Origin of the sequence: Curtobacterium sp. NPDC087082 (genome assembly GCF_044745045.1) — a bacterium.
Classification (GTDB): Bacteria; Actinomycetota; Actinomycetes; order Actinomycetales; family Microbacteriaceae; genus Curtobacterium.
In genome coordinates this window covers 266,071-322,034 of the sequence record NZ_JBIUZN010000003.1, presented here as the reverse complement: position 1 = coordinate 322,034, position 55,964 = coordinate 266,071, and the positions used below count along the sequence as shown (strand labels likewise).

Annotated in this window: 53 protein-coding genes (2 of these 53 only partly in view); 38 read left to right on the top strand and 15 right to left on the bottom strand. The window is 72.0% G+C overall.

Annotation, left to right across the window (positions count from 1 at the left end):
• The 13 genes from ACIPEP_RS10540 to ACIPEP_RS10480 all read left to right on the top strand — a co-directional run.
• Positions 1–273 carry the 3' portion of a hypothetical protein gene (locus tag ACIPEP_RS10540; protein ID WP_402717227.1) on the top strand. 69 nt of this gene lie to the left of the window's left edge, so the window shows 273 of its 342 coding nt (coding positions 70–342); its start codon lies beyond the left edge, outside the window; it ends in the stop codon at positions 271–273.
• 21 nt (positions 274–294) lie between these two features.
• Entirely contained in the window at positions 295–708 is a 414-nt protein-coding gene (locus ACIPEP_RS10535; RefSeq protein WP_070416859.1) for a hypothetical protein, read from the top strand.
• Positions 709–883: 175 nt separating this feature from the next.
• On the top strand, positions 884–1,711 hold the full coding sequence (locus ACIPEP_RS10530; protein ID WP_402717226.1) for an ABC transporter ATP-binding protein: 828 nt from the start codon (positions 884–886) through the stop codon (positions 1,709–1,711).
• Positions 1,712–1,724: 13 nt separating this feature from the next.
• On the top strand, positions 1,725–2,570 hold the full coding sequence (locus ACIPEP_RS10525; RefSeq protein ID WP_083295048.1) for an ABC transporter permease: 846 nt from the start codon (positions 1,725–1,727) through the stop codon (positions 2,568–2,570).
• Between the two features lie 240 nt (positions 2,571–2,810).
• Positions 2,811–3,938, top strand: coding sequence for an ABC transporter substrate-binding protein (locus ACIPEP_RS10520; RefSeq protein ID WP_402717225.1), 1,128 nt, complete (start codon positions 2,811–2,813; stop codon positions 3,936–3,938).
• 80 nt (positions 3,939–4,018) lie between these two features.
• On the top strand, positions 4,019–5,083 hold the full coding sequence (locus ACIPEP_RS10515; RefSeq protein ID WP_402717224.1) for an LLM class flavin-dependent oxidoreductase: 1,065 nt from the start codon (positions 4,019–4,021) through the stop codon (positions 5,081–5,083).
• Positions 5,080–5,769: a cysteine hydrolase family protein gene (locus ACIPEP_RS10510; protein WP_402717223.1), complete on the top strand. Its 690-nt coding sequence runs from the start codon at positions 5,080–5,082 to the stop codon at positions 5,767–5,769. Before ACIPEP_RS10515 ends, ACIPEP_RS10510 begins: the two co-directional genes overlap by 4 nt.
• A 5-nt stretch (positions 5,770–5,774) precedes the next feature.
• Positions 5,775–7,100 (top strand): NtaA/DmoA family FMN-dependent monooxygenase, encoded by a 1,326-nt coding sequence (locus ACIPEP_RS10505; protein WP_402717321.1) that lies wholly within the window; start codon positions 5,775–5,777, stop codon positions 7,098–7,100.
• Position 7,101: 1 nt separating this feature from the next.
• Positions 7,102–8,823 (top strand): MFS transporter, encoded by a 1,722-nt coding sequence (locus tag ACIPEP_RS10500; RefSeq protein ID WP_402717222.1) that lies wholly within the window; start codon positions 7,102–7,104, stop codon positions 8,821–8,823.
• A 95-nt stretch (positions 8,824–8,918) separates the two neighbouring features.
• Positions 8,919–9,425 carry a flavin reductase family protein gene (locus tag ACIPEP_RS10495; protein ID WP_402717221.1) on the top strand — a complete coding sequence of 169 codons (507 nt, stop codon included), beginning with the start codon at positions 8,919–8,921 and terminating at the stop codon, positions 9,423–9,425.
• Between the two features lie 160 nt (positions 9,426–9,585).
• The gene (locus ACIPEP_RS10490; protein WP_402717220.1) at positions 9,586–9,723 is read left to right on the top strand and encodes a hypothetical protein; all 138 of its coding nucleotides are present in this window, start codon (positions 9,586–9,588) and stop codon (positions 9,721–9,723) included.
• A 51-nt stretch (positions 9,724–9,774) separates the two neighbouring features.
• The gene (locus tag ACIPEP_RS10485; RefSeq protein ID WP_402717219.1) at positions 9,775–10,158 is read left to right on the top strand and encodes a hypothetical protein; all 384 of its coding nucleotides are present in this window, start codon (positions 9,775–9,777) and stop codon (positions 10,156–10,158) included.
• A gap of 6 nt (positions 10,159–10,164) precedes the next feature.
• Entirely contained in the window at positions 10,165–10,401 is a 237-nt protein-coding gene (locus ACIPEP_RS10480; RefSeq protein ID WP_402717218.1) for a hypothetical protein, read from the top strand.
• A gap of 16 nt (positions 10,402–10,417) precedes the next feature.
• Here the strand turns inward: ACIPEP_RS10480 and ACIPEP_RS10475 are convergent, their stop codons facing one another.
• On the bottom strand, positions 10,418–10,990 hold the full coding sequence (locus tag ACIPEP_RS10475) for a TetR family transcriptional regulator (RefSeq protein WP_402717217.1): 573 nt from the start codon (positions 10,988–10,990) through the stop codon (positions 10,418–10,420).
• An 88-nt stretch (positions 10,991–11,078) separates the two neighbouring features.
• On the opposite strand from ACIPEP_RS10475, the gene ACIPEP_RS10470 reads away from it, so the two are divergent.
• Entirely contained in the window at positions 11,079–11,930 is an 852-nt protein-coding gene (locus tag ACIPEP_RS10470) for an SDR family NAD(P)-dependent oxidoreductase (RefSeq protein ID WP_071303100.1), read from the top strand.
• Positions 11,931–12,250: 320 nt separating this feature from the next.
• Here the strand turns inward: ACIPEP_RS10470 and ACIPEP_RS10465 are convergent, their stop codons facing one another.
• Together ACIPEP_RS10465 and ACIPEP_RS10460 are read right to left on the bottom strand one after the other, a co-directional pair.
• The gene (locus tag ACIPEP_RS10465; protein ID WP_402717216.1) at positions 12,251–12,841 is read right to left on the bottom strand and encodes a TetR/AcrR family transcriptional regulator; all 591 of its coding nucleotides are present in this window, start codon (positions 12,839–12,841) and stop codon (positions 12,251–12,253) included.
• 71 nt (positions 12,842–12,912) lie between these two features.
• The gene (locus ACIPEP_RS10460) at positions 12,913–15,012 is read right to left on the bottom strand and encodes an MDR family MFS transporter (RefSeq protein WP_402717215.1); all 2,100 of its coding nucleotides are present in this window, start codon (positions 15,010–15,012) and stop codon (positions 12,913–12,915) included.
• Positions 15,013–15,122: 110 nt separating this feature from the next.
• Here ACIPEP_RS10460 and ACIPEP_RS10455 point away from each other — a divergent pair, with 110 nt between their 5' ends.
• The 3 genes from ACIPEP_RS10455 (at position 15,123) to ACIPEP_RS10445 (ending at position 19,065) form a co-directional block, all read left to right on the top strand.
• The gene (locus tag ACIPEP_RS10455) at positions 15,123–15,599 is read left to right on the top strand and encodes a MarR family winged helix-turn-helix transcriptional regulator (RefSeq protein WP_071303102.1); all 477 of its coding nucleotides are present in this window, start codon (positions 15,123–15,125) and stop codon (positions 15,597–15,599) included.
• A 114-nt stretch (positions 15,600–15,713) separates the two neighbouring features.
• Positions 15,714–17,558 carry a DEAD/DEAH box helicase gene (locus tag ACIPEP_RS10450; protein ID WP_402717214.1) on the top strand — a complete coding sequence of 615 codons (1,845 nt, stop codon included), beginning with the start codon at positions 15,714–15,716 and terminating at the stop codon, positions 17,556–17,558.
• 190 nt (positions 17,559–17,748) lie between these two features.
• Complete coding sequence (locus ACIPEP_RS10445; RefSeq protein WP_402717213.1) at positions 17,749–19,065, top strand: fibronectin type III domain-containing protein; 1,317 nt, start codon at positions 17,749–17,751, stop codon at positions 19,063–19,065.
• A gap of 80 nt (positions 19,066–19,145) precedes the next feature.
• On the opposite strand, the gene ACIPEP_RS10440 is transcribed toward ACIPEP_RS10445, so the two are convergent.
• Positions 19,146–20,072 (bottom strand): NAD-dependent epimerase/dehydratase family protein, encoded by a 927-nt coding sequence (locus ACIPEP_RS10440; RefSeq protein WP_402717212.1) that lies wholly within the window; start codon positions 20,070–20,072, stop codon positions 19,146–19,148.
• A gap of 125 nt (positions 20,073–20,197) precedes the next feature.
• Between ACIPEP_RS10440 and ACIPEP_RS10435 the strand changes: the two genes are divergently transcribed.
• The 5 genes from ACIPEP_RS10435 to ACIPEP_RS10415 all read left to right on the top strand — a co-directional run bounded on the left by ACIPEP_RS10435 (position 20,198) and on the right by ACIPEP_RS10415 (position 26,772).
• The gene (locus ACIPEP_RS10435) at positions 20,198–20,917 is read left to right on the top strand and encodes a TetR/AcrR family transcriptional regulator (RefSeq protein ID WP_402717211.1); all 720 of its coding nucleotides are present in this window, start codon (positions 20,198–20,200) and stop codon (positions 20,915–20,917) included.
• A 297-nt stretch (positions 20,918–21,214) separates the two neighbouring features.
• Positions 21,215–23,236: a glycosyltransferase gene (locus tag ACIPEP_RS10430; protein ID WP_071295305.1), complete on the top strand. Its 2,022-nt coding sequence runs from the start codon at positions 21,215–21,217 to the stop codon at positions 23,234–23,236.
• On the top strand, positions 23,233–23,646 hold the full coding sequence (locus ACIPEP_RS10425; RefSeq protein ID WP_402717210.1) for an ATP-binding protein: 414 nt from the start codon (positions 23,233–23,235) through the stop codon (positions 23,644–23,646). Before ACIPEP_RS10430 ends, ACIPEP_RS10425 begins: the two co-directional genes overlap by 4 nt.
• Positions 23,643–26,153, top strand: coding sequence for an OpgC domain-containing protein (gene opgC / locus ACIPEP_RS10420; RefSeq protein WP_402717209.1), 2,511 nt, complete (start codon positions 23,643–23,645; stop codon positions 26,151–26,153). Before ACIPEP_RS10425 ends, opgC begins: the two co-directional genes overlap by 4 nt.
• 97 nt (positions 26,154–26,250) lie before the next feature.
• Positions 26,251–26,772 carry a hypothetical protein gene (locus tag ACIPEP_RS10415; RefSeq protein WP_402717208.1) on the top strand — a complete coding sequence of 174 codons (522 nt, stop codon included), beginning with the start codon at positions 26,251–26,253 and terminating at the stop codon, positions 26,770–26,772.
• A 26-nt stretch (positions 26,773–26,798) separates the two neighbouring features.
• Here ACIPEP_RS10415 and ACIPEP_RS10410 read toward each other — a convergent pair whose 3' ends face one another.
• Positions 26,799–27,368 carry an NTP transferase domain-containing protein gene (locus ACIPEP_RS10410; RefSeq protein WP_402717207.1) on the bottom strand — a complete coding sequence of 190 codons (570 nt, stop codon included), beginning with the start codon at positions 27,366–27,368 and terminating at the stop codon, positions 26,799–26,801.
• Positions 27,365–28,309, bottom strand: coding sequence for a factor-independent urate hydroxylase (gene pucL, locus ACIPEP_RS10405; protein ID WP_402717206.1), 945 nt, complete (start codon positions 28,307–28,309; stop codon positions 27,365–27,367). Before pucL ends, ACIPEP_RS10410 begins: the two co-directional genes overlap by 4 nt.
• 284 nt (positions 28,310–28,593) lie before the next feature.
• On the opposite strand from pucL, the gene ACIPEP_RS10400 reads away from it, so the two are divergent.
• From ACIPEP_RS10400 to ACIPEP_RS10390, 3 genes are read left to right on the top strand one after another with little or no spacing between them, the layout of a single operon-like run.
• A complete protein-coding gene (locus ACIPEP_RS10400; RefSeq protein WP_402717205.1) occupies positions 28,594–29,412 on the top strand; it encodes an FAD binding domain-containing protein in 819 nt (272 codons plus the stop codon).
• Positions 29,409–32,186, top strand: a complete 2,778-nt coding sequence (locus ACIPEP_RS10395; RefSeq protein ID WP_402717204.1) for a molybdopterin-dependent oxidoreductase — start codon at positions 29,409–29,411, stop codon at positions 32,184–32,186. The genes ACIPEP_RS10400 and ACIPEP_RS10395 overlap by 4 nt, the downstream gene beginning before the upstream one ends.
• On the top strand, positions 32,186–33,178 hold the full coding sequence (locus ACIPEP_RS10390; RefSeq protein ID WP_402717203.1) for an XdhC family protein: 993 nt from the start codon (positions 32,186–32,188) through the stop codon (positions 33,176–33,178). The genes ACIPEP_RS10395 and ACIPEP_RS10390 overlap by 1 nt, the downstream gene beginning before the upstream one ends.
• Positions 33,179–33,198: 20 nt before the next feature.
• On the opposite strand, the gene ACIPEP_RS10385 is transcribed toward ACIPEP_RS10390, so the two are convergent.
• Entirely contained in the window at positions 33,199–34,497 is a 1,299-nt protein-coding gene (locus ACIPEP_RS10385) for an amidohydrolase family protein (RefSeq protein WP_402717202.1), read from the bottom strand.
• Between the two features lie 154 nt (positions 34,498–34,651).
• Here ACIPEP_RS10385 and ACIPEP_RS10380 point away from each other — a divergent pair, with 154 nt between their 5' ends.
• Positions 34,652–36,049, top strand: a complete 1,398-nt coding sequence (locus ACIPEP_RS10380) for an amidohydrolase family protein (protein WP_402717201.1) — start codon at positions 34,652–34,654, stop codon at positions 36,047–36,049.
• Between the two features lie 9 nt (positions 36,050–36,058).
• Here ACIPEP_RS10380 and ACIPEP_RS10375 read toward each other — a convergent pair whose 3' ends face one another.
• Complete coding sequence (locus ACIPEP_RS10375; protein ID WP_402717200.1) at positions 36,059–37,012, bottom strand: PDR/VanB family oxidoreductase; 954 nt, start codon at positions 37,010–37,012, stop codon at positions 36,059–36,061.
• Positions 37,009–37,626 (bottom strand): helix-turn-helix domain-containing protein, encoded by a 618-nt coding sequence (locus ACIPEP_RS10370; protein ID WP_402717199.1) that lies wholly within the window; start codon positions 37,624–37,626, stop codon positions 37,009–37,011. Before ACIPEP_RS10370 ends, ACIPEP_RS10375 begins: the two co-directional genes overlap by 4 nt.
• Positions 37,627–37,813: 187 nt before the next feature.
• Between ACIPEP_RS10370 and ACIPEP_RS10365 the strand changes: the two genes are divergently transcribed.
• The 8 genes from ACIPEP_RS10365 (at position 37,814) to ACIPEP_RS10330 (ending at position 45,501) form a co-directional block, all read left to right on the top strand.
• Positions 37,814–39,097: an amidohydrolase family protein gene (locus ACIPEP_RS10365; protein WP_402717198.1), complete on the top strand. Its 1,284-nt coding sequence runs from the start codon at positions 37,814–37,816 to the stop codon at positions 39,095–39,097.
• Positions 39,098–39,134: 37 nt separating this feature from the next.
• The gene (locus ACIPEP_RS10360) at positions 39,135–39,902 is read left to right on the top strand and encodes an ABC transporter ATP-binding protein (protein WP_254789361.1); all 768 of its coding nucleotides are present in this window, start codon (positions 39,135–39,137) and stop codon (positions 39,900–39,902) included.
• Positions 39,902–40,771, top strand: coding sequence for an ABC transporter permease (locus tag ACIPEP_RS10355; protein WP_071295296.1), 870 nt, complete (start codon positions 39,902–39,904; stop codon positions 40,769–40,771). The genes ACIPEP_RS10360 and ACIPEP_RS10355 overlap by 1 nt, the downstream gene beginning before the upstream one ends.
• A 69-nt stretch (positions 40,772–40,840) precedes the next feature.
• Positions 40,841–42,028, top strand: coding sequence for an ABC transporter substrate-binding protein (locus tag ACIPEP_RS10350; protein ID WP_402717197.1), 1,188 nt, complete (start codon positions 40,841–40,843; stop codon positions 42,026–42,028).
• Between the two features lie 117 nt (positions 42,029–42,145).
• Positions 42,146–43,510: an FAD-binding oxidoreductase gene (locus ACIPEP_RS10345; RefSeq protein WP_402717196.1), complete on the top strand. Its 1,365-nt coding sequence runs from the start codon at positions 42,146–42,148 to the stop codon at positions 43,508–43,510.
• The gene (locus ACIPEP_RS10340) at positions 43,507–44,349 is read left to right on the top strand and encodes a creatininase family protein (RefSeq protein ID WP_083295043.1); all 843 of its coding nucleotides are present in this window, start codon (positions 43,507–43,509) and stop codon (positions 44,347–44,349) included. Before ACIPEP_RS10345 ends, ACIPEP_RS10340 begins: the two co-directional genes overlap by 4 nt.
• A gap of 98 nt (positions 44,350–44,447) precedes the next feature.
• On the top strand, positions 44,448–44,951 hold the full coding sequence (locus ACIPEP_RS10335; RefSeq protein ID WP_083414033.1) for a pyridoxamine 5'-phosphate oxidase family protein: 504 nt from the start codon (positions 44,448–44,450) through the stop codon (positions 44,949–44,951).
• 46 nt (positions 44,952–44,997) lie between these two features.
• The gene (locus tag ACIPEP_RS10330; RefSeq protein ID WP_402717195.1) at positions 44,998–45,501 is read left to right on the top strand and encodes an AAA family ATPase; all 504 of its coding nucleotides are present in this window, start codon (positions 44,998–45,000) and stop codon (positions 45,499–45,501) included.
• A gap of 13 nt (positions 45,502–45,514) precedes the next feature.
• On the opposite strand, the gene ACIPEP_RS10325 is transcribed toward ACIPEP_RS10330, so the two are convergent.
• The 6 genes from ACIPEP_RS10325 to ACIPEP_RS10300 form a co-directional block, all read right to left on the bottom strand.
• Positions 45,515–46,504 (bottom strand): carboxypeptidase-like regulatory domain-containing protein, encoded by a 990-nt coding sequence (locus ACIPEP_RS10325; protein ID WP_402717194.1) that lies wholly within the window; start codon positions 46,502–46,504, stop codon positions 45,515–45,517.
• A gap of 161 nt (positions 46,505–46,665) precedes the next feature.
• Positions 46,666–47,778, bottom strand: a complete 1,113-nt coding sequence (locus ACIPEP_RS10320; RefSeq protein WP_402717193.1) for a Gfo/Idh/MocA family protein — start codon at positions 47,776–47,778, stop codon at positions 46,666–46,668.
• A complete protein-coding gene (locus tag ACIPEP_RS10315; RefSeq protein WP_070416827.1) occupies positions 47,775–48,575 on the bottom strand; it encodes a ThuA domain-containing protein in 801 nt (266 codons plus the stop codon). The genes ACIPEP_RS10320 and ACIPEP_RS10315 overlap by 4 nt, the downstream gene beginning before the upstream one ends.
• Positions 48,576–48,633: 58 nt before the next feature.
• Positions 48,634–49,524, bottom strand: coding sequence for a carbohydrate ABC transporter permease (locus tag ACIPEP_RS10310; RefSeq protein ID WP_071295289.1), 891 nt, complete (start codon positions 49,522–49,524; stop codon positions 48,634–48,636).
• Positions 49,521–50,471, bottom strand: a complete 951-nt coding sequence (locus ACIPEP_RS10305; RefSeq protein WP_402717192.1) for a carbohydrate ABC transporter permease — start codon at positions 50,469–50,471, stop codon at positions 49,521–49,523. Before ACIPEP_RS10305 ends, ACIPEP_RS10310 begins: the two co-directional genes overlap by 4 nt.
• Before the next feature lie 62 nt (positions 50,472–50,533).
• Entirely contained in the window at positions 50,534–51,766 is a 1,233-nt protein-coding gene (locus ACIPEP_RS10300; RefSeq protein WP_070416824.1) for a sugar ABC transporter substrate-binding protein, read from the bottom strand.
• A 155-nt stretch (positions 51,767–51,921) separates the two neighbouring features.
• On the opposite strand from ACIPEP_RS10300, the gene ACIPEP_RS10295 reads away from it, so the two are divergent.
• The 4 genes from ACIPEP_RS10295 to ACIPEP_RS10280 form a co-directional block, all read left to right on the top strand.
• Positions 51,922–52,938, top strand: a complete 1,017-nt coding sequence (locus tag ACIPEP_RS10295) for a LacI family DNA-binding transcriptional regulator (RefSeq protein ID WP_175495966.1) — start codon at positions 51,922–51,924, stop codon at positions 52,936–52,938.
• Between the two features lie 251 nt (positions 52,939–53,189).
• Positions 53,190–54,509, top strand: coding sequence for an ABC transporter substrate-binding protein (locus ACIPEP_RS10290; protein ID WP_071303120.1), 1,320 nt, complete (start codon positions 53,190–53,192; stop codon positions 54,507–54,509).
• The gene (locus ACIPEP_RS10285; protein ID WP_175473726.1) at positions 54,506–55,477 is read left to right on the top strand and encodes a carbohydrate ABC transporter permease; all 972 of its coding nucleotides are present in this window, start codon (positions 54,506–54,508) and stop codon (positions 55,475–55,477) included. The genes ACIPEP_RS10290 and ACIPEP_RS10285 overlap by 4 nt, the downstream gene beginning before the upstream one ends.
• Positions 55,477–55,964, top strand: the 5' portion of a protein-coding gene (locus tag ACIPEP_RS10280) for a carbohydrate ABC transporter permease (protein ID WP_083295042.1). It continues 361 nt past the right edge of the window; the window shows 488 of its 849 coding nt (coding positions 1–488); its start codon is at positions 55,477–55,479; the stop codon falls past the right edge of the window. The genes ACIPEP_RS10285 and ACIPEP_RS10280 overlap by 1 nt, the downstream gene beginning before the upstream one ends.

Genomic DNA, 55,964 nt, shown 5'->3' with positions numbered 1-55,964 from the left:
ACCGAGTTCCTCGACGCTGCCGACACGCTGCGAGAGCTCGGGGGAGAGTCGGGGGTGCTCACCTCGACGTCGCCGTTCGCGAACGCCTTCGTCGTGCAGTGCGTGCTGAGCGGGATCGCCGCGGCGGACGCGATCTGCGTCGCGAAGCACCTCGAGGTACTCCTCGCCGTGAAGAACAAGGCCGAGTACAACGCGAAGTCCGTGAGTGACACGGACATCGTGCGCGCGGGGGCGGCGGCCGAGGCACTGGAGTCGGCGGCGCGCTCGGACTGAGCGGCCGCCTACACTGCCGACATGACCGAGGTCCCCGACGCCCGCTCCGACTGGGGCCGGTTCGCCCCCGACTCCGTCGAGCGGCGGATGCTCGACGACACCGGGACCGCACTCGGGCTCGTCCTCCGTCCCCGCACCGTCGTGCTCGACCGTGCCCGGGTCGAGGTCGAGGGCATCGACGCCGACGACCGCGTGGTCGTGCAGCTCGTGGCGAACCAGGGCGCCTACAAGCCGGCCTGGCGCAACAAGGTGATGGCCGACCTGTTCAAGCTGCTGTGGCTGCGGCAGTCCGTCCCCGGAGCCGAGCGGGCCGTCCTCGTCGTCGCCGAACCGGCAGCGCGGGCGCTCGCCGGGTGGGTCTCGGTGGCCGCCGAGGACCTCGGGATCGAGGTGCTCGTCTGGGACGGGCGGACGGCGGCGCCCTCGCAGCGCTGACCCCGTGCAGTCGTTCACACGTTCGCAACACATGTGGCCAGACTCCGTAACACGAGCGTCCTAACCTCATCACCAGCAGCGGATTTCCGCGTCGCAGACGAACCCGAGCTCGCGACGCACGCTCTCCGCCATACGAGACCGAGCCTGCGTGCTCGCCGACGGTATGGAGGAACGGATGACCACAGCAGCGGTCCGGGTGGACGCGGTGCGCAAGGTGTACGGCAGCGGTCCGAGCGCCATGGTGGCCCTCGACGACGTCGAGCTGACGATCGAGCCCGCGAAGTTCGTGTCGCTCATCGGCCCGAGCGGCTGCGGGAAGTCGACGCTGCTGCGGCTCGTCGCCGGCCTCGAGCCCGCCGACCGTGGCGACGTGCAGGTCCACGGCGTCACCCCGGCGCAGGCGTGCGCGGCGAAGCTCATCGGCCTCGTGCCCCAGACGCCGGCGCTGCTGCCCTGGCTCACCGTGCTGCAGAACGTCTCCCTCGCCGGCCGGGTCAACCCCGGTGCCGGGCGTCGGCGCGCCGCCATCGAGGACCTCGCTGAGCGCGGTGCGGACAGCGGCCCGGACATGCGACAGCTGCTCCGGATGGCCGGGCTCGGCGAGGCGGAGGACAAGCTGCCCGCCCAGCTCTCCGGTGGCATGCAACAGCGTGCGGCGATCGTCCGGGCGTTCGGCCTGCGCCCCGACGTGCTGCTCATGGACGAGCCGTTCTCGGCCCTCGACGAGTTCACCCGCGAGGCCCTGCAGGACCAGCTGCTCGACCTCTGGGACGAGCTGCGGACGACGGTGCTCTTCGTCACGCACTCGGTGTCCGAGGCAGTCCGGATGTCGGACACCGTGGTCGTGATGGCGCCGCGTCCCGGGCGCATCGTCGACGTCATCGACATCGACCTGCCGCGACCGCGGAACCAGCGTCTGTTCGAGGAACGGCGCTTCCACGAGTACGAGGACCTCGTCCGCACGCGGTTGCACAGCGCGTGGCGTGCGACGGACGCGGCCTGAGGGAGACGACACGATGACCACCACCAGCACGACCTCCACAGCCTCCGCCACGACCACCACCGCCGAGTCCGAGGCCGCAGCGACCCGTCGGCCGCTCCCCGGTTGGATCCGTCCGACGGTCTGGGCGCCCCTCGTCGTGATGCTCGCCGTCCTCGCCGTGCTCTGGCAGATCGGCGCGACGACGATGCCGTACCTGCTGCCGCCGCTGCCCGCGGTGGGGGAGACCCTCGCCACGCAGCTGCCCTACTACCTGCAGAACGCCGGGATCACCCTCGTCGAGTCGCTCGTCGGCCTCGGCATCGGGTTCGTGGCCGCGTTCGTCCTCGCCGTGCTGACGAGCGAGCTGCCGATCGTCCGCCGCGCGGTGATGCCGATCGCGATCGTCCTCAACGTGACGCCGCTCGTCGCGATCGCCCCGGCCCTGGTGGTGGCGTTCGGGTTCGGCCCGCTGCCGAAGCTCGTGATCACGGCGCTCATCTGCTTCTTCCCGATCCTCATCAACACCGCGGCCGGGCTCCGGTCCGTCCCGCAGCCCGTGCTGCAGGTGTACCGGACGATCGACGCGTCCCGCCTCGAGATGCTCGTGCACCTGCGCATCCCGAACGCCCTGCCGTTCGTCTTCGCGGCGCTCCGCATCGTGTTCCCGCTGTCGATCATCGGCGCGGTCGTGGCGGAACTCTCCGCGTCGGGGTCGACGGGCGGACTCGGCACCGTGATCAGCACGGCGTCGTCCATGAACCAGCTCGCCGTGGTGTACGCCGCGATCGCGATCCTCGCGGTGATGGGCGTGGTCCTGCTCGGACTCATCTCGCTCGTCGAGCGGCGGGTCCTCCGCTGGCACCGCACCGCGAACGACTGACGGCGACCGCCGCCCGACGCCCCGCCGCCCCGCCGCCCCGCCACCCGCCGCACCGCCCGGCCACCGCACCACCGCACCGCCGCCCAGCAGCACCACCCGTCGGCGCGAGCCTGCCCACGCGACGCCAGCCGCGCCTCCAGGCCGACACCCGGCGAGCACCCCGACCCACTCGACCCGCGCCCCGCCCCGCCCCGCCCCGCCCCCGCCCTGCACCACCCATCCCTTCCCACAGGAGTGACCATGCAGCACCGCACCCGCCCGCACCGCACCACGGCCGCGCTCGCGGCCCTCGCCGCCACCGCCGCCGTGGCCCTCGCCCTCACCGGCTGCAGCACTGGCTCGAGCGCGGGCACCGGCTCGTCCGAGGGCAGCGCCATCTCCGCCGAACGGTGCAAGGAGAACAAGGCCGCCGGCCCCATCACCTACCTGTCCGGCTACCAGTACCAGTCCTCGGCGTCGATCCTCGAGTACATCGCGGCCGACGAACTGGGCTACTTCAAGGACCTCTGCCTCGACGTCACCCTCAAGCCCGGGTCGGGCGACACCGCGCAGAACACCAAGCTCCTCGCGAGCGGCCAGGCGACCGTGTCGGCCGTCGCGGAGCAGGACCTCATCCAGGCCCGGGCGAACGGCATCGACATCACCGGCATCTCGTCGTACTCGAACGCCGGGCTCGACATCCTGATGACGAACAAGGACATCACGAAGCTCCCGCAGCTCGACGGGAAGGTCGTCGGCCACAAGGGCTACGTCCCCGCCTCCGTCCGGGCGATGATGGAGAAGGCCGGGGTGGACTGGGACTCGCTCACCCTCGTGAAGGAGGGCTACGACCCCTCGGTCCTGCCGCGCAAGCAGAACGGTCTCGAGGCCCTCACCGGCTTCGTGTCGAACGAGCCGAACCTGCTCGAGGCCGCCGGCGACGACGTCACCGTGTGGCAGCCCGTCGACTACGGGATCCCCTCGTCGATCGGCGCGATGGCCGTGAACCCCGCGTTCGCGAAGGCCCACCCGACCGCCGTCGAGGACGTCCTGCGCGCCGCCCTGCACGCCTACGACTTCTGCTCGTCGAGCGCCGCGAAGACGAAGCAGTGCGTCGGGTACGCCGCGAAGCTCTCCGGCGCGACCTACGACGAGGCGCAGAACGCGAAGATCTGGACGACCGAGACGAAGGTCATCGCGGACAACCCGACGCCGGGCCAGCCGCTCGGGGGCATCGACCCCGAGAACGTGTCGAAGCTCGTCGACATGCTGCACCAGTTCGACATCGTGAAGAGCTCGGTGACCGCGGACGACGCGAAGAGCTGGTTCACGAACGAGTACATCGACGCGATCACGAAGGACGGCGAGACCGTCTGGCCCGCGCCGTGACCACGGTGGGTCGCGCGGACGCGCGACCCACCCGGCACGACGTGACACGCACCGAGCAACGACCAGAGAGGCGGCGCACCATGCCCGCGAAGGAGTACGGGATCTTCCTCCCGATCGGCAACGGCGGATGGATGCTGTCCGACACCGCCCCCCACCCCGAGGCGACCTACGCCTGGAACAAGCGCGCAGCCCTGCACGCCGAAGCGATCGGCCTCGACTTCGTGATGTCGATGGCGAAGTGGCGCGGCTTCGGCGGGAGCACCGACCACTGGGGACGCTCCCTCGAGTCGATGACGATGATGGCCGGGATCGCCGAGGCGACCGAGCGCGTGAAGATCTGGGCGACCATGCACGCGAACGTCCACAACCCGGCGGTCGCGGCGAAGATGTACACGACGCTGCAGGACCTCTCCGGAGGTCGGGCGGGCATGAACATCGTCAACGGGGCCTACGCGGCCGAGTTCGAGCAGTTCGGGATCTGGGACGCCGGCCTCAGCCACGCCGACCGCTACCGGATGACCGAGCTCTGGACCGAAGCGGTCACCCGCCTCTGGACCGAGGACAGCGTCACGATGCACACGCCGTACTTCGACCTCGACGCCTGCGAGTCCCGCCCGCACCCGGCCAGCAGGCCGACGATCATCAGCGCCGGCAAGTCCGAGGCTGCTCGCGCGTTCCAGGCGAAGTACGCCGACGGTGCGTTCCTCGCAGCGGACAGCCTCGACGAGATGCGCGACCTGTCCCGCGACGTCCACGACCGGGCGGCCGACGAGGGTCGGGTGTGCCGGACCTACTCGATGCTCACCGTCGTGCAGGACGAGACCGACGAGGCCGCGCAGCGGAAGGTGCGCGACTGGGGTGCCGGCGTCGACCGCGAGGCACTGGCCTCGATGCGGGCGTCGTGGGGCGTCCCCGCCGAGCAGGCCCGTGCGTGGGCGGACGGTGCTGCGGGTGAGGACGCGTTCCAGACCGCGTACGTCGCCGGTTCCGCCGAGACCGTCACGGAGCACATCGAGTACATCGTCGACCGGGGCGAGCTCGACGGCCTCATGCTGATCTTCCCCGAGTACGACCAGGACATGGTCCGCTTCGGCGAGACCGTCCTGCCGGCACTCCGCCAGCACGACGCGGCGGTCGTCCGGTGACCGGCGGCAGCGGCGGGCTCGACCCGCGACTCGCCCGGTTGCTGGACGCTGGTGGCCGCACGCCGGCGCTCGTCGTCGTCGACGTCCAGCGCGACTTCGGTGAACCCGCGCGCATCGCCGGCTACGGGCTCGACGACCGTGCGTTCGCCGCGGTGGACGCCGCGATCGTCCGGATCGGCGCCCTCGTCGACGAGGCGCGAGCCACCGGCGTCCCCGTCGTCTGGGTCGAGCTCGGCAGCGACCCGTCCGCCCCGTGGCACAGCAGCACGTGGCTGCGCGGCGGTGCGCTCGACGGACCGATGCCGGAGGACGAGCCCTGCCGCATCGGCACCGCCGGCGCCGAGTGGCACCGCACGGCGCCGGCGCCCGGTGAGACCCGCGTCGTCAAGCGCGGCTACAGCGGGTTCCTCGGCACGGACCTGGAGGCGCGGCTCACCACCGCAGGGATCGGCTGGCTGACCGTCGTGGGACTCACGTCCGAGTGCTGCGTCTTCGCGACGGCGCAGGACGCGATGCAGCTCGGCTGGCCCGTCGTGGTGCCGTCGGACGCCACCGCCGCCTACGACATCGACGTGCACGACGCCGCACTCACGATGATCGAGCTCAACGTCGGTGTCGTCACGGACGCTGCCGAGACCACCGCGCTGTGGCAGGCGTGGGCGGCATCGCCGGTGGGTGCCCGGTGAGCGGCATGCACATCGCCTACGACCTGTCCTTCACCCACACCGAGGGGCGCTGGGCGGCACCCGGCAGCTGGGTCGGCCAGGACTTCCCCGACGTCCGCATGTACATGGAGGTGGCCCGGACGGCCGAGCGCGCCGGCGTCGACATGCTGTTCTTCGGTGACGGCTCGGGCGTCCCGAGCACGTGGCGCGGCAGCATCGACCCGGCGGTCGAGTGGGGGATCCAGTGGCCGCGGCAGGACATGTCGCCGGTCATCGCGGCGATGTCGACGGTGACCGAGCACATCGGGTTCGGACTCACCTACTCGTCGACCTTCACGCACCCGTTCTCCACCGCGCGGCTGCTCAACTCGCTCGACCACGTCACGGGCGGCCGGATGGCGTTCAACGTCGTCGCGTCCTCGCGGGGTGCGGACGCCGCGAACTACGGCTCCGACCACCTGATCGACCACGACCTCCGGTACGAGCGGATGGAGGAGTTCATCGGCGTCTGCCGTGCGCTCTGGGACTCCGTGGCGCCGGACGCGATCGTCCGCGACCGGGCGACCGGGCGCTTCGCCGACCCGTCCCGTGTGCACCCCATCGACCACGACGGCCGGTTCTTCAAGGTGCGGGGGCCGCTCGCCAGCGTCCCGAGTCCGCAGCGCCACCCGGTCGTCGTGCAGGCGGGCAACTCGCCGCGGGGCATCGCCGCGAGCGCGTCGTTCGCCGACCTCGTGTTCGGGTTCGGGGCGAGCGTCGCCGGGCAGCTCCGGCACCGGAACGCCCTCGACGCGGCACTGACGGACGCCGGACGGGACCCCGCCGGGGTCGGGATCCTCTGGGCGACCCAGGTGATCGTCGGCGCGACGCTCGCCGAAGCCCAGGCCCGACGGGACTCGCTCCTGTCGTTCTGGAACCGCGAGGCTGTCGGGACCTTCATCTCGCACAACGCCGGGTACGACTTCTCGACGCTGCCGGCCTCCTTCCGGCTCGGGGACCTGCGCGACGAGATCGTCGCCGCCCAGGCGAGCCCGGCCGGACTCGTCGGCAGCCTGGTCGCCGAGTTCGGTGAGGACCACACGATGGACCGCGACGACTTCTTCGAGCACGGGTGGCGCGCCGCGACCGGCCTCGACCACATGCTCGTCGGCGACGCCGCGGGGGTGGCCGACGCGCTCCAGGAGAACTTCGCCGCGACCGGTGGGCGGGGCGGCTACATGCTGTCCAGTCCGCTCGGGATGCCGTCCGGGTTCGCCGACCTCAGCGAGCTGCTCGTGCCGGAGCTCCGCTGCCGCGGGGCCCTCGCGCCACGGTACCCGGGGGCCACGCTCCGCGAGAACCTGGCGGTGTGAGGTGACCCCGGCCCGTCGGTGGCTCGCGCTCGGCGGGCTCTGCCTCGGCTTCTTCATGCTCCTGCTCGACAGCACGATCGTGTCCGTCGCCCTGCCCGACCTCGGGCGTGACCTCGGTGCCGACGCGTCGACGTCGGTGTGGGTGAACAGCGCCTACCTCTTCGCGTTCGCCGTCCCGCTGCTCGTGGCGGGCCGGCTCGGCGACCGGTTCGGACACCGGCGCGTGTACCTCGTCGGGCTCGCGGTCTTCACGATCGCCTCCGTCGGGTGCGCGGCCGCGCCCGGGATCGGCGCCCTCGTCGCCTGGCGTGCGGTCCAGGGCCTCGGCGCTGCGCTGCTCACCCCGCAGTCCCTGACCGTGATCCGGTCGCTGTTCGAACCGCCGAGGCTCGCCGTCGCGCTCGCCGTCTGGAGCGCCGGCGGCGGGGCGGCGACGGTCGCCGGGCCGATCGTCGGCGGGCTGCTCGTCGAGGCGTGGGGGTGGCCGTCGGTGTTCCTCGTGAACGTGCCCGTCGGGATCGTCACGGCGATCGCGGTCCTCCGCTTCGTGCCCGTCTCCCGGCGCATCGCGGTCCCGCTGCCCCTGTTCGCCGTCGTCGGCGTGACCGTGGGGGTCCTCGGCGTGGTCGTCGGCGTGCAGGGCACGGACACCGGGCTGCTCGCCGACCCGGTCGCCCGTGGCGGTGCGGTCCTGCTCGGCGCCGCGGTGGTGGCAGCCGTCCTCGTCCGGCAGCGGCGTGCCGGCGACCGCGCCCTCGTGCCGCTCGCCCTCTTCCGCGACCGCGGTTTCGTGACCGGGTCGTGGGGCGCCACGGCCGCGTCGTTCTGCGTCGGGTCCGCCCCGATCCCGCTCATGCTCGACCTGCAGCAGACCCGCGGGCTGAGTGCGGGATCGGCGGCCCTCGTGCTCGTGCCGATGGGGGTCGCGTGCCTCGCCTCGGCGCCGTTCGTGGGCCGCATGACGAACACCGCCGGGCCCCGGGCGACCGCGACGGTCGGTGCCGTCCTGCTCGTCGTGTCGGTGGCACTGACCGCGGTGCTCGTCGGTGCCGCGGCGCCCCTCTGGACGATCGCCGCGGCCTTCACCGGGTTCGGGATCGCGAACGCGTTCGTCTGGTCGCCGTTCTCCCTCGCCGCGGTCCTCGGTGCGGGTCCCGCGACGGTCGGGGCGGCATCGAGCGTCTTCAACACCGTGAAGCAGCTCGGCGCCGTGCTCGGCAGCACCGCGACGGCCGTGCTGCTCGCCACCGCGGGAGACGCGGTCGCGCTCGGTGCGCTCGCGCTCGTGGCCTGCGGTGCCGTGGTCGCCGCGCGTGCGCTGTCCGGCCGTCCGGGTGCCCCGGTCGTCCTGACCGGCGTGATCGTCCACGGTGCCGGGGTCGGGCACGACCTGGGGTTCCCCACCGCGAACCTGCGGCCCGAGGACGAGTCTCCTGCTCCCGTCCCCGTCGACGGGGTCTACGTCGGATGGCTCGCGGCTCCCGTCGGCGCTCCGCCACGGCAGGCCCTCGTGTCGATCGGCAGCAACAGCACCTTCCCCGACCGACCGCGCACGGTCGAGATCCACGTGCTCGACTTCGACGGCGACCTGTACGGCTCGGTCGTCGAGCTCACCGTCGGCCGGCGCATCCGACGCCAGCGCACGTTCCGCGGGCCGGACGCGCTCGTCGCCGCGATGCGGTCCGACGAGCGTCGGGCCCGTGCGGTGCTCGCCCGCTCCTGACCGTTCGCTCCTGACCGTTCGTCCCCGACCGTTCGTCCCTGACCGTTCGTCCCCGACCGCTCGTCCCCGACCACTCGTTCCCCGAGGAGGACCCCGTGCACGACCACTTCATCGAGGACCCGCTCGACATCCGTGAGGCCATCGCCGAGGTGCCCTCCGTCGTGGCCGCGATCGCCGCGTGCGTCGACGGTTCCCCCGTGGTCATGGTGGCGACGTCCTTCACCGTCGGCGTCTCCTACGACCCGCCGTTGGCGACGGTCGCCGTGCAGCACTCGTCCACGACGTGGCCCGACCTCGCATCAGCGCCGACGCTCGGCATCTCGGTGCTCGGCGACGGACACGGGCCGCACACGGCGCAGTTGGCGTCCCGGGACCGTGCGCGGCGCCTGCACGGCATCGAGTACGCCGCCGCCGGGTCCGGTGCGGTCTTCCTCGACGGTGCCCACTCGTGGTTCGAGTGCTCGGTCGAGGGCGTCCACCGCGCGGGCGACCACGACATCGTGGTGCTCCGTGTCCTCCGGGTCGCGCGGGATGCCGCCCGGTCGGCGCTGGTCTGGCACCGGCCGGCGCGCTCGAGGGTCGCCGTCGACGCGCAGCCGTGACCACGAGGGCGCTGGCGCCGTCGTCCCTCCCAGCACGGGGCGAGCAAGAGCGAGGGAAGCTCGGTAGCGTTCACGATGCGTGCACAGGGCCGCCTCCTCACTGTGCTCGTCGGCTCGGCACGAAGCGATGAGGAGGCACCACGAACATCCCTGGGAACGCATGCCGCTGTCCATCCTCATCGTCGGTCTGCTCGCCGCTTCGGGTGGGCTGCTGTGCGCGCTCATCCCGCGACCGATCTCGCGCGCGATGAAGGCATCCCTTCGTCCGCTGCTCGGGCAGAACGCCGTGGTGATCTGATGCCGTCCGGGGCCGGACACCTCGCCCGGAGAGGGGCTTCCGATGTTCAGGATGAAGGGAAACCTCCTGCTTCCGACGATCATCGCCCTGGTCGCGATCGCACTCGGTGTGGTCACGCTCCTCTCGCCCGGTCGCGCCGAGGTCGGCGTCGCCATCTGGGGCACGCTCGCGGGCTTGTTCGGCGTGTACGTGTTGTGCGGGTCGTGGTCTCGTGGCGAGCCAGGAACAAGTGACGGAGTTCGCGTCAATGAGAACGGAGCCGCATTGAACGCACTCCCACTCGTCCTCGGGCTCGTGCTGGTGGTCGGCGGATTGGCGTGCATCCCGTGGGTGGTGCAGCGGAACCGCAACCACCCGCCCTCCGACCGTGGACGGCTGATCGCAGTCGTGATCGCTCTCGTCATGCTCGTCGCCGGTGCGCTGCTCCTCCGGTGAACGTCGTTGACTGACGCGCTGGCGCTCTGGGTCCTCGGCGGCGCCTTCGTGCTCCTCGGCTGCGCGACCGCGGTGTCGCCGGAGGCGATGCACGACTTCCTGCGGCGGCAGATGCGCATCGTCCAGGGCAAGAAGGCAGCTGATCGTCACGCCCAGTTGCCCACGGCACTCTTCCGGGCCCTGGGCATCGCCATGCTCTGCGTCGGCATCGTGCTCGGCGTGTTCGCCGCGACGGGCGGCTGAGCGCCGCAGGACCCGCTCAGCCCCGCACGACCGCCGCCACCGTCGCCACGACGACCTCCCGCCGCCGCGCCGCCCCCACCCCGTCCGTCAGTCGGGCGTACTCCGGCGTCGCACCGCTCCACAGCGCAGCCGTGTGGATGACGATCCCGAGGAGCTCCGCCGCCGAGAAGGAAGTCGGCAGCCGACCGTCCCGCTGCGCGTCCTCGATCGCCCGGAGCTTGGCGGCGTTGCTCTGCACCACGGCGTCGATCGGGTGCGAGGTGTCGCCCCGCTCGAGCCGGTACCAGGTGGCCAGGCGCTGCACCCACGGCCGGTGCGCGTACGAGTCGTGCAGGCGTCCGGCGTACTCGGGCAGGTCGTCGGCGTCGATCGTGACCTCGTCGAGCGTCTCGGCGACCATCGCGTCGAAGACCGCGTCGAACAGGCCGTCCTTGCTGCCGAAGTAGTGGTAGATCTGCGCCTTGTTGCTCGCGGCGGCGGCGGCGATCCGGTCCACGCGCGCGCCGGCGATCCCGACCGCGGCGAACTCGTCGCGGGCGGCGACGAGGAGTCGGGCGCGGGTGGCGTCGGCGTCGCGGGGCATCGGCATCCGTTCAGGTTATCAACCGGACGGTTGACAAGCGAGCACCGGAGGTGTTCCATGAGCGCTGTCAACCAACCAGTCAGTTAGGAACACCATGTCCGTCTTCCTCGTCACCGGTGCCTCGCGGGGCCTCGGCCGCTCGATCGTCACCGCAGCCCTCGCCGCCGGTCACCAGGTGGTCGCCGGGGTCCGGGACCTCCACGCCCTCGACGACCTCACCAGCGCGGAGCTCGTCCCGGTCGCGCTCGACGTCACCGACCCCGACGCCGCCCGTGCAGCGGTCCGCACCGCGGTCGAGCGCTTCGGCCGGCTCGACGTGCTCGTGAACAACGCCGGGTACGCGAACCTCGCCAGCATCGAGGACGTCGACCCCGCCGACTTCCGCGCCCAGGTCGAGACGAACCTGTTCGGCGTGGTGACCCTCAGCCAGGAGGCCGTGCACGTCATGCGCGAGCAGGGCTCCGGGCACATCGTGCAGGTCTCGTCCGTCGGCGGGCGCATGTCGACGCCGGGGCTCGGCGCGTACCAGACCGCGAAGTGGGCCGTCGGCGGGTTCTCCTCGGTGCTGGCGAAGGAGGTCGGGCCCCTCGGCATCCGCGTCACCGTCCTCGAGCCGGGCGGCATGCGCACCGACTGGGCGGGGTCGTCCATGACGGTCGCGCCGGTCCGGCCGGAGTACGAGGCGACCGTCGGGGCGTCCGCACGGATGCACGGGGGCACGAGCATCGGTGCGAGCGACCCGGACCTGGTCGCCGAGCTCGTGCTGCAGGTCGTGGCGATGGACGAGCCGCCGCTCCGCCTGCTCGTCGGCCCGGACGCGTTCGAGCACGGGACGGCCGCCGGCCGCGCGCTCCTGGCCGAGGACGAGCGGCACGAGGCGCTCAGCCGGTCGACGCAGGCGGCCGACGCGACGCCGGAGCAGCTGGACCCGCTGGCACGCGCCTGAGACGCGACCACCTGACGGACGGGAGGCGCGGTGCGAGCCTGCACCGTCCCTCCCGTCCGACAAGCGGTACCGTCTCCACGCGCTGGGCGACAGTCCACGGGCCGGTGCGCGCGTGACGTGTCGGTGAGCGCGAAAGTTCACCCGGCTCGAGACGGTCGCTGCGTGGTCGCCCCGCGACACGCGCCGTTGCGCGCCGCGGGGCGAGGGCACCGGCCGTCGGGTGCGGCCGGTGCGAGGAGCGTAGGCAGCCTTCGCGCCCGGTGGGAGGACTCCTGCGGGATGCCGAAACGGCCTGCGGGTCCACGCAGGCAGGCGTCCGATCAGGCGGAGGCGAGCGCGCCCATCTCGCCGACCACGGCGCGCAGTCGGACCGCGAGCTCGTCCGGCCCGCCGACGGTCTCGCGGTGGGCCACCTCGGACAGCGCGGACATGACGAGGGCCACCGCGGTGCGGGCGGTCTGCTCGTCGGTCCGCGTGCCGACCGTGGCGAGCAGGGACTGCCGGGACTCGGCCATCCACTGCATGACCATCGGGGCCATCTCCGGGCGGAGCACGAGCAGCTCCTTCATCCGGCGTCGGTCCTGCGAGAGGGGCACGGTGGCGGCGACGAGGCCGCACAGGTCGTCGATGAAGCGCCCCTCGGCGGTGGCGAACCAGGTCGCGGCGGCCGGCGGGACCTCGACCGTGTCGAGCCCGAGCGCCGCGTGCGCCTTCGAGGAGAAGTAGTTGAAGAAGGTCCGGGGGGAGACGTCGGCGTCGGTGCAGATCTGCTCCACGGTCACCCCGTCGAGGCCGTGCGCCGAGACGAGCGTCAGTGCGGCGTCGTGCAGCGCCGAGCGGGTCTGCTGCTTCTTCCGTTCACGCAGCGAGCACGGCTCCGTCGCCGTCGTCGTCGCGGGGGTGGTGGTCACGGTGGCTCCTGGTGCTGGTGGGGTGGGACGCCCGTCCACGAAGGGGGACAGCGGACGGGCGCCCCGGTCGGTCACCGGCGCTGCGCGGGCTGCGTCGGGGTGGATCCGGTCATCGGGCCGGTGAAGGAGCCCGCCTCGGCGGCGGCCAGGCCGGCGGCCGTCTCGAGCTCGTCCTCCGCCGAGAGCCGGTCGTCGTCGGTGCGCTGCGCACCCGCGGCGTCCGCACGCTCCTGCAGCGCCGAACGCTGACGGAGCGGCGGCACCCGGAAGAACCAGGTGAGGACGAAGGCGAGCAGGATCACACCGAGACCGACCCAGTAGATCGTCACGGACGAGGCGTTGAAGCCCGCCATGAACGGCCGGGTGAGCCGGCTGTCCGCACCGGTCAGGAACGAGGTGTCGTTCGTGCTCATGGTGCTCGACCCGGAGCCGCTGCCGTCGGCGACCTGCTTCGCCACGGCCGGGGTGAGCTCGCCCACCCAGTAGGACCGCTGCGCGGCGTCCGACCAGTCGACGACGAGCTTGCCGTCCTGCACCGAGGCGTGGGCCTGGTCGGCTGCCGCGGCGAGGGCCTGGGCCTGCACGGCGGCGGGGGCGCTCGCGGTCGACTGCTGCACCTGGGCGGTGACGTCGTCGAGCGAGGCCTGCACGTTCTGCTCGAGCGGGGTGACGATCGGGGTCCAGATCTCGTCCATCACGCCCCGGTTCGCGGGCGCGGTGGCCACGGTCGGGTTCGTCGCCGCGTCGAGGGCTGCGCCGAGGTCCTTCTGGTTCGCGGTCGCGTGCAGGATGTTCGACGGCATCACCGAGAACAGGATCGACAGCAGCACGGCCGTGCCGAGCGTGCCACCGATCTGACGGAAGAACGTGGCGGACGACGTGGCGACGCCCATGTCCCGGGCCTCGACCGAGCCCTGCGACGCGAGGGTCAGCGACTGCATGACCGACCCGAGCCCGAGCCCGATGAGGAACATGCCGATCATGAGGAACCAGAGCGGCTTGTCGATGCTCATGAACGTCAGGACGACGTAGCCCGAGGACACCAGCGCCGTGCCGATCACCGGGAAGATCCGGTAGCGGCCGACCCGGGCGACGATCTGGCCGCTCGTGATCGACGCGATCATGAGCCCGCCGACGAGGGGGAGCGTCGCGAAGCCGGACTCGGTCGGGGTCAGGCCGACGACGATCTGCAGGTAGAGCGGGATGGTCAGCATGGCGCCGAACATCGCGAAGCCGACCAGGAACCCGATGACGGTCGCCATCGAGAACGTGCCGGAGCGGAAGAGCTTCAGCGGGATGATCGCGGCGTCGCCCATCTTCGACTCGATGAGCAGCAGCGCGACGAGGCCGACGACGCCGATGACGTAGCAGGCGATCGCGGCGGCCGAGCCCCAGCCCCAGGTGCGGCCCTGTTCGGCCACGAGCAGGAGCGGGACGAGCGTGACGATGACGGCGGTCGCGCCCCACCAGTCGACCTTCGGCTTCGCGGTGTCGCCACCGTGCACCTTCGGCAGGTGCAGGAAGACGAGCACCATGACGAGGGCCGCGATGCCGATCGGCACGTTGATGAGGAGCACCCAGCGCCAGCCGGTGATCCACAGGATCTCGGAGGAACCGGCGAGCAGGCCGCCGATGAGCGGGCCGATCACGGACGAGATGCCGAACACGGCGAGGAAGTAGCCCTGGTACTTGGCACGTTCGCGCGGAGCGAGGATGTCGCCCATGATCGCGAGCGGCAGGGACATCAGTGCACCGGCACCGATGCCCTGCACGGCGCGGAAACCGGCGAGCATGAGCATCGAGGTCGACATCGACGAGAGCACGGCGCCGAGGATGAACACCACGATGCCGAAGATGTAGAGCGGCCGACGCCCGAAGATGTCGGAGAGCTTGCCGTAGATCGGCGTCGCGATCGTCGAGGTGATGAGGTACGCGGTCGTCACCCAGGCCTGCTGGTCGAGCCCGTGCAGGTCGTCACCGATCGTCCGGATCGCCGTGCCGAACACCGTCTGGCCGAGCGAGGACAGGAACATGCCCGCCATCAGCCCGTAGATCACGAGGAGGATCTGGCGGTGGGTCATCAGCGGCTGCTGGCCGGGTGCGGCGGAGTCCGTGGGGACCCCGGCTGCGCGTCGGCCGTGCTGCACCGGGACGGGTGCGGTGGCGGTCATCGAGCTCCTTGCTTCGTGCTGTGTTTCCTGCTGTGAAAGTTTGCAGACCGCGCAACGATACATCCATTGCTTCCGACAAGCAACTAAATGTGGCCGCTACGCTGTCCGGCATGACCGAGGACCGGGACGACGCCGAGCGACTGCTGCGCGCGCAGCTCGACCGGCTGTGGGTCCGGCAGACCCTGCGGTCGTCGCTCATCGAGTCGCGCGGGGGACTGGACCCCACGGCGCGCGTGATCCTGCGGGCGGTCGACCACTTCGGGGCCGTCCGGTCGATGGCGATCGCGGACGCCACGGGGTTGTCGCGCCCGGTGATCAGCCGCCGCGTGGCGTCGCTCGTCGAGTCCGGGTACCTCGGCACCGCCCCGGACCCGGCCGACGGACGCGCCAGCCTCGTCTCGATCGCCCCGGCCGGCCGGACGCTGCTCGACACGCTCGACGTCGCCGGCGCCGAGGTGTTCGACGACCTCACGGGGGCGTTCGCCACGGGGGAGTTGCACACCCTCGCGGGACTCCTCGCCCGGCTCAACGACCGCGCCGACGCGGTCCTCGGGATCGGCGCCACGGACCGGCGCGACGCCTCCTGACCACGCGGCACGCGCCCGTGACGTGACCAGGAGGCGGACGGGAGGCGCGGTGCGGGCCCGCCCCGATCCTCCCGTTCGTCACTGCTCGCGCCGTATTCGAGATACCGTTTCCGCATGAGCACGGACACCGCCACCACCACTGAGACCCTCGACGACGGGCCAGTGGTGACCTTCGCCGACCTCGGCCTGAGCGATGCTGTGCTCAAGGCCGTCAAGGACATCGGCTACGAGACCCCCTCCGCCATCCAGGAGGCCACGATCCCGACCCTGCTCGAGGGGCGCGACGTCGTCGGCCTCGCGCAGACCGGAACCGGCAAGACCGCGGCGTTCGCGCTGCCGATCCTGTCCCGCATGGAGGCGGGCAGCAAGGTGCCGCAGGCGCTCGTGCTGTCGCCGACCCGCGAGCTCGCCCTGCAGGTGTGCGAGGCGTTCGAACAGTTCGCATCCCACATGAAGCACGTGCACGTCCTGCCCGTCTACGGCGGCCAGGCGTACGGCGTGCAGCTGTCCGCCCTGCGCCGCGGCGTGGACGTCGTCGTCGGCACGCCCGGTCGCATCATGGACCACATCGCCAAGGGCACGCTCGACCTGTCCGAGCTGAAGTACCTCGTCCTCGACGAGGCCGACGAGATGCTCAAGATGGGCTTCGCCGAGGACGTCGAGACGATCCTCGCCGAGACCCCGGACGACAAGCAGGTCGCGCTGTTCTCCGCGACGATGCCGGCCCAGATCCGCCGCATCTCGCAGCAGTACCTCACCGACCCGGCCGAGATCACGGTCAAGACGAAGACGAAGACCGCGGCGAACATCACGCAGCGGTACCTCATGGTGTCGTACCCGCAGAAGGTCGACGCGCTCACCCGCATCCTCGAGGTCGAGGACTTCGAGGGCATGATCATCTTCGTCCGCACGAAGAGCGAGACCGAGACCCTCGCCGAGAAGCTCCGCGCCCGCGGGTACGCCGCAGCGGCCATCAGCGGTGACGTCGCCCAGGCCCAGCGCGAGCGCACGGTGAACCAGCTGAAGTCCGGCAAGCTCGACATCCTCGTCGCCACCGACGTCGCCGCCCGCGGCCTCGACGTCGACCGCATCACGCACGTCGTGAACTACGACATCCCCGTCGACATCGAGTCCTACGTGCACCGCATCGGCCGCACCGGTCGCGCCGGCCGCTCGGGTGACTCGATCAGCTTCGTCACCCCGCGCGAGCGTCGCCTGCTGTCCGCGATCGAGCGGCACACCAAGCAGCCGCTCACGCAGATGCAGCTGCCGACGATCGAGGACGTCAACGAGACGCGCCTCACCCGCTTCGACGACGCGATCACCGCGGCGCTCGAGCAGCAGGACCGCATCACCGCCTTCCGCGACATCATCGCCCACTACGTCGAGCACCACGACGTCCCGGCCGACGACGTCGCCGCCGCGCTGGCCGTCGTCGCGCAGGGCGAGGACCCGCTGCTGCTCGACCCGAAGGCCGACGAGCTGCGGAACCGCGTCGACCGCGACGGCCGGAGCAGCGACCGTCGTGACCGTGACGACGACCGCGGTGCCCGTGGCGACCGGGCCGACCGTGGCCCGCGCCGCTCGCAGCCGATGACGGCCTACCGCATCGAGGTCGGGCGTCGGCACCGCGTCGAGCCGCGACAGATCGTCGGGGCCCTCGCGAACGAGGGTGGCCTGCGCCGTGACGACTTCGGGGCGATCCAGATCCGCCCGGACTTCTCGATCGTCGAGCTGCCCGCCGACATGGACGCCGGGGTGCTCGACCGGCTGACGGACACCCGGATCAGCGGGAAGCTCATCGAGATCAAGCCGGACCGCCGTGGTGGTGGCGGTGGCGGGGCGCGCCGGTACGACCGCGACGACCGTGGGCCGCGTGCCGGTGGTCGGGACCGTGACGACCGCGGGCCGCGTCGGTACGACCGCGACGAACGTGCGGAGCGCAAGCCGCGTCACTGACGCGCGTTCTCTCGACGGGAGGCGCGGTGCCAGCTGGCACCGCGCCTCCCGTCGTTCCGGGTTGCGGGATGACGCATGAGGGCCTGCACGGCCCGCACGATCCCGGCGCGGACGGGTCCGCGACGTCCGACCGGTGCTCTGATGTCCGTAGCCGTGGCGCATGGACCACGGGACGAACAGGGGAACGCACGTGTTCAGAGCCGTACTGACCGCCGCAGCCGCGGTGGCGCTCGTCATCGGGGGAGCCGCGCCGGCGACGGCCGCACCCTCGTCGGTGCCCGGCGCACCGACCTCCGTCCGCGTCACCGGAGCCGCGGACAGCGCGACCGTGACCTGGGGACTCCCGAAGTCCGGCGCGAAGGTCACCAGCTGGCGCGTCACCGTCTCGCCCGCGCAGCAGCAGCCGGACGCCGGCGTCGACCGACTCCCGGCCAGCGCGCGGTCCGACCGGTTCGGCAACCTCACCGCGAGCACCGCGTACACGTTCTCGGTCCGTGCGGTCGGGGCCCGGGGCACGGGCAAGGCCGTCTCGGTGCGGTACACCGCGCCCGGGTCGGTCCAGACCGTGCAGTCCCTGTTCGCACTCGACGGCGCGGGCTCGGTCGTGCGGTTCCCGACCTCCGGCACCTCCGCCCCGACCACGATCGCGCCGAACGCCGCCGGCTTCACGGCAGACGACGTGGGCGACGTGTTCGTGCCCTCGGCGGACCGCACCTCGATCGTGATGTACCCGGCCGGCGGCGCCGCTGCCCGGACCGTGGCGACCGGCCTGCACCTCACGGCGGACCTCCGCTCGGACGTCGCCGGCAACCTGTACTGGGTCGACTCGGTCTCCGGTGCGATCACGAAGCTCCCGGTGTCCGGGGCAGCACCGACGGCGATCATCCCCTCGGCCGGCTCCGGTTGGGCGGTCGGACGCGACGGCACGGTCTCGGCCGTGACCTTCGGGACACAGGGCGCCGCGACGAAGGTCGTCTCCGTGTCGCCGACGGGCGTCCGGACCACCCGGTCGATCCCCGAGACCGGCTACCGGATCTTCGCGGCGGTCATCGCGGACGGCGGCGGGAACCTCTACGTCAACTACCTCTCGACCGGCGCCTCCGGCGCGAGCGGCTGGGTCCTGCTGGCGAAGGGCTCGAGCGAGCTCGTCTCGGCGGAGTCCCGGATCGGCTTCACCTACGCGGCGACGAACGGTCGGGCGCTGGTGTCCGCCAAGTCCGCCGGGTGGTGCGCCGCTCCGAGCGAGGGCAGCCCCGGCGGCTGCACCGCCGACAAGACGATCACCTCGCTGTCCTCGCGGACGGCCGACGGGACGACCACCGAGCAGACCACGAGCGGCGTGACGGCCCAGGGCCGTGGCGTCTGGATCGGTGCGGCGGACGAGGCGGGCGACCTGTTCTTCGACGTGAGCGCCGGCCCGACGACCGGCCTCTGGCGGCTGGACGCCGCAGGCGGCGTGGCGCAGCGGCTGTCCGCCGGACAGTTCTCGCGGTTGCTGGTGATCTGAGGTCGGATCCGACCAGGTGACTGACGGGAGGCGCGGTGCGGGCTCGCACCGCGCCTCCCGTCAGTCAGTGCGCAGCCGGTTCAGGCGACGCCCTCGACGGTCCGTCGGCACACCTCGTCCCACGGGGTCGGCTCGATGCCGAAGTGGGCTCGGGCCGCCGAGTCGTCGACCACGTACGGGGCCGTCCACTGGTAGCTCATCTCGGCGATCTCGCGCATCATCGGTGAGAACAGCCCCATCGCGCGGAGCATGCCGGCGGGGAGACGCCGGACGGTCACAGGGGGCTTCGCCGCCGCGGCCAGCACCTCGGTGAGGGCCTGCACCTGCGACCGCGGCGCGTTGCTCGGCACCATCCAGGTGCGTCCGTGGGCGGTCTCGTCCGCCGTGGCCGCGACGAGCATCCGGGCGACGTCGAGCACGTCCGTGAAGGTGTGCGGCAGGTCGGTCCGGCCGATCATCGACACCGTCTTCCCCTGCAGCGCTGCCGGCAGGACGCGGGTGATGTGGCCGTTCTCGCCGATGCCCGCGCCGACGTAGTCCGAGGCGCGGACCTCGACGGCACGCAGTCGTCCCGCTTCGTGCGCCGTGCGTGCGTCGGCCCAGAGCCGTGCCCGCAGGATGCCCTTGTGGTCCGTCGCGGCGTCCGGCAGGCTCTCGCGCATCGGTCCGTCGACGGGGCCGTAGGGGTAGAGGTTCCCGGTGATGGCGTACACCGCGCCGATCCGCTCGGCGGCGGTGAGCAGCGCGGTCGCGAGCGGCGGCCAGGTCTGCTCCCACTGCGTGTAGTTGCCGGGGTTGGCACAGTTGTAGAGGGCGGCGGCCCCTTCGGCCGCCCGGGTGAGCACGTCGGCGTCCGAGGCGTCCAGGGCGAGGTGCTCGACGCCGGAGACACCCGTGTCCCGGCCGGATCGGGTGGCGACGGTGACCCGCTCGCCCCGTTCCGCGAGGAGTGCGGCGACGTGACGGCCCACCGGACCGGCACCGATGACGACGTGGTGCTGCGACATGGCTTCCTGCTTTCGTCTGTTTGCGAGAGCACCGCTCTCGGTTCTCAGCATGCACGAGCGATCGCCGAATTGCAAGAGCAGTGCTCTCGATTGTGTGCAGTGCTCTCTCGTGCCATGGTGGAGGCATGACGGACAAGGCGCCCACCGCACGATCCCTCGCACGCGAGACCGTGCGGGCCGGCATCCTCGCCGCTGCCCGTGTCCGGCTCACCGAGGAGGGGCCGTCGCAACTGAGCCTCCGCGCCGTCGCCCGTGACGTCGGGATGGTGTCGTCTGCCGTCTACCGGTACTTCCCGAGCCGCGACGACCTGCTGACGGCGCTCCTCATCGCCGACTACGACGAGCTCGGCGGCGCGGTCGAGGCAGCCGAGGCGGCAGCGGGACCGGCACCCGGGGCTCGGTGGGTCGCGGTGTGCCGGGCGATCCGGACGTGGTCGATCGCGCACCCGGGGGACTTCGCGCTCCTGTTCGGCTCGCCGGTGCCCGGGTACGTCGCGCCGCGGTCGACCGTGGACCCGGCGTCGCGGACGACGCTCACGATCGTGCGGGTGGTCGCGGACGCGGTGGCGGACCCGGGGTACCGCGCACCGCTCCCGGCCGGATCGGGTCCGGGGCTCGTCGCTGCGGCGGTCGCGGACGGGGCGGCGTCCCTGCGGGCGTTCGGCACCGAGCTGCCGGAGGAGGTCCTCGTCCGCACGCTGATGGCCTGGACGACGGTGTTCGGCACGGTGTCGTTCGAGTTGTTCGGGCACTTCGTCGGTTCGGTGTCGGACGGTGCGGCGTACTTCGACGAGGTCGTCGCGCGGTTGGCCGAGGGACTCGGGTTCGTCGCCGAGTTCGACTGACGGGGTCGCGCGCGCTGCGGGTCGCGCAGTGCGCCGGTCGCGGGTCGCGTCGTCCATCTGCCGCGTCCTCTTGTCCCCAGAGCGGGGTGCCGGTCTGACAGGGGGCCCGTTCCTGCGGTAGACAGGTCGTGGGCCCCGGTCGTACCCGACGACCGAGTCCACGCTCGGGACGGCACACCTGGAGTCTCCCCGGACGGACCACCACCCTCGGGCGCGCGCCGCGGCCGGGGGCCGACGGATCAGGGAGGCTCGCTTGCGACGCAGCACGTTCGGCGACGCCGTCGTCGGGGGCACCCGGTGACCGCGCTCGACGTCAGCCGGCAGGACCGCCGCCGTCTCACGACCGGGACACCCCGGAAGCGCCTCGTCGCCGTCCGGACCGTCGCCCTGCTCGCCTCGATCGCCGGCGTGAACTACATCGTCTGGCGCTGGGCCGCCTCGGTGAACTGGCACTCGTGGTGGATCGCCGTCCCGCTGATCCTCGCCGAGACGTACAGCGTGATCGACTCGCTGCTCTTCGCGTTCGGGGCCTGGCGGCTCCGTGAACGCGGGGAACCGCCGACCCCGCCGCAGGACCCCGTGACCGTCGACGTCTTCATCACGACGTACAACGAGCCCGTCGACCTCGTCGTCCGCACCGCGACGGCGGCGAAGGCGATCACCCACCCGCACACCACGTGGATCCTCGACGACGGCAACCGTCCGGAGATGCGCGCCGCCGCCGAGTCGCTCGGGATCGGCGTGATCACCCGGGGCGCCGACTGGATCGACCGACCACGGCACGCCAAGGCGGGGAACCTCAACAACGCCCTGCTCGCGACCCAGGGGGAGTTCCTCCTCATCCTCGACGCCGACCAGGTCCCGGAACCGTCGATCCTCGACCGCACACTCGGGTACTTCAAGGACTCGCGGATGGCGCTCGTGCAGACGCCGCAGTGGTTCGAGAACGTCCCCGAAGCCGACCTGCTCGGCAGCCAGGCGCCCCTGTTCTACGGGCCGATCCAGCAGTCGAAGGACGGGTGGAACGCCGCGTTCTTCTGCGGGTCGAACGCGATCCTCCGGCGCGAGGCGCTCATGCAGCTCGGGGTCACCCGGTACGTGCGCGAGGTCGAGGCGTCGGTCGCGCGGACGATCAAGACCTCCCGGAAGCTCCTCGCCCGTGCACGCGAGACGGAGACCGACCCGCGGGTGCTCGGGGCGCTCGACGAGGCCGAGGCCGTGGTCGACCGCGCACGCGACCAGGTCCAGCGCGGCGAGCCGCTCGGTGACGTCACCTACGACTTCCAACGCGGCATCGACACGATCTCCTACCGGTTCGCCGCGTCCGACCTCGAATCGGTCCGCAACGACCTGCAGGAGCTCGCGGCGATGTCGACCGACGCGAACACCTTCGCGGGCCTCGACGACGCGGCACTCGACGTCCTCGGCCGCCGCGACGCCTCGCCGGTCGCCGCGATCGAGTCCATCGCCGTGCTCACCCGGGCGCTCGACGTCAACCGCGACGACGAGGCCCAGCCGATCATGCCGCTGGCGACGATCTCGGTCACCGAGGACATGGCGACCGCCATGCGCCTGCACGGCCTCGGCTGGAAGTCGGCGTACCACGACGAGATCCTGGCGAAGGGCCTCGCACCCGAGGACCTGCCGACCATGCTCGTGCAGCGGCTCCGCTGGGCGCAGGGCACCATGCAGGTCTTCTTCCGCGAGAACCCGCTCGTGCAGAAGGGCCTGTCGTGGGGGCAGCGGCTCATGTACTTCTCGACGATGTGGAGCTACCTGTCCGGCTTCGCCGCGATCGTCTACATCGCGGCCCCGGTGCTCTGCCTGTCCTTCGGTGTGGTGCCGGTCCAGGCGTACAGCGTCGACTTCTTCGTCCGGCTCATCCCGTTCCTCGTCCTCAACCAGCTGCTCTTCTGGGTGGTGGCGGCCGGCAGACCGACGTGGCGCGGGCAGCAGTACTCGCTGGCGTTGTTCCCGGTCTGGATCGAGTCCGTCACGAGTGCGTTCGAGAACGTGTTCCGGGGCAAGCCGCTGGGCTTCCGGGTCACCCCGAAGGTCCGTGACGAGTCCGAGCAGAAGCCGCGGTGGGACCTCGTGAAGCCCCAGCTCATCGCGATGGGGGCCCTCGTGGCGGCGCTGATCCTGATCGGCATCCGGTACCTGACCGGCCAGGCGTCCGGCATCGCGCCGCTCGTGAACACCGCATGGGTCGTGTTCGACCTGTTCATCTTCAGCATCGTCATCCGGGCCGTGCTCTACCGAGGACCGGGCACGGCGCAGTCCGAGCACGAGTCGAGCACGGCCGGGGGACCCCTGTGAGCCCGGCGCGGGTCGAGTTCGACGTCCCGGCGGTGCCGGCGTCCCTCGACGAGGTGCAGGACCGCTTCGCCGCGTGGTGGGACACCCTCGGCATCGACGACGTCCGGCTCCGCTTCGGTCTCGAGACCGCCCTCGCCGAGATCGCCGCGAACATCGTCGAGCACACCCGACGCGCCGACCAGGAAGCCGGCCGGCGCTACACCGTGGAACTCGACGCGACCGACCACGAGCTCGTCGCCGTGCTCACCGACAACGGGCTGCCGGTCGACATCGACCTCGCTGCCGTGACGATGGCCGACGCCGACGAGGAGAGCGGTCGGGGCCTGGCCCTCGCGATCGCCGCGCTCGACCGGCTCGAGCACCGACACGAGGGCGGTCACAACGTCTGGACCCTGGTGTGCGCACGGTGAGCCGGACCGCTGCCCGGATCGTCGCGTTCCTGGTGGTGCTCGCGACGTTCGCCCTGGGTGGCGCGCTGCCGGCATCGGCGGTGCAGGCTGCCGCGACGAGCGGTGCGTCGATCGCGCCGTCCGACGGGAAGACCTGGTTCGGACCGGACATCGACTGGGGCGACGACGCACCGGCCGGGTACGCGGGACGACTCGGTGCGACGCCGTCGATGTACGGCGTCGAGATCCAGTACCCGCTCGACCGCAGCGCCCGCAAGGAGTTCCTCCGGGCCACCCGCGCTGCCGCGACGCAGGGCGCCGTCCTCGTGGTGAGCCTCGAGCCCGACCAGTCGCTCCGGTCCCTCACCGCGGCCGACGCCCGCGCGGCGAACGCCCTGCTCGAAGAAGTCCACCGCCAGTACGACACCCAGGTGCTCGTCCGGTTCGCCCCGCAGATGAACGGCACGTGGGTGCGGTGGGGCCAGCAGCCGACGCAGTTCGTCACGGCCTTCCGGACGCTCGCGACCGCGGTCCACGGCGGCAGCTCGGACGCGCTCATGGTGTGGTCCCCGTCCTACGGTGCGGGCTACCCGTTCGGCGAGTCCGCCGGCCGGCTGCAGGACCTGTCCGCGACCGACGTCTCGAAGCTCGACACGAACGGCGACGGACAGCTCACCGCGGCCGACGACCCCTACGAGCCGTACTGGCCCGGGGACTCCTCGGTCGACTGGGTCGGGCTGTCGATGCTGTACTTCGGCAAGGGCAAGGCGACCGAGGCAGCCGGCCGGGACGTCCCGCTCACCCGGAACGACGTCCCCGAGGCCGGCGAGGTCTCCGCACGCTTCGACGAGACCTGGGGCTACGAGCAGCGACAGCAGGGGAGCTTCTACGACCGATTCGCCGTGGCCGACGACCGGCCGATGTTGCTCGACACCGGGGCGCTGTACGACCACTCGCTCCAGGGCGCCGACGAACTCCCGGTGAAGCAGGGCTGGTGGCGACAGGTGATCGCCGCCGTGCAGGACCGCCCGCTGATCCGCGGCGTGACGTTCCTCGAGACGAACCGCCGCGAACCCGAGGCCGGCAACCGCGTGGCCGACTGGCGCGACACCGCCGTGCCCGGCATCGCCGGCTCCTTCCGCACCGACCTCGAGCGCGCGGGCGACTTCGTGTTCGGACCCGTGACGGACCAGGTCACGCCACGGGACGGCGCCGCGGCGACCGACCAGCAGTACGACACCGGCGGCGACCAGATGGCCTGGATCGTCTGGTGTGCCGTCGGCCTCGCGGTCGTGTTCCTGCTGAGCGGCCTGTTCGGTCGGCTGCTGCCGAGCTGGCGCTACCCCGACGACGGCAAGCCCGGGCGCGACCTGCGGCTCGACCTGTTCCGCGGGTTCATCATCCTCGCCGTGGTGATCACCCACATCGAGATCGGCGGACCGTACTCGTACATCACGCTGCACGCCGTCGGCGCGATCACCGGCGCGGAGATGTTCGTGTTCCTGTCCGGCATGGTCCTCGGCATGACCTACCCGTTCGCCATCAAGAAGTTCGGCGAGTGGGCGGCCGCCATCGGGGCGTGGAAACGCGCGCGGAAGCAGTACCTCGTCACGCTCGGGGTGATCCTCGTCGTCTTCGCGCTGAGCTTCGTGCCCTTCCTGAACACCGACGCGATCACCACCTTCACCGACCGGGGGACCGGCACCGGGGGAGTCGGCGCCGAGGGGCGCGTCTACGACCTCTACCCGAACGCGATGCAGCTGCTGGCCTACCCGCCACCCTGGTACGCGATCCGGCAGTTCCTGCTGCTCGAGATGGGCCCGTGGCCGTTCAACATCATGGGCCTCTTCGTGGTGCTGAGCCTGTTCATCCCGGCGTTCATGTGGGTGATCCGCCGCGGGTTCTGGTGGGCGCTGCTCATCGTCAGCTGGGCGCTCTACGTCTACCAGGCGCTCAACCCGGACTTCCGGCCGCTGAACTCCCAGTTCGAGGCCGTCTTCCCGCTCCTCACCTGGCAGGTCGTGTTCACCCACGGACTCGTGCTCGGGTACTACCGCCGGCAGATCATCGGCGCACTGACCGGTCGCCTCGGCAAGGTCCTCGTCGGGGTCGGCATCGGCGGGTACGCCCTGTTCCTGGTCTACGTCTGGGCGGGCGACCACTTCGGGTTCACGCCCGTGCCGTTCCCGGCCTCGATGTACGACCAGCTGTACAACACCGCCTACCAGCGCGTCGACCTGCAGTGGGGGCGCCTGGTCGACATCGCCTTCTTCGCGATCGTGTCGTACGCGATCCTCACCGTGTTCTGGAAGCCGATCGCGAAGGCCATCGGATGGCTGTGGATCCCGATCGGGCAGGCGAGTCTCTACGTGTTCGTCTGGCAGGTGTTCTTCGCGCTGGCGATCGCGTCGATCCCGGGTGTCGACTGGGGCAACGGCTGGATCGGCTTCGCGACCCACACCCTGCTGATCCTGCTGGCCTGGTACATGGTGCGGAAGCGGTTCCTGTTCTCGGTGATCCCGCGCTGACGCGCTGTGGGACGGACAGGAGGCGCGGTGCGGGCCCGCACCGCGCCTCCCGTCCGTCAGCTGGTCGCGGTGCGCCCGTGTCTGGAAGGCTGGTCGTGTGGGGTTGATGAGACGGTGGCCGTGGTGGTTGGCTGCGCTGGCGCTCGCCGTCGCGTTCGGCGGCCTGTGGTTCCTGGTGACGATCGTCGTGATGCCGGAGCTCAACGTTGTCGAGCGAGCCGTGATCTCCGCCATCACGGGTGCCGCGTACGGCATCGTCATGGCGATCTTCCTCATCCGGCTGCGGCGCGGGTACGGCACCGTCCTGCAGGACGCGGGCTTCCGTCGAGCAGTCCGCCGCGGGGTCGTTCCGCCCGACGTCGACGTCGAGGGATGGCGACGCGCGGTGCAGCAGCACCGGAACCAGTACCGCCCGCTGCGATGGGCGGCCCCGCTGCTGTACGTTCCGATGACCGGCCTCTCCGTCTGGCTCGCAGCGTCCGGGCAACCGCTCTACTGGATCTTCGTCGGCCTCTTCCTCGTCATGCTGGTCGCCTCCCTGATCGTTGCCCCTCGAGCGGTCCGCCGGACGGACGCGATGCTGACCGAACTCGACCGCCGTGCGCGGTCGGTCCAGTGAGACGCGATGGGTGACCGAGACCCCCGCTAGCAGCGGGGGTGGTCCTGGTCGTGACCGTCCCACAGGTCGCCGCACTCGACGGGTTCCGCGCCCGACGACGCGAGCCACGGCCCGGCGCCGTGCGCGGGGTCGTGGGACAGCGCGGCGACCAGCGCGGCACGGTGCTCCGAGCCGACGACCACCGGGTGTCCCGGTACGCCGTGGTGGACCGCGCGGCGGAGCGCCGCCGGGTGGTCACCGTCGCCGATCACCCGCCGGACGGCCGACGCGGGGAGGCCGGGCAGGTCGACGAGGGAGACGCACGCCGTCGCCGGACCGGTGACGGCCGCGAGCCCGACGGCGAGCGACGCGCCCGGACCCGCCGCCCAGTCGTCCGCGACGACGACGGTGACCCCGTCCACGGAGGGCACGAGGGCCCCCGCCCGGGCGGCGGCGGCCCCGAGGACGACGACGACCCGGTCGCAGCCCCCGACCAGGAGCGCGTCGACGCCGAGGTGCAGCCACGGGGTGCCGTCCGGCTCGGCGACCAGCGCCTTCGGCCGCCCCATCCGCGTCCCCGCACCGGCGGCGAGCAGCACGCCCACCACGTCGGTCACACGAACGCCGGCACCGACGTCCACGCGGCTGGGGCCTCGGCGACGCCGTCGCGCACGACGGTGCCGGAGATGAGGCCGTAGGGCCGGTCGGCGGCGAAGAACACCTCGCCGGGGTTGTCCAGGCCGAACGGTGCGAGGTCGACCAGGAAGTGGTGCTTGTTCGGCATCGAGAACCGCACCTCGGCGATCTCCGGGAACGCCTCGATCGCCGAGCGGCCCATCGCGAACAGGGTCTGCTGCAGCGCCAGGGAGTGCAGCTCGGCGAAGGTCGCGAGCATCCGGTCGAGGACGCCCGCGTACACGGCGTCGTAGTCGATGCCCGCCGCCACCGCCTCGGGCGTGTAGCGCCAGCGGGCCGTCACCGAGGTCGCGAGGATCCGGTCGTCGGTCTCCGCGAGCGTCGTGTACCCGTCGCGCGGGAACCCGTGGAACTCGCTGCCCGTCGACTTCAGGACCGTCAGGTCGGTGACCCCGGCGATCACGTGCACATCGTCGCCGTCGACCTGCACCACGGCCGTGCGGGTTCCGCGGCCGGCCCGGACGAACGAGTGGTCGTGCTCCCGGCCGTCGACGACGATCCGCTCCCACGTGTGCTGCTCGGCGGACAGGGTGGAGCCGTCGTACCAGTCGAAGGCGGTGCTGAAGTGCCGGCCGAGGCGCAGGAGGAACTCCTCCGGCGTGCCCACCCCGTGCTCCCTCGCGAAGGCGTAGATCGTGTTCTTCTGCGTGTCCGTCGCGACGACCTTGGCGTTGTCGCCCTCGGTGTACGAGTCGGCGAGCGCCGCGCCGCGCAACTGGGTCGTGACGGTCAGGTCCTCGATCTCGTGCCGGTCGGTGTCGCGCGTCACCCGGACGAGCCGGACCTCGGCCTTGCCGTACTGGTTCGCACCGAGGTGGACGGTCGTGGTGGTGGGGACTGGCTGGACGTCGGTGATCTCCATGGAGGCGACGATGACACCCGCGTGTTTCGGCGGTGGGTCGAACAGGTCACGAGCTCCGTCAGCGGCCACGGCCCGGTCGTGACGCAGCCGTCGAACGCCCGTAACCACACGGAAACACCCGTTCCATAGCGTTGCCGCCACGACGCACCCGATCGAGGAGGGCCCCGTGGCGCACACATCCGCACCCCGGCGGTCCTCGGCGTGGAACCGCGGGATGATCGCGCACGGACGACGGTCCGACGGCGCCACCGACACCCGTCCCACCATCCCGATCGGACCCTGCAATGGACCTCGTCTCCGTCCGCACCGTGCGGACACCGTCGCACCGCGACGACCTCTCCTTCGGTCCCGGTGAGCATCCCCTCGCCGGCGGCACCTGGTTGTACTCGGAGGAGCAGCCGGGTCTGACCGGGCTCGTCGACCTCACGGCACTGGGGTGGCGCGACACCGAGCGCAGCGCCGGAGGGCTCCGGATCGCCGCGACCTGCACGATCGCCTCGCTGCTGCGTGCGGCGCCCGAGGACGACTGGCGTGCCTGGCCGCTCGTCGACCGGTGCGCCAACGCGTTGCTGGCGTCGTTCAAGGTGTGGAACCAGGCGACGGTCGGCGGCAACGTCGCGGTCGCCCTCCCGGCGGGGGCGATCACCGCGCTGCTCGTGACGCTCGACGCGGTCGCGGAGGTCTGGACACCGGACGGCGGGGAGCGCCGGGTCCCGGTGGCGGACCTGGTCACCGGGCCGCGGACGACCGACCTCGCGCCGGGTGAGGTCATCCGGGCGTTCGACGTGCCACGAGCGGCCCTCGTGGCGCGCACCGGGTTCCGTCGGGTGTCCCTCAGCCCGCACGGCCGGACCGGTGCACTCGTCACGGCGCGGTGGTCGGCGTCGGGCTTCGTCCTCGTCGTGACCGGGGCGACCCCGCGGCCGCTCGTGCTCCGTCACGCCGGGGTCCCGACCGCCGCGGAGGTCGACGCACGACTCGAGGCACACGACGCCTGGTACGACGACCCGCACGGATCCCCGGACTGGCGGCGCGCGGTGAGCCGGCGGTTCGCGGCGGAGCTCGTCGCCGAGGCGCTCGGGACGACGGGCGGTGCGGCATGAGGTTCGAGGTCGACGGCGCGACGGTGGACGCCGAACCGCAGCCCGGTCAGGTCCTCCGCACCCTGCTCCGCGAGCACGGGGTGACGTCGGTGAAGAAGGGGTGCGACGCGGGCGACTGCGGGGCGTGCTCGGTGCTCGTCGACGGTGTGCCCGTCCACTCCTGCATCACGCCGGCGCACCGGATGGCGGGTCGTTCCGTGACCACGGTGGCCGGGCTCGGCACGCCGGAGGACCCGCACCCCGTGCAGCGCGCGTTCGCCGAGGCCCCGGGCTTCCAGTGCGGCTTCTGCACCGCCGGGTACGTCGTCACGGCGTCCACGCTCGACGAGGACGCGCTGGCGGACCGGCACCGCGCGTTGAAGGGCAACCTCTGCCGGTGCACCGGGTACCGGGCGATCGAGGACGCCCTGGACGGGGTCGCGAACACGGCGTGCGCGGCGGCCGGTCAGGCGATCGGCACGTCCGTCGCCGCTCCCGCCGCGATGGCGATCGTGACCGGACGCGAGGAGTACACGCTCGACGTGCGGCGGACCGAGGGTCTGCTGCACCTCGCGGTCCTCGGCAGCCCGCACCCGCACGCCCGCATCGTGTCGATCGACACGGCGGAGGCCGAAGCCCTCCCGGGCGTGCACGCCGTCCTCACGCACCACGACGACCCCGGCGTGTTGTTCTCCACCGGTCGGCACGAGTCCCGCCTGGACGACCCGGACGACACCCGGGTGCTCGACCGGGTGCTCCGGTTCCGTGGGCAGCGCGTGGCCGCCGTCGTCGCGGACGACGTCCGGATCGCCGAGCGGGCCTGCGCCCTCGTGCGGGTGCGCTACGAGGTGCTGCCGAGCGTGCACGACCCGGACGCGGCCCGTGCGGCCGGTGCTCCGCTCCTGCACGCCGACAAGACGACCCAGGAGCACCGGATCGCCGAGCCGGGCCGCAACGTGGTCGCCGCCCTGCACGGTGAGACGGGCGACGTCGACGGAGCCCTGGCGGCGTCCGCGGCCACCGTCGAGGGCACCTGGACGACGGGCCGCGTCTCGCACGCCGCGCTCGAGACCCACGCGACCCGCGGGTCCGTCGACCGGGACGGGCGGCTCGTGCTCCGGACCGCGACGCAGGTCCCGTTCCTGGTGCGGGACGAGATCGCGCACGTGTTCGGCCTCGACCCGAGCCGAGTCCGTGTCATCGCGAAGCGCGTCGGCGGCGGGTTCGGCGGGAAGCAGGAGTTGCTGACCGAGGACCTGGTCACCCTCGCGGTGCTGCGGACCGGTCGCGCGGTGCAGTACGAGTTCAGTCGGCGTGACGAGTTCACGATCGCCCCGACCCGGCACCCGATGCGCGTGCGGGTCCGGCTCGGTGCCGACGCCGAGGGGCACCTGACGGCACTGCACGTCGACCAGACCATGGACACCGGCGCGTACGGCAACCACGGGATCGGTGTCATGTTCCACTCCGTCAGCGAGTCCGTCGCCGTGTACCGGTGCCCGTCGAAGCGCGTGGACGCGGAGTCCGTGTACACGAACAACCTGCCGTCCGGGGCGTTCCGCGGGTACGGGCTCGGCCAGGTCGTGTTCGCGATCGAGTCCGCCATGGACGAGCTCGCCCGGGAGCTCGGCATCGACCCGCTCGACCTGCGGCGGCGGAACGTCGTGGTCCCCGGGGACCCCCTCGTGGTCACGGACCCGGACGAGCAGGACGACCTGCGCTGGGAGGGCAGTTACGGACTCGACCAGTGCATCGACCTGGTGGAGGACGCCCTCTGTGCACCGGTGCCCGAGGTCCCACGCATGGACGGGCCGCCGCTGGACGACTCCGGTGACTGGGCGTTCGGCACCGGGGTCGCCCTCGCGGCGATCGCGACGATGCCGCCGCGCGGGCACCACGCGCACGTGTCGGTCGAGGCCACGGCGGAGGGCCGGTACCGCATCGGCGTCGGCACGGCCGAGTTCGGCAACGGGACGACGACGGTGCACACGCAGCTCGTCGCCACCGCCCTCGGCACCACCACGGACCGGGTCGACGTGCACCAGTCGGACACCGACGCTGCCCGGCACGACACCGGGGCGTTCGGGTCCGCCGGGGTCGTGGTCGCCGGCAAGGCGCTGTACGCCGCGGCGCAGGCACTGCGGGAGGACATGACCGGGCGCGCCCTCGGGATCGTCGCCGCCCGGACGCCCCGGACCGCGTCGGGTCCGCTCGGGCCGGCGGTCTCGATCGGGCCGGACGGCGTCCGCGTCGGCGAGGAGCTCGTCGGGCACGCCGAGCTGCTCGCCGACGGCCCGCTCGTCGCGCACGGCAGCCACGACGGCACGCCACGGTCGCTCGCGTTCACCGTGCACGGCGCCCGGGTGGCGGTGCACCGGCCGACGGGTGAGGTCCGCGTGCTGCACAGCGTGCAGGCGGTGGACGCCGGCACCGTCCTGAACCCGGAACAGCTCCGCGGCCAGGTGGAGGGCGGCGCCGCGCAGGCGATCGGCTCGGCGCTCTACGAGGAGGTCGTGCTGGACGAGACCGGTCGGGTGACGACCGACGCGTTCCGGGCGTACCGGGTGCCGAAGATCTCCGACGTGCCCCGCACCGAGGTGCGCTTCGCCGACACGCACGACCCGCTCGGCCCCCTCGGCGCGAAGTCGATGAGCGAGGCGCCGTACAACCCGGTCGCGCCAGCCGTCGCGAACGCGGTGCGCGACGCCGTCGGCGTGCGCCCCCACCGGTTGCCGATGACGCGCGACCGCGTCTGGGCGATGCTCCAGGACGAGACCGACGCCGGGGGTGCGTGATGTTCGAACTGGCACCGCGCCTCCTGGCCGCCCTCGACGCGGGGGACCCCGTGGTCGTCGCGACGGCCGTCGCGATGACGGGCAGCGCGCCGACCGGCGTCGGCTCGTCGATGGCCGTCCTGCCCGGCGGCCAGGTCGTCGGCACCATCTCCGGCGGGTGCGTCGAGGGGGCGCTGTTCGACACGGCGGAACAGGTCCTCGAGACCGGCGAGGCGGTGCTCGAGCGCTTCGGGTTCGGCGACGACCCGGACGACGTCGACGCGATGTGGGCACCGGCGCTCCGCTGCGGTGGTCGCGTCGAGGTCCTGGTCCGTCGTGTCCGTCCCGAGGACGTCGACGTCGTGGACGCACTCCGGCGCGCGGCGTCCGGGGTGCCGACGTCGCTCGGTCTCTCGCTCGACCCGGCGACGCTCGGCGCGGTCGTGCACGTCCCCGACGGCTGCGGCGGCCGGCTCTTCGTCGAGCGCGCCGACGTCCGGCCGCGGTGCATCGTGGTGGGCGCGGTCGAGTTCGCGGTGGCCCTGACGAACACGGCCGCGGTGCTCGGCTACGCCGTGACGGTCGTCGACCCGCGGCCGGTGTTCCTGAGCGACGAGCGCTTCCCGGCCGCCGACGAACGCATCGTGGGCTGGCCGACGCGTGTGGTCGAGGCGTTGCCGGTGGACGCGACCACGGCCGTCGTGGTGCTCTCGCACGACGACCGGTTCGACGCCGCCGTGGTCGACTCGGCGCTCCGACGGGGTGCCGGGTACGTCGGGGCGATGGGCTCCCGCTCGACGAACGCACGACGGATGGCGGAGTTGCGGGCGCTCGGGACGCCGGACACCGACCGGCTGCGGTCCCCGATCGGGCTCGACATCGGTGCGACGACGCCGGCGGAGATGGCGGTCGCGATCATGGCCGAGGTGATCGCGGTCCGGACCGGCGCCGGCGGCGGTGCGCTCGTCGACGGTGCCGGTCCCATCCACCGCCGGGCGGTGTCCGCGAGCTGAGCCGTCGGCGCACGATCGGGTCAGGCGACGGCGGGTGTCCGGGCCAGTCGCTCGGCGAGCCGCGCCGCGATCTCCCGCTCGTCCGCCGCGACGAGCGCCCCGTCGCGCACCACCACGCGACCACCCACGACGACGTGTCGGGGCCGCCGCCCGGGGGCGGCCCAGAGCAGTCCCGCGACGGGGTCGGCGACCCCCGCGTCCGCCACCCCGGCGACGTCCCACACGCACAGGTCGCCCGCGCTCCCGGCGCCGAGGTGCCCGAGCTCCGGGCGCCCGAGCCCCGCCGCGGAACCCTCCGTCGCCGCGCCGAGCACCTGCCGCGCCGGCAGCTGCGGCCCGACGAGCGCCGACACCTGCATGGCCAACCGGGCGTCCGCGAGCAGGTGTCCGGCGTCGTTGCTGCCGCCGCCGCTCGTGCCGAGGCCGACCGGGACCCCGGCCTCGGCGAGCCGTGCGACGGGAGCGATGCCCCAGCCCATCGGCACGTCGCACCCGGGTGCGTGCGTGGCGGTGACGCCCGCTGCCGCGAGCCGGGCGATCTCGTCGTCGGTGACGTCGCAGAGGTGCGCGATCGTGACGTCCGGCGCGAGCCACCCCCACTGCTCGAGCAGGTCGAGCGGACGACGGCCGTAGCGCTCGAGCGCGATCGCGGTGTCGACCTGTTCGTTGGCCTGGGTCCGCCGGCGGAGTCCGTGTCGCGCCGCCACCTCGCCGAGCGCGCGGAAGGTCGCCTCGCCGTCGGAGTGCACGCCGGCCGGACCGACGGCGACCTGGAGCCCGCCGTCCGGGTCCACGCCGCCGACGGCGTCGTCGTGCAGCAGTCGTGACGCGATCGCGTCCGCCGAGGCCGCTGCGCGGTCCGGGTCGTCCCGTGCCGAGCCGCGGACGAAGACGACCCGACCGCCGAGACCGCGGACCGCGCCCACGGTGGCTGCGGCGAGCGCGACGGTGTCGTCCGTGGTCGCCTCCGCGGGCCAGTTCAGGTGGTGGTCGGCGATCGTCGTGACGCCGGACAGGAGGCCCTCCGCGGCTCCGGCGGACGCCGCCAGTGCGTACAGCTCGGGGTCGTACCCCACCCGTCCGTACGCCGCGGCCATGGTCGGGAGCCAGTCCGCCATCGGCACGCCGCGGGTTCCGGGCAGGGTGCGGAACGCGGTCTGGAGGAGGTGGTGGTGCGCATTGACGAGACCGGCCGTGACGACGCACCCGGACGCGTCGAGGGTGGTGACGAGGTCGCTGCCGTCGTCGACGACGACGTCGCCCTCCCGTTCGGTCCGGGGGTCGACGAGGACGCGGAGGGCACCGGTGACGGTCAGCATGGTGGTGTTTCTAGCAGTCCCCTGTTTCCGGCCCGTGACGGGGTGCGCACGGCCGGCGCAGCTGCTCCGTCCCGGCGTTCCAGGACCCTCGGTCGGCATCGCGGGGTAACCGGGCGGAAACACCCGGGGAACACGCGGACCGTAGGTTCGCCCCATGACGCAGACCCTGATCCGCGCCGGATGGGTGCTCACCGCAGTACCCGACGGCGCTGCCACGCCCGCCGCGATCCGCGACGGAGCCGTGCTCCTCGACGGCGACCGGATCGCCGCGGTCGGCACGTACGCCGACCTCGCCGCGGCCCACCCGGACGCGCCGGTGCGCGGCGGTGCGTACGACATCGTCACGCCCGGCTTCGTGAACACCCACGGCCACTTCAGCGAGGGGCTCATCACGGGGATCGGTTCGCAGTACACGCTGTGGGAGTGGCTCACGGCGTTGATCGGGCGCGTCAACCCGGTGATGACCCGGGACAAGGCGTACGCGGGCACGGTGCTGCAGGGCATCCAGCTGCTCCGGAGCGGGGTGACGACGGCGAACGACATGTTCTGCGCCGACCCGGTGCCGGACGAACCGGCGACACCTGGTGTGGTGCAGGCGCTCGAGGACCTCGGGCTGCGCGGGGTCGTGTCGTTCGGCTCCGGCGACGTCGACCGCGACTTCGGCGCGACGCCCATCCTGGAGGAGTTCGAGGCCCTGCGCGAGGCCGCCGCCGCCAGCCGGTACAGCACGTTCCGGGTCGGCGTCTCGTCGATCGGGCGGTACACGGACGACACCTGGCAGGAGCACGTCGACTACGCGGTCGCCGGCGGCCACGGCGTGCACGTGCACTTCCACGAGGTGCGCGAGGAGGTCACCGCGGCCCGGCAGCGCACCGGACGGACGGCCATCGGGCACGCCGAGGCGACGGGCATGTTCCAGGTCCCGGTGATCGCCGCGCACAGCGTCTGGGTGGACCGCGAGGACCGGGAGCGGTACGCGGCCAACGGCGTCGGCGTGGCCCACAACCCGGTCGCGAACGGGATCCTCGCCAGCGGCATCGCCCCGATCGCGGAACTCCGTGCGCTCGGCGTCCCGGTGGGCATCGGGGTCGACGGCCCGGCGTCGAACGACTCCCAGGACTTCCTGCAGGCGATGAAGACGGCCGCGCTGCTCGCTCGGGTGCGGGACCTGCAGGCCACCGCGATGAGTGCCCGCGAGGCCTTCGAGATGGGGACGATCGGCGGCGCCCGTGCCCTGCGCATGGAGGACGAGATCGGCTCGCTGGAGCCGGGCAAGCGCGCGGACCTGGTCGTCCTCGACGGCGACTCCCCGACCCTCGCGAACGTCCACGACCCCTACCAGGCGGTGGTCTTCGTCGCCGGCAGCCGCGAGGTCCGCGACGTCTGGGTGGACGGCGAGCTGAGCGTCGCGGACGGCGACGTCACCCGGGTGGACGTGCGTGAGGCGGTCGAACGGGCGCGTCCGCTCGCCCGGCAGCTCGTGGCCGAAGCGGGGCTGGAGCGCCTGTCCGCGCTCACCGGCGGCCCGCTCGACGGCACCGAGCGTCCGTAGTCCGTCCGGTCAGAGTTCCAGGACCAGTCGCGGGCAGCCGCGCCGGGCTCGGGACACGCAGACCATCATGGTGCGGTCGTCGGCCTGCTCCTCGGGGCTGAGCACGGTGTCCCGGTGCTCGACCGCGCCCTCGAGCACGGGGGTCTCGCAGGTGCCGCACGTGCCCTCCCGGCAGGACGAGAGCACGAAGGCGCCGGCGTCCTCCGCGACCTCGAGCAGGGTCCGGTCGGCTGGCACCGTCACGGTGACGCCGGTGACCGTGAGCTCGACCTCGAAGGCCTCGCCGGGGGCGTCGACGTCCGTGGCGGGCTCGAAGCGCTCGACGCGGACGCTGGCCGCCGGCCAGTGCGCGGCGGCGGCCTCGACCGCGTCCATGAGCCCGCGCGGCCCGCAGCAGTACACGACCGCGTCGCGCGGTGCGGCGAGGAGCGCGTCGACGTCGAGCCGGACGCCCTCGTCGGCCGCCGCCACGACGACCCGGTCGGGGTGCGCGGCGACGAGCTCGTGCACGAACGCCATGCGGTCGCGGGACCGCCCCGCGTAGTGGAGCTCCCACGGGGTGCCGGCGCGTTCGGCGGCGGCGATCATCGACCGGATCGGCGTGATCCCGATGCCCCCGGCGACGAAGACCGCGGGGCGCGCCGGGTCGTGGCCGAAGTGGTTCCGCGGCCCGGCCACCACGACCTCGTCGCCGACCGCCAGCCCCTCGTGCACGGCGACCGATCCGCCGCGGCCGTCGGGCTCGCGGAGCACGGCGATGCGCCAGTGCCCGTCGGCGGTCGTCGTGACGAGCGAGTACTGGCGCTCGGTCCCGGGGGAGACCTCGAGGTCGACGTGCGCTCCGGGTTCCCAGTCCGGCAATGCCGGACCGTCGACCGGGGCCAGGTCGAGTGCGACGACGTCCGTGGCGACTTCGTGGCGGGCGGCGACGCGCAGCCGCCGACGCTCCGGCACGGCGTTCACGCGATCGCTCCGGCGCGCGGGGTCTCCTTGACCACGATCATGTGGAAGCGGCTGCCGTCCGCGCTGCACCACCGGTGGCCGGTGCCGCCGCGGTAGTACGCCGAGTCGCCGGGTCCGAGGTCGAGCGGTTCCCGTCCGCGCAGGTCGAGGTGCACGCGGCCGGCGAGCACGGTGAGGAACTCGTCCTCGTGGTGCTCGAAGTACTCGCCGAGGTCCGTGTTGTCGCCGACCCACTCCAGCGGCTCGAACGCGTGCGGGCCGGCGTGCACGAGCAGCCGGGCCTCGCCGCTCGAGAACGGTCCGCGGGCGCCCTCGCCGGCACGGATCACCTCGGGCAGGCGGACCTCGTGCTCCGGTCGCTCGGGGGCACCGGCGGCGAGCAGTTCGACCTGGGTCGTGCCGAGCGCCGCGGCGATCTTCTCGAGGGACACCATGCTGGCGCGGGAGTGCCCGCGCTCGACCTGGCTGAGGAACGGGTGCGACAGCCCGGTCAGTTCGGCGACCTGGACGAGCGTCAGTCGTGCGGCGCGTCGACGGGCACGGATGTGCTCACCGATCCGCTGGGTCTGGTCGTCGACGACGCGGTCGGTCTCGGTGGTGTTGCCGGTGCTCACGCGCGCTCCTCTCGTCCTCGGTGGGGCCGTCCCGACCGCTCGGCCGGAACGCTCGTTCCCGCTCCCGGTCGCGTCGGGGCGGGCGTCACACACGGCAACCGCCTCGAAACGAGAGGGAAACACTGCCGCCCTAGCATCGGAGATGTTGATGCGATCAACATTCTCACACACGATCGAGAGGCTCCGGATGGACTCGTCAGTGCCCCGCCCGATCGCCCTCCTGCGCTCCGCGCTGCTGCCGGACGGCCGGTCGGTCGACGTCGCGATCGACGGCGAGACCGTCTCCACCGTGGCCCCGGCCGGCACCCTCGCGGCGCCGGCGGAGGAGACGATCGACCTCGGCGGCCGGCTGCTCCTGACCGCACCGGCAGAACCGCACGCCCACCTCGACAAGGCCCTCAGCGCCGACGTCATCCGGCCGCCGCTCGGCGACCTCGGTGCCGCGATCGCCTCGTGGACCGCGCACGCGACGACCATGACCGTCGAGGACATCGCCGACCGGGCACGGACCGCCGCCCTCACCCTGCTCGCCGCCGGCACCACGGCCATCCGGAGCCACGTCGACGTCCTCAGCGGCCGGCACAGCGCGGCGGACCGGCCCGCCACCACGGAGCAGGCCCTGCGCGGCGCCCGTGCCCTCGTGCAGGTCCGCGACGAACTCGCCGGCCTGATGGACATCGAGCTCGTCGCCCTCGCCGGCCCGCTCGCCCCCGACGAGCACGTCGAGGCGGTGCTCGACCTCGGCGTGGACCTGGTCGGCGGCGCCCCGCACCTCGCCGAGGACCCCCTCGCGGACGTCGACCGACTCCTCGCCATCGCCCACCGACGGGGCCTCGGCGTCGACCTGCACGCCGACGAGAGCCTCGACGGCCCGGTGACCCTCGACCACTACGCCCGGGCGTCCCGCTCGCTGCGACGGGACCGGCAGTACTCCGCCGGGCACTGCGTCCGGCTCGGCACCCTGGGGCCGGAGCGGCTCGCCGAGGTGGTCGCCGACGTCGCCGCAGCCGACCTCGGGGTGATCACGCTCCCGATCACGAACCTGTACCTGCAGGGCTGGCAGTACCCGGTCGCCACGCCGCGGGGACTGACCGCCATCCAGGCGCTCCTCGACGCCGGCGTCCGCGTCGCCGCCGGCGCGGACAACGTCCGCGACCCCTTCAACCCGGTCGGCCGGAGCGACGCCTTCGAGACCGCATCGCTGCTCGTCTCCGCCGGCCACGTGACGCCGGACCAGGCGTACGCGATGGTGAGCGACACCGCCCGGAGCGTGATGGGCCTCCCGGCCGCCGGTCCCGTCCCCGGGCGGCGCGCCGACCTGCTCGCCGTGGCCGCGACGAGCGTCACCGACGCCGTCGCGAACGCCCCCGCCGACCGCATCGTCCTGTCCCGCGGGCGACTCGTCGCCCGCACCGAGGTGCGACGGACCGTCGCCGCGCCGGCCGCAGCCGCGGCCGCCGTCCCCGCCTGACCCCTCCGCCCGCCCGCACCGAGAACCCGAGGTGATCGTGACCACCACCGCCCCGCCACCCGTCGCCACGACGGACACGCTGCTCGACTTCCGCAACGTCGAGATGACCTTCCCGAACGGCACCATCGCCCTGCAGGGCGTCGACCTCACCGTGGACCGCGGCCAGTTCGTCTCGGTCGTCGGCCCGTCCGGCTGCGGCAAGTCCACGCTGCTCCGCATCGCCTCCGGCCTCGAGACCGCGTCGGACGGCTCGGCCGGTGTCGCGGCCGACCGCATCGGCTACGTCTTCCAGGACGCCACGCTCCTGCCCTGGCGCACCGTGCAGGGCAACGTCGAGCTGCTCGCCGAGCTCGGACACGTGCCGAAGGCCGAGCGAGCCGCCAAGGCCGCCCACGCCATCGAGCTCGTCGGCCTGAACGGCTTCGAGACGAACCTGCCGAAGCAGCTGTCCGGCGGCATGCGGATGCGGGTCTCGCTCGCCCGGTCGCTCACCCTCGACCCGGAGCTCTTCCTGTTCGACGAGCCGTTCGGCGCCCTCGACGAGATCACCCGCGAACGCCTCAACGACGAGCTCCTCCGGCTCTTCGTCGAGCAGCAGTTCGCCGGGCTCTTCATCACGCACTCCGTGTCCGAGGCCGTGTACCTCTCCACCGAGGTGATCGTGATGTCCGGGCGCCCCGGCAGCATCGTCGGCCGGTTCGACGTGCCGTTCCCGATGCCCCGCGACCCCGACATCCGCTTCACACCCGAGTTCGCCGAACTGGTCGGCGAGGTCTCGCACGCGCTCCGGGAAGGACACCGCTGATGGTCACCCTGCAGGAGGCCGCCGAGACCCGCGCGGTCCGCGCCGCGGCCCGTCGCGCCGCTCCTCGGGCCCGCCGCGGCATCGCGTGGTGGCAGCCCGTCGTCGTCCTCGCCGTGCTCGTCGGCATCTGGTACGCCGCGGCCGCGTACTACGACCACGTCCGCGGCCTGGCCTTCCTCGTGCCGTACCCGCACCTCGTGGCGAAGGCGATCGTCGCGCCGACGATGCCGGACGGGTCGCCGTCCACGTTCGGCTCCGACCTCTGGTCCGCCCTCGGACGCACCACCGTCGTCTCGCTCACCGGCCTCGGCTTCGCGATCGTGATCGGCGTCGTCTGGGCGATGGCGATGGCGCAGGCGAAGTGGCTCGAGAACTCGCTGTACCCGTACGCGGTGGTGCTGCAGTGCGTGCCGATCCTCGCCCTCGTGCCGCTCATCGGCGCCCTGTTCGGCTACGAGTTCGTCAGCCGCGTGATCGTCACCGTGATGATCGCGCTGTTCCCGATGGTGTCGAACACGCTGTTCGGGCTGCAGTCCGCCGACCGCGCGCAGCGTGAGCTGTTCCAGCTGCAGCGCGCCGGCCGGTTCGCCCAGCTCGTGAAGCTGCAGTTCCCCGCCGCGCTGCCGTCGATCTTCGTCGGCCTGCGCACCTCCGCCGGGCTGAGCGTCATCGGGGCGATCGTCGGCGACCAGTTCTTCCAGCGCGGCAACCCCGGGCTCGGCGTCCTCATCCAGGTGACCGCATCGCGCCTGATGGGCCCCGAGCTGTACGCGACCATCCTGATCGCCTCGCTCTACGGTGTGGCCGTCTTCCTCGTGTTCGGCCTGATCGGCCGCCTGGCCGTCGGCCGCTGGCACGACTTCAGCTGATCCCCCCCCCAGAACCCACACCCCTTCCCACCACAGCACCACGAGACCCGCACCACGAACGGAGCCTCCATGCGCACCACCTCCCGCCTCGGCGTCGCCACCGCCGCCCTCGCCGCCACCGCCATCGCCCTCACCGGCTGCGCGGCGGGGTCGTCCGGCAGCACCGGGACGACCGCCGCGACCTCGTCGACCGCCTCCGGGCCGAAGGTCGACCTCGCCGGCGCGTGCCCCGCGACCGTCGTCGTCCAGACCGACTGGAACCCCGAGGGCGAGCACGGCCACCTCTACCAGATGCTCGGCCCGAACCCGGTGATCGACTCCTCCGGCAAGACCGTCACCGGCGACCTCTACGCCAACGGCAAGAGCACGGGCGTCAAGCTCGAGATCCGTGCCGGCGGCCCGGCGATCGGCTACACCAAGGTCGCGTCGCAGATGTACCAGGACAAGGACATCACCCTCGGGTACATGTCCACGGACGAGCAGGTGCAGTTCTCCGGCAACCTGCCCACCACGGCGGTGTTCGCCGAGAACGACCAGTCCCCGATGTCGATCATGTGGGACCCGAAGACGTACCCGGAGGTCGACAGCATCAAGGGCCTCGGCAAGGCCCTCGAGAAGGACGGCGGCGTCGTCCGCTACTTCAACGGTGCCGCGTACATGACCTACCTGGAGCAGTCCGGGATCCTGCCGAAGAAGGTCCTCGACGGCAGCTACGACGGCACCCCGTCGAAGTTCGTGTCCGCAGGCGGCAAGGACGCCCAGCAGGGCTTCGCGACCGCCGAGCCGTACATCTACCAGAACCAGGTCGCGGCCTGGGGCAAGAAGGTCGACTACGCGCTCGTCTCGAGCACGGGGTGGAACCCCTACCCCGAGGCGATGTCGGTCCGCACCGGTGACCTGGAGAAGCTCGAGCCGTGCCTGCAGAAGCTCGTGCCGGTCATGCAGCAGGCCGACGTGGACTACCTGAAGTCCCCGGGCGCCACGAACGACCTCATCACGAAGCTCGTGCAGCAGTACAACAACGGCTGGACCTACGACTCGAAGGTCGGCGCGTTCGCCGCGGCCCAGATGGTGAAGCTCGGCCTGGCGAAGGACACCGACGGCTACATCGGGTCGATGGACGAACAGCGCATGCAGGACTTCATCGCCAAGGCGACGCCCGTCTTCGCCGGCACCGGTGACGTCAAGAGCGGCCTGAAGCCCTCCGACCTGTACACGAACGAGTTCCTCGACAAGTCCATCGGTCTGGGTTCCTGACACCGGTCGGCTCCCGTCGAACGGGAGCCGACCAACAAGCGGACGGGAGGCGCGGTGCCACGCCGCCCCGCGCCTCCCGTCCGTCGTCCCCGCACCACCCACCCACCAGGAGTGAGCATGACCACCGTCACCCCCACCTCCGTCGAGGCGCTGCGCGCCGAGCTCGTCGCACTGCTCGGTGAGCGCGGCGTGAGCGCCGACGAGCGCACGCGGGCCCGCGCCTCCGTCGACGAGGCCACCATGAGTCCCATCCTCAGCGAGCAGCTGCCCCTCGGCCTCGCCGACCTCGTCGCGTCGCCGGCAAGCGCCGACGACATCGCCGCCACCCTGCAGGCCGCGGTCCGGCACGGCGTCCCCGTCACCACCCGCGGGAAGGGCACCGGCAACTACGGCCAGGGCATCCCGCTGCACGGCGGCCTGGTCCTCGACACGTCGCGGGCACGCGCCGTCGTCGAGGTCGGCGACGGCTGGATCACCGCCGAGGCCGGCGCGTCCATGGTCGCCCTGGAGCAGGCGGCCGCCGCCACGGGCCAGCAGCTCTGGATGTACCCGTCCACCGCCCAGTCGACCATCGGCGGCTTCCTGTCCGGTGGTTCCGGCGGGACCGGGTCGATCGCGCACGGGTCGAACTGGCAGGGCTTCGTCACGGCGCTCGACGTCGCGCTCCCCGGCGCCGACGAACTGCTGCACGTCGAGGGTGACGAGGCGCAGCCGTTCGTGCACACCTACGGCACCGCCGGCGTCATCGCCCGCGCCACCGTCCGGCTCGAGCCGCTGCAGGAGTGGCGAGCCGTCTACGCGGCGTTCCCCACCTTCGAGGACGCGCTCGTCGCCGTCCGCACGCTGCGCGGACTCGACCCGGTGCCGCGGCTCGTCAGCGCCGACCGTGCCGAGATCGCCGCGACGCTGCCGTCCGACCTGGCCATCCCGGACGACCGGGCGAGCCTGCGAGCGATCATCGACGACGTCGTGCTCGACGAGGCGCGGGCACGCATCGAGGCCGCCGGCGGTGAGGTCCTGGACGTCCGCGAGGGCCTGCAGCAGACCACGAAGGTGTCGATGCTGTCGTACAACCACCCGATCTGGTGGCTGAAGCGGAACACGAGCGACACCGAGTACTTCCACGTCGAGGTCGGCGGCGAGGCGCTCATCGACCGGATCGCCGAGGTCGAGGCCGTCTACCCCGGCGGCAGGCTCCACATCGAGGCCGCGCACGTCGGACCGATCGGGATGCTCACCGCGCCGTACACCGGGGCCGAGGACGTCTACGCCGGCTACCCGGCGCTCCGCGAACTCGGCGTCCGGGTGCACAGCCCGCACCAGTACTACGTCGACCACGGCGTCGAGGAGCTCGTGGCGCTGAAGCAGCGCACCGACCCCGCGGGGCTGCTCAACCCCGGGCACGTCATCGACCCGTCGCTCGTGGTCAGCGGTGGCTCCACCGCGTCCGCGCAGCCCGTCGTCCCGGGATTCGGCAAGTGAGCGCCGGAGTGAGTACGGTCCGCTCGCGTCGGCTCGCGGAACTGTCCGGTCCGGCCGTCGCGGCGGGCTTCGGGCCGGACACGATCGTCGTGCAGCCCACCGGCGCCGTCGAGCACCACGGCCCGCACCTGCCGCTCCTGACCGACCACCTGCTCGCCGAGCACATCGGCGGGGCGGCGGTCGAGCAGGCGGCCGCGGAGGGGCTGGACGTCTGGCAGCTCCCGACGCTGTCGTTCACGAAGTCCGACGAGCACAGCTGGGCGCCCGGCACGGTGTGGCTCGACAGCGACACGATGTTCGACACCGCCGTGCAGATCGGTCGCGCGGTCGCCCTCACCGGTGCCGGCACCCTGGTGTTCGCCAACGGGCACGGCGGCAACGTCGCCCTGCTGCAGGTCGCCCTGCGTGAGATCCGGAAGCGCTACGGGTTGAAGACCTTCCTCATGCCGACCCTCGCCCGTGTCCCCGGCCCGGACGGCGAGGACGCGGACGAGCTCGGGCTGGGGATCCACGGCGGCGCCGCGGAGACGTCGATGATCCTGCACCTGCGCCCGGACCTGGTCGACATGTCGCTCGCGGAGCGATGGGTGCCGGAGCACATCGCCGGCTTCGAGAAGATCGCCTTCAACGGCGGCCCGGTGTCGTTCGGGTGGTTGTCCGACGACTTCGGGACCCCCGGGGTCGTCGGCGACGCCAGCCGGGCGACGGCGTCGTACGGTGCCGTCCTCTGGGAGCACTCCGTCGCCGAGGCCGTGGCGTCGCTGCACGAGATCGCACGGTTCGACCCGGCGGTGAGCCGTCCTGCGGTGGCCCGCCCCGCCGACGCTGCGGTCTCGTGACCGTGCCGCGAGGGGTCGACGATGAGCCCGTGCCGACGGACCCGTTGACCCTCGCGGCATCGTGGCTCCCCGCCGCGGCAGACGCCCCGGGTCCGACCATGACCCTCTCCACCGTCGGGCTCGACGGCTACCCCGACGCCCGGACGGTCCTGCTCTCCCTGTTCGACGGGGAGCGCCTGCACTTCCACACCGACTCGCGCAGCCGCAAGGCCGCCGAACTCGCGGCGGTGCCCCGTGCCGCGGTGACCCTGCACTGGCCCGAGGCCGCGCGACAGCTCGTCGTGGTCGGTGACGTGGCGCCCGTCTCCGACCACGAGGCCCGTGCGGCCTACGCGGCCAGGACGCGGTACCTGCAGGTGCTCGCCTGGGTCAACGACCACGCGTCCGCTGCGGACACACCGGCCCGGCGCCGCGAGGCCTGGGCGGCGTTCGGCCGCGAACGGGCCGGCACGGACCTCGAGCCGCCGAGCACGTGGGCGGGGTTCGCACTCACACCGGTGCGGATGGTGTTCTGGCGCGGGGCGACGGACGCGGCGAGCAACCGGCTCGCCTACCACCGGCGCCCGGACGGGTCGTGGTCGCGGGAGTCCTGGCCGGGGTGACCGCGCGACGGACCGCCGGAGGCTCGTGCGGTCCTAGTGTGGTGCTGTGTCGAAGGTGCTGATCACCGGGATGTCGGGAACCGGGAAGTCGTCCGCGCTGATCGAGCTCGCCACGCGCGGCTACCGGGTCGTGGACACCGATGATCCCGGGTGGCGCGAGTACCGGGCGCTGCCGGATCCACCCGACGAAGCGCACCAGGGCGAGTGGATGTGGGTCGAGGCGAAGATCTCCGGGCTCCTCGACGCGGCGGAAGACCGGTCGCTCTTCGTCCAGGGGTGCGTCCGGAACCAGTCCGAGTTCTACGACCGGTTCGATGCGATCGTGCTCCTGAGCGCTCCGCTCGAGGTGATGCTCGATCGGGTCGCGCGCCGTACGACGAACCCCTACGGGAAGACCGCGCTCGAGCGCCGCATGATCGAGGCGGATCTCGTCGAGGTGGAGCCGCTCCTCCGCGCCGGATGCACGCACGAACTCGACGCGGCTCGACCGCTGCACGAGGTGGTGTCCGACCTGATCGCCATCGCGTCGTCCGCGAGCGCGTCCGGCTGAGGAACGTCGCCGGTCAGCGCGACGCCGCCTCCGGCACCGTTCCACCCCACCCGTTGAACCCGCCGAACACGACCTTCACCGGAACGGCCTGCGCCCGGTCGGTCACGTACCGGTACACGCCGCCCGGACGGCCGAGCCACAGGGAACCCGCCGGCGTCGTGGTCGTCGCCGTCGTCCGGAGCTCGACCACGTACTGCCCGGAGGGGATCTGGAACTGGGCCGTCTGCTCGTCGTCGAGCAGCGTCGAGAACCGGGTCGAGAACGACGCTCCGCTCGTCGCCTCCGTCACCACGACGCGCGCGCCACTGAGCTGCGGCGACGGGGTGCGGGACGCCGTGCTCGCGAAGACGGCCAGGTCGTAGTCGCTGTGCGCGTAGTGCTGCGACAACGTCACCTGCGACGCCGGGAGCGTCCCCCGCTGCTGGTAGACCCGCGTCTTCCACACGGCGGGCGACGCCGTGCCACTGGCGTACGCCTCGATGCGGTACTGACCGGTGCTCAACCCGAGGAACCGGTACCGTCCCGCGCTGTCCGAGGTCGTCCGGAACACCTGCGAGGTGTCCTCGTTCCACGCGTACATCAGCCGTCCGGCAGCGGGACCCGAGGGGCCGACCACCCCACCCTGCACGGTGGCGCCACGGACGAGCGGCACGGTCACCGCGACCGTCGTGCCACCGCGGACCGCGATGTCCGAACGGAGTCCGGGGGCGTAGGTGTCCGTTCCGTGCGGCGGGAGTTGCCGTGTGGTCACCGTCACGGTGTCCGGGGCGGGAATGCCGGCGAACGTCGCGGTGCCGTCGACGTCGGTGGTGGCGGTCCCGACGACGGCGTCGGTGCCGATCGCGGCGAGTTCGACGTCCGCCAGCCGGATCGGGGTGCCGTCCGGCGTCGCGAGCTGCACGGCGATCGTGCCCGACCCGGCCGCGTTCGCCGGCGGCGCCACACCGATCAGCGCGGCCGCTGCCAGCGCCACGATGAGTGTCGTCCCGATGATCTGTCGCATCGCGTTCCCCGATCGCCCGCCTGTCGCGTGTGCGGTGGACTGTACGCGTCCTGCGCGCGGTGGGGACGCACAGGAGGCGCGGTGCGGGTCCGACCCGCACCGCGCCCAGCGTGACGGTCGCGTCGAGAGCCGCACCGCGCCTCCTGGACCGCCAGCGTCGCTCAGCCGAGCGCGGCCGTGTCCGGCGACCCCGTCGCGAGCGCGCTGCGCACCGACCCCCACGACACGAGCCGCTCGCGGATGGCTTCGTCCTGCTCGACCTCGAGCGCCGTGGCGTGGGCCTGCTCGAGGACCTCGTCGATGACGATGCGCCGCCCGGTGCGGGCGGACGCGATCGCGGCGTCCACCATCGTGAGGCTCATCACGTTGCCGTGCACCTCGCCGTCGGGGCGCTCGCCGGAGCGGACCGCACGGACGAAGGACGCGAGGGCACCGGCGATCTCGTTGCCGACGCTCGGGGCCGCGTCCGGTGCGCCCGGCGCGCCGTCGAGGTCGCTCCACGGGTCGTGGTCGCCGTCCCACAGCGCCGTGCCCGCGGGTCCGGAGGCGCGCCAGTCGCCGTTCCACGAGGTCTCGGCACCCGGTGCGCACCACGAGCCGTCGTACACGTAGCGGACGTCGTCCTCGAACGTGAAGACCGCGGCGGCCGCGGCGTCGCCCCGGTACCAGGACCACGACGGGTTCCACGACTCGCAGTACACCGACATCGGGTCCCGCTCGAGCACGTAGCGCGCGGAGTCGAACGCGTGGATCGCCATGTCGAGCAGGAGGACGTCGTCCATCTCCTCGCGGAAGCCGCCGAAGTGCGGGGCCTTGGCGAAGCGCGTGCTCAGCCCGCCGACGCCGCCGAGCCCACGGACGTGCTGCCGGAAGGCGACGAGGTGGTCGTTGTACCGCCGGGACTGCGACACCATGAACAGCTTGCCGGTGGCCTCGGCGGCGGCCGCGAGCGACAGTGCCTCGGCGACCGTCTGCGCCGCGGGCTTCTCGCCCAGGACGGGGAGTCCGGCGCGGAGGGCCTCGAGCGTGACGGGGTGGTGCGCGACCGGGACGGTGATGTCGAGGACGGCCTCGGCACCGGTCTCGGTGGCGAGGGCGGTGAGGTCGGTGCCGACGGGGATCGTCGGGTCGCCGGCGACCGCGGCTCCGGCCCGGGCGGCGTCGAGGTCGAGGTCGACGATGCCGACCAGCTCGACGTCAGGGTCGGCCGCGACGGTGGCGAGCCAGGCGCGGCCCATGCCGCCGGCGCCGACCTGCACGACGCGGAGGGTCATGCCTGTGCCCCTTCGTGCTCCTCGACCGGTGCGTCGTCGAACGGGCCGCGGTAGTGCTGGCCGTCGAAGTACTCGCCGAGGTCGTACCGGCGCAGCGTCGGGATCTCCCGCTCACGCTCCGGCCGCGCCCACTCGGTGGCGTTCGCGATCACGCGTCGGACGTCCTTGTGGTGGTACACGGGGAAGTCCTGGTCGCCGGGGGAGAAGTAGAAGATCTTCCCGAGGCCGCGGCGGTAGGTCATGCCGCTCCGGAACACCTCGCCGCCGGTGAAGCCCGAGATGAACACGAGCTCGTCGGGGGTCGGGACGTCGAAGTACTCGCCGTACATCTCCTGTTCGGGGATGACGATCGGGTTCGGGACGCCGCGCGTGATGGGGTGCTGCGGGTTCACGGTCCAGACGAGCTCCTGGTCGTGCTCGCTGCGCCACCGGAGCGTGCAGGTCGTGCCCATCAGCTTCCCGAAGATCTTCGACCAGTGGCCGGAGTGCAGCACGACGAGGCCCATGCCGGACAGGACGTGCTTGTGCACGCGGTCGACGACGGCGTCGTCCACGTCCTGGTGTGCGGCGTGGCCCCACCAGGTGAGGACGTCGGTCTGGGCGAGGACCTCGTCGGTGAGGCCGTGCTCGGGCTCCTGCATCGTGGCGGTGCGGACGACGGCGTCCGGGAGGTTCTCGCGGATGCCGTCGGCGATGGCGCCGTGCATGCCGTCGGGGTACCGCTCGGCGACGTGCTGCTCGACCTGCTCGTGGACGTTCTCGCCCCAGACGGTGATGCGCAGCGGGGTGGTGGTCATGGTGTGCCTTTCTGGCTGGGGTTCGTGGTCGTCGCCGGCCGCCCGGCGTGGGCTGCCGTCACTTGACGGCGCCGCCGAGTGCGCCGGCGGAGATGTACCGCTGGGCGACGATGAGCAGCACGGCCGCCGGCAGCGACGCGAGGACCGACGTCGCCATGACGGGCCCCCAGTCGGTGACGTTCGAACCGATGTAGTTGTAGATGCCGAGCGTGATCGGCCGGACCGCGGTCGTCGACGTCAGGGTGAGCGCGATGAGGAAGTCACCCCAGGCGCCGAGGAACGTGAAGAGCGCCGCCGTGACGATGGCGTTCCGGCTGATGGGCAGGACGATCGAGACGAACGCCCGGAAGTCGTTCGCCCCGTCGACGAGCGCGGCCTCGACCAGGCTCGGCGGGATCGACTCCATGAACGCACGCATGAGCAGCACGGCGAACGGCACCTGGACCGCACTGTCGGCCAGGATCAGCCCGATGTAGCTGTTCAGCAGCCCGACGTTGTTGAACAGCGTGTAGAGCGCGTTCGCGATGACGATCGCCGGGATCATCTGCGTGATGAGCAGCACGAGCAGGAACACCCGGGTGCCGCGCATCTTGAACCGAGCCAGCCCGTAGGCGGCCGGGGTCGCGATCGCCAGGGTCAGCACGACGGTGCCGAGGCCGATGATCATGCTCGACAGGAAGTTCTGCCCCTGCTGGGCGAACGCCGTCTCGTACCCGCGGAAGGTGGGGGAGAACGGGAACCAGGTCGCGGTGGCGGCCCCGGACGTGGCCTGCAGGCTCGTGTTCACCATCCAGTAGACGGGGAACACCATGATCGCGAGGAACACGCAGCCGAGGATCGTGAGCGGGATGCCCTTGACGCCGCGCTTCGGTCCGGGGACCCGTGCACTGCGCTTCGTGGTGATCGCCCGGGTGGCGGTGACGGTCTGGTTCGCGAGTCCGACGCTCATTCGTCGACCGCCTTCCTGGAGATCGCGATGTAGACCATCGCGAAGACGAACGAGACGACGATGAGCACGTTGCTCACGGCGGCTCCGATGCCGAACTGGAAGTTGATGAAGGACTGGTGGTAGGCGTTCGTGGCCAGGGTCTGCGTGGAGTTCGCCGGGCCGCCACCGGTGAGGCCGAGGATGATGTCCACGACCTTCAGCGTGTAGACGACCCCGAGCACGATCACGACGCTCACCACGCTCCGGATGCTCGGCCAGGTGATGTACCAGAACGCCTTGAAGCCCGTGGCGCCGTCGAGCGCGCCGGCCTCGTAGAGCTCCGGCGGCACGGACTGCAGTCCGCTGTAGAGGATCGTCGTGTTGAAGGGGATGCCGAGCCAGACGTTCACGCCGATGACGGCGATGAGGGCGAGGCTCGGGCTGACCAGCCACGGCACCGGTGCGATGCCGACCACGCCGAGGAGCTGGTTGAGCGCGCCGCTGTCCTGGTCGAGGAGCCACTTCCAGACCGCGCTGGACGCGATCAGCGGGAGCAGCCACGGCAGGAGGAGGAGTCCGCGCAGGAACCCCGACAGCGGGAAGTGCCGCCGGAAGAACAGTGCGAGGGCGAGGCCGATCACGAACTGCAGGATGATCGAGCCGGCGGTGAACAGCGCGGTGTTCACGACGCTCGTCGCGAAGACCGAGCTCTGGAACACCTGGATGTAGTTGCCGAGCCCGACCCACGGGGCCTCGCCCGTGAAGAAGGTCTTGGTCGTGTAGTCCTGGAAGGACATGATGATGTTCTTCACGACCGGGTAGCCGAAGAACACGGCCACGAAGAGTGCGGCCGGGATGACGAAGAGCCATCGGGTGATCCCGATGCGCATGCGCGCGCGGCGCTGGCCGGGTCGTGGTGGTGGGACGGACGCCTGGGTCCGTGGTCGGGTCTCTGTCGTGGCGCTCATGCCGGAACCGCTCCTTCCGAGGGTGGGGAGGGAGCCGGCCGGGTGGCCGGCTCCCTCGTGCACTACTGGCTCTGGGACTGCGCCTGCTCGAGCGCTGCCTCGGGGTCGGCCTTGCCCGTCAGGGCGAGCTGGACGGCGGTGTAGATCTTCGTCGCGGCCTTGGGCCAGTCCGGTCCGAGCTCACCGGTGCGGGCCCGGGCGGTCTTCACGGTCGTGACGAACGAGGCCACCTGCGGGTGGTCGGACGCCCATGCGGCGCCGGCCTCGAGGTTCGTCGGCACGTTGCCGCTCACCTCGGCGAGGGCCTTCTGCGTCTTCTCCGAGTGGAGGCACCCGACGAACTTGGCGGCGAGCTGCATCTTGTCCTTGTCGCCGGTCTGCGGGACGGTGAACGCCTCGCCGCCGAGCGGTGCGACGGTCTCCGAGCCGGTGCGGGTCGGGATCGGCACGCTGTCGAACTCGAGGCCCTTCTTCGCGTTCAGGGCGGGCAGCTGCCACGGGCCGTTGATCATCATCGCGGCCTTGCCGGCGAGGAACTGGCTGTTCACGTCGGCCTGGGCCCAGTTGATCGAGCTCTTCGACATCGAGCCGTCGTTCTGCAGGTCCTCGACGAGCTGCAGGGCCTGCGCGGCCTCGGGCGTCGCGATGTCCTTCTCGTCACCGCCGTTCGACCAGAAGAACGGCAGGAACTGCCAGGTGCCCTCGTAGGTGTTGATGTTGCTCATCGCGAAGCCGTACGTGGACCCGGAGGTGAGCTTCTTCGCGGCGGCCTTCAGCTCGTCCCAGGTCTTGGGGGGCTGCACGCCGGCGTCCGCCAGCAGCTTCTTGTTGTAGTAGAGCGCGATGGAGTTCGTGTTCGACTGCAGGCCGTAGAGCTTGCCCTTGTAGGTGCTCGCCGCCTTCACGCCGGGGACGTCGCCCTCGGCGCTGAGGCCGTAGTCGCTGAGGTCGGAGAGCGCCCCGGAGGCCGCGATCTGCTGCACGTCGGGGTTGTCGAGCATGAGCACGTCGGGCAGGGTCCGCGAGGATGCCTGCTGCAGCACCTTCGAGATCAGACCGGCACCGGCGACGTGGTTGATCGTGACCGTCGCGTCGACCTCCTTCGCGCACTGCTTGTACACGGGGTTGTAGGTCGCGTCGTAGTAGTCCTCGATCGTCAGGGCCTTGCTCCCGCCGGACGAGGCCGATCCGGAACCGGAGCACCCGGTGAGGACCAGGGGGATCGTGGCGAGCACGGCGACCGCGCCGACGAGGGCGCGGGTCCGGCGCGACGGGGAGGGGAATCTTTGCTTCATTGCAGAGCTCTTCTCTTGACGGATGCAGGGGGCAGGCGCGCAACCACGAATCCGCTGACGTCATCGTCGCTGTGTTCCTTGGGGCGAGAAGCTAACAGAAAAGCGCTTCACCTGTAAAGCGCTTTTTTCGCATCCCGGACGGTAGGCTGAGCGGCATGGCCACGATGCAGCAGGTCGCCGATCGGGCGGGTGTGTCGATCGCCACCGTGTCCTTCGTCGTGAACGGCACGAAGTACGTCACCCCCGCGACGACCGCCCGCGTGCAGGCGGCGATGCGCGAGCTGAAGTTCCGCGGCAACGTCGTCGCACGGGCGCTCGCGAGCCGCCGCACCCGGATCATCGCGCTGCTGTTCCCGACCACCGGCAACCGCTTCAGCCCGACCACCTCGCAGTTCTTCATGAGCGCTGCCGAGCGGGCGTCCGAGCGCGGCTACCACCTCGTGCTCTGGCCGGTCGACCCCGCCGGCGACGACCTCGACGACCTCGTCTCCGGGGGGCTCGTGGACGGTGTGATCCTCATGGAGGTGCGGATGGACGACCCCCGCGTCGCCGTCCTCACCGCGCTCGACGTCCCGTTCACGCTCATCGGCCGCACCCGGGACAGCAGTGGTCTGCCGTTCGTCGACATCGACTTCGAGACCACGATCGAGTCGAGCATCGACCACCTGCAGTCCCTCGGGCACCGGCGGTTCGCGCTCGTGCTCGAGGACCTCGAGGGCACGCCGATGGCCGGCTACGCGCCGCACCTCCGCGCCGAGGCCACCTTCCGGCAGGTGACGGCCACGCGGGGACTCGGCGGCACCGTGGTCACCGCGGGTCCGGGGAGCGACGGCGGACGTGCCGCGGCGAGCGAGATGCTCGCGCTCGACCCCGGCGTGACCGCCGTGCTCGTGATGAAGGACGACTCCTCCGCCGGGCTGCTCGTCGGCCTGTACGCGGCCGGGCGCCGGGTACCGGAGGACGTCTCGGTGCTCAGCATCGCCTCGTCCGAGGCCAACGCCGACCAGCACTACCCGCGGCTGTCGACGATGGTGGCTCCGGGGCGCGAGCTCGGGACCCGTGCGGCGGACGCGCTCATCGACCAGCTCGACGGGAAGTCCGACGAGCTGCCGCACTTCCTGCTGCCGTGCACACTCCGCACGGCCGAGTCGACGGCGCCCGCGCCCGCCTGACCGGCGCGCAGGGCGCGCGGGGCGCTCGCCGAGTCTCGCCCGGGCGGACACGTTCGCGGCTCCGACACCGCGAATGTATCCGCATGGCCGAGTCTCGGGGCGTCGCCGCGCGCGGACGCGACCACCCGACGGACGGGAGGCGCGGGTCGGCCCCGCACCGCGCCTCCCGTCCGCCGCACCCACCGGGCACCCAGGGTGCGTTGGTTGTGTGGACGTACAGGTTCGCACCAGGGGACGTCGAGGAGGACGGGATGGCGATCGACCGCAGGATGTTCCTGCTCGGGGGAGCGGGGGTGCTGCTGCTCGCCGGCTGTTCCACCCGACCCGAGCGCACCACGGTCCAGGAGTGGCCGACCGACCCGCCCGAGGGTGACGTCACGATCAGCTGGTGGGCGGGGCAGGTGGCATCGAAGGACGGCGGCGACCTGCGGCGCCGACTCATCGCCGAGTTCCAGAAGGAGCACCCGAACATCCGGGTGCGCATCGTGAGCGCCCCGAGCGACACCGACACGAACCGCACCAGCCTGACGACCCAGATCGCCGCGGGCAGCAGCACCCCGGACGTCTACCTCGGGGACGTCGCGTGGCCCGGGCAGTTCGCGAAGAACAAGCTCGCGACCCCGGTGAACGAGCTCGTCGGCGCGGACTTCTTCGACCAGTTCCCCGAGGGGCTCCGGCAGGCCGCGAGCGTCGACGGCACGTACTACATGTTCCCGCTCTACATCGACGAGTCGTTCTTCCTGTACCGGAAGGACCTGCTCGCCAAGCACTCCCTGCAGGTCCCGAGGTCGTGGGAGGAAGTGCGCGAGACGGCGGCGAAGCTCGTCGACACCGGCGACGTCAGCTACGGGTTCGCGTTCCAGGGCGACGTGTACGAGGGCCTCACCTGCAACGTCACCGAGTTCGTCGCGGACGCCGGCGGCTCGCTGCTCAACGACGACCTGACGAGACCCGAGACCACGAGCTCGGAGACGAAACGTGCGTTCGAGTTCATGCGGTCCCTGATCACCGACGGCGCCAGCCCGCGCGCCACCCTGACGTACCAGGAGCAGGACACGAACGACGCGTTCTCGGGCGGCCGAGCGGCGTTCCTCCGCAACTGGTCGTACGCGTGGGGCATCGCGAACGGGCCGGACAGCCAGGTCGCCGGCAAGGTCGGACTCGCCGCGCGGCCCACGTTCGACGGGCAGGACGAGCACCACTCGACCATCGGCGGGTGGGGCAACTACATCAACCCGCACACGCAGCAGCCGGCAGCAGCACTGACGTTCGCGAGCTGGATGTCGAGCGAGACGGCGCAGCAGTTCCTCACCCGCGAGGGCGGCGTCCTGCCGGCCCGGAGCGAGTCGCTCACGAGCCAGGACGCGAAGCGCCAGCAGCGCCCGACGTACGACACCGCCGCGGGCATCACGCTCGTGCCCCGTCCGACGTCGACGGCCTACTACCCGAAGGTCTCGCAGGGCGTCTACCAGAACGGCAACAGCATCCTCGGCGGCCAGGCGTCCGTCGACGGCGGCACGAGCACGATGGCGTCGGCCATCGCGCTGGCCCTGAAGGGTGAGGCACTGTGAGCGCCGGCACCGCGACGCGGTCGTCGACCCGTCCAGGAGGCGCGGGTCGCCTCGACCCGCCGCCCCGCCTCAGCGGGCGGTCGCGTCTCGACCGCATCCGTGCGCGGGGCGCGTGGGGCTTCGCGGCCCCGGCGCTCCTCGTCGTCGCAGCGGTGACGATCTTCCCGGTGGTCTACTCGATCGTCCTGAGCTTCGCGGACGTCGAGGTCGGCTACGAGGGGTTCACGATCCGGTCGTTCGGCCTCGGCAACTACGCGGCCCTGCTGCAGAGCGCGGACTGGTACCGGGCGCTCGGGTTCACCGTGCTGTACACGGTCGTGACGGTGTTCGTCGAACTCGTGCTCGGCATGCTCGTGGCCCTCGTGCTCGAGCGGCTCGGGGCGACCCGGGGCTGGATGCTGGCGCTGATGCTCATCCCGTGGTCACTCGTCACGATCGTGAACGCGCAGCTCTGGAAGTACATCTACGACTCGACGTACGGCGTCGCGACCTGGTTCTTCGGGCTCTTCGGCGAGGCCCCGGTGATCCTCGGCGAACCGGTGCCCGCGATCACCGGGCTGATGGTCGCGGACATCTGGAAGACGACGCCGTTCGTGGCGATCATCCTGCTCGCGGGGCTCGTGCAGATCTCCGAGGACCACTACGAGGCGGCCGAGCTCGACGGCGCGAGCACCTGGCAGACGTTCTGGCGGGTGGTGCTCCCGCAGCTCACGCCGACCCTGACGATCGCGGTGCTGTTCCGCATCCTGCAGGCGTTCGGCGTGTTCGACCTGCCGTTCGTGCTGACGAACGGCGGTCCGGGCACCGCCACCCAGTCGCTCGCGATCATGGGCTACAAGGTGCTCTTCCAGGACATCAACATCGGCCCCGGTGCGGCGATCGCGACGTCCACGGCGATCATCGTCGCGGCGGGGTGTCTGCTGTTCCTCCGGGCGTTCCGGAACCAGGCGAAGGGAGGGGATGCCTGATGCCCCGTCAACGCGTCCGCAAGGGCTGGCGGAAGTGGGTCAACACCGTCAACGTCAGTGGTGTCGTCATCGCGGTGCTCACCGCGCTGCCGCTGTACTGGCTCGTGTCGACGTCGCTCAAGCCGGCGTCCGAGATCGGGCAGTCGCCGCCCACCGCCTTCCCGCAGTCGTTCACCCTCGACAACTTCGTGGTGGCCTTCCGCGACAACGCGCTCGGCCAGTACATGGTGAACAGCGTCATCGTGTCGGTGTCGACGACGGTGATCGTGCTCGCGCTGTCGTTCCTCGCCGGCTACGCGCTCGCCGGGCGGTGGATCCGCGGGCGGACGGCGATCATGACCTCGTTGCTCATGCTCTCGGTGTTCCCGGCGATCGCCGTGCTGACCCCGCTGTACCTGCTCGAGCGGAACCTCGGACTGCTGAACTCCTACCCGGGGCTGATCGTGCCGTACGTGGCGTTCAACCTGCCCTTCGCGATCTGGATCAT

What these genes read in the sequence shown, in the direction of transcription:
- ACIPEP_RS10515 (WP_402717224.1), top strand. Translation starts at nt 4,019, where the DNA reads ATGCCCGCGAAGGAGTACGGGATCTTCCTCCCGATCGGCAACGGCGGA.
- ACIPEP_RS10350 (WP_402717197.1), top strand. Translation starts at nt 40,841, where the DNA reads ATGCGCACCACCTCCCGCCTCGGCGTCGCCACCGCCGCCCTCGCCGCC.
- ACIPEP_RS10380 (WP_402717201.1), top strand. Translation starts at nt 34,652, where the DNA reads ATGACGCAGACCCTGATCCGCGCCGGATGGGTGCTCACCGCAGTACCC.
- ACIPEP_RS10505 (WP_402717321.1), top strand. Translation starts at nt 5,775, where the DNA reads ATGCACATCGCCTACGACCTGTCCTTCACCCACACCGAGGGGCGCTGG.
- ACIPEP_RS10300 (WP_070416824.1), bottom strand. Translation starts at nt 51,766, where the DNA reads ATGAAGCAAAGATTCCCCTCCCCGTCGCGCCGGACCCGCGCCCTCGTC.
- ACIPEP_RS10525 (WP_083295048.1), top strand. Translation starts at nt 1,725, where the DNA reads ATGACCACCACCAGCACGACCTCCACAGCCTCCGCCACGACCACCACC.
- ACIPEP_RS10385 (WP_402717202.1), bottom strand. Translation starts at nt 34,497, where the DNA reads ATGCTGACCGTCACCGGTGCCCTCCGCGTCCTCGTCGACCCCCGGACC.
- ACIPEP_RS10400 (WP_402717205.1), top strand. Translation starts at nt 28,594, where the DNA reads ATGGACCTCGTCTCCGTCCGCACCGTGCGGACACCGTCGCACCGCGAC.
- pucL (WP_402717206.1), bottom strand. Translation starts at nt 28,309, where the DNA reads ATGGAGATCACCGACGTCCAGCCAGTCCCCACCACCACGACCGTCCAC.
- ACIPEP_RS10295 (WP_175495966.1), top strand. Translation starts at nt 51,922, where the DNA reads ATGGCCACGATGCAGCAGGTCGCCGATCGGGCGGGTGTGTCGATCGCC.
- ACIPEP_RS10520 (WP_402717225.1), top strand. Translation starts at nt 2,811, where the DNA reads ATGCAGCACCGCACCCGCCCGCACCGCACCACGGCCGCGCTCGCGGCC.
- ACIPEP_RS10325 (WP_402717194.1), bottom strand. Translation starts at nt 46,504, where the DNA reads ATGCGACAGATCATCGGGACGACACTCATCGTGGCGCTGGCAGCGGCC.
- ACIPEP_RS10355 (WP_071295296.1), top strand. Translation starts at nt 39,902, where the DNA reads ATGGTCACCCTGCAGGAGGCCGCCGAGACCCGCGCGGTCCGCGCCGCG.
- ACIPEP_RS10450 (WP_402717214.1), top strand. Translation starts at nt 15,714, where the DNA reads ATGAGCACGGACACCGCCACCACCACTGAGACCCTCGACGACGGGCCA.
- ACIPEP_RS10290 (WP_071303120.1), top strand. Translation starts at nt 53,190, where the DNA reads ATGGCGATCGACCGCAGGATGTTCCTGCTCGGGGGAGCGGGGGTGCTG.
- ACIPEP_RS10315 (WP_070416827.1), bottom strand. Translation starts at nt 48,575, where the DNA reads ATGACCACCACCCCGCTGCGCATCACCGTCTGGGGCGAGAACGTCCAC.
- ACIPEP_RS10535 (WP_070416859.1), top strand. Translation starts at nt 295, where the DNA reads ATGACCGAGGTCCCCGACGCCCGCTCCGACTGGGGCCGGTTCGCCCCC.
- ACIPEP_RS10365 (WP_402717198.1), top strand. Translation starts at nt 37,814, where the DNA reads ATGGACTCGTCAGTGCCCCGCCCGATCGCCCTCCTGCGCTCCGCGCTG.
- ACIPEP_RS10460 (WP_402717215.1), bottom strand. Translation starts at nt 15,012, where the DNA reads ATGACCGCCACCGCACCCGTCCCGGTGCAGCACGGCCGACGCGCAGCC.
- ACIPEP_RS10530 (WP_402717226.1), top strand. Translation starts at nt 884, where the DNA reads ATGACCACAGCAGCGGTCCGGGTGGACGCGGTGCGCAAGGTGTACGGC.
- ACIPEP_RS10435 (WP_402717211.1), top strand. Translation starts at nt 20,198, where the DNA reads ATGACGGACAAGGCGCCCACCGCACGATCCCTCGCACGCGAGACCGTG.
- ACIPEP_RS10310 (WP_071295289.1), bottom strand. Translation starts at nt 49,524, where the DNA reads ATGAGCGTCGGACTCGCGAACCAGACCGTCACCGCCACCCGGGCGATC.
- ACIPEP_RS10320 (WP_402717193.1), bottom strand. Translation starts at nt 47,778, where the DNA reads ATGACCCTCCGCGTCGTGCAGGTCGGCGCCGGCGGCATGGGCCGCGCC.
- ACIPEP_RS10440 (WP_402717212.1), bottom strand. Translation starts at nt 20,072, where the DNA reads ATGTCGCAGCACCACGTCGTCATCGGTGCCGGTCCGGTGGGCCGTCAC.
- ACIPEP_RS10305 (WP_402717192.1), bottom strand. Translation starts at nt 50,471, where the DNA reads ATGAGCGCCACGACAGAGACCCGACCACGGACCCAGGCGTCCGTCCCA.
- ACIPEP_RS10485 (WP_402717219.1), top strand. Translation starts at nt 9,775, where the DNA reads ATGAAGGGAAACCTCCTGCTTCCGACGATCATCGCCCTGGTCGCGATC.
- ACIPEP_RS10455 (WP_071303102.1), top strand. Translation starts at nt 15,123, where the DNA reads ATGACCGAGGACCGGGACGACGCCGAGCGACTGCTGCGCGCGCAGCTC.
- ACIPEP_RS10395 (WP_402717204.1), top strand. Translation starts at nt 29,409, where the DNA reads ATGAGGTTCGAGGTCGACGGCGCGACGGTGGACGCCGAACCGCAGCCC.
- ACIPEP_RS10490 (WP_402717220.1), top strand. Translation starts at nt 9,586, where the DNA reads ATGCCGCTGTCCATCCTCATCGTCGGTCTGCTCGCCGCTTCGGGTGGG.
- ACIPEP_RS10390 (WP_402717203.1), top strand. Translation starts at nt 32,186, where the DNA reads ATGTTCGAACTGGCACCGCGCCTCCTGGCCGCCCTCGACGCGGGGGAC.
- ACIPEP_RS10335 (WP_083414033.1), top strand. Translation starts at nt 44,448, where the DNA reads ATGACCCTCTCCACCGTCGGGCTCGACGGCTACCCCGACGCCCGGACG.
- ACIPEP_RS10475 (WP_402717217.1), bottom strand. Translation starts at nt 10,990, where the DNA reads ATGCCGATGCCCCGCGACGCCGACGCCACCCGCGCCCGACTCCTCGTC.
- ACIPEP_RS10470 (WP_071303100.1), top strand. Translation starts at nt 11,079, where the DNA reads ATGTCCGTCTTCCTCGTCACCGGTGCCTCGCGGGGCCTCGGCCGCTCG.
- ACIPEP_RS10345 (WP_402717196.1), top strand. Translation starts at nt 42,146, where the DNA reads ATGACCACCGTCACCCCCACCTCCGTCGAGGCGCTGCGCGCCGAGCTC.